Raw genomic sequence first — 57,671 nt, forward strand, 5'->3', positions numbered from 1 at the left:
TTTGCTGCTTCGATCAGCATACGAACGGCGCGATCTTTAATCTCAGGAGTGTAGGTTTGTCTTTTCATTGTCGTATTCTCTCAGAAAGTTAGGTCTCCGACAATCACGGGGCGATTCAGTTTGGCTATTCAAGTCAAGATAGATGATACTATCTGTAAAAATACAGATGAAGCCCATTATAGCTCTTATCATCTTTTTAGAGGTCAAGAAATACATCCTACTCGAGATAACCATCAGTTTTTGAATTTAAGTCATGAGACACCACTTTATCTAGATGTATATGGAGACTCCAAGCAATTTTTTTCGATAAACAGGAGTGCATGGCGAGACTCTTCTATTATGAGCGTAATAAATGATATAAAAGAAGTAATTCAGTCTAATAACGTTAGCTCTGACAACCACCCGGAACTCATTAACGGGTTCGAATATAATAAGAAACTTGGCTTCGAAACTCTAAAAGACCTCATTAGAAATAAAGGTTTTAATAGTAATCATATAGGGGAAATAAAGTTCAATGATAATTATCATCTCTCTGAAGTTCTAGATATACCGATATTCTTATCTGTGAATGGTGTAAATAGTGATGCAGCTTCCAATGCATTAAAGAGTTCATTTAACTTATCTGAAATCAATGTATACCCTGAATTTAATGATTTGTACTCGAAGGCTGCTCTAAACTACTTTTCAAAAAATAACTATATTATATATGAAATAGAAAAGATAAATAAAAACGATGAGTATAGCTATAAATCTAAAGTAGCCCTACTTTTCGTTAAAAAAGGACACTCTATATATGATGAGTCTAGAGAGTTTTTTAGTTTAGGAAACTTTGAATGTCAAAGAATACCAGTACTGGATAATAAAGAACTAATTTTTGAAGATCCTTATAAAGGTTCTGCTTATAGTCTTAATTTCCTAAGTGATATTCTTGAACCTACGAGTATTTTACTTAATGAGCAGGTCGTTCTTATTAGCGATATTTACGATGACTATCATATTTTTAGAAAATTTAAGCAACTTGTTACAGAGACGAGAACTGACTACTCCTTATATAGTTTTGATACTGATGATGTAGAAAAAGGAATAATCTTTCCATTTTTCATTGAATCAGGCGCAATACAGCTACATGACTTAGATAAGATTACAGAATATATTTATAAGAATAACGAACATAGTCATATATCTATCGAAGATTTAAAAATAAAGTATAGAGAATTAATAGAAGTAATTAGAAAGTTTACTAGTGAGTCTAAAAACGAGCTATGGAAAGATTTTTTTCAGGACTATAACCCTAATTCAATCTAAAATTAGAGGAGCGGTTTAGCCCTGATTTCAGCGGATATACTTGGTACAGCACAGGGTTACAGACGCTTAATTAGGAGCGTTATCGCTGAGTCGGGAAAGACCCTAATCTTATCGAATGCCCCTGTGCTAGCCAAGATAGTAGCGAAAAGCAGGATTAGCTCCCCTACTTCTCAAAAACCCAAATCACAAACACAAAAAAGGTGAGCCTAAGCCCACCTTTTTTTATGTTTAAAACAATGATTTAAAACAACTTAACCTATATCTTAACGCAACCAAGCACGAGCGTTACGGAACATACGCATCCAAGCGCCGTCCTCGTCCCACTCTTCTGGCTTCCAGCTGTGATTGTAGGCACGTAGCGTACGCTCAGGGTGCGGCATCATGATGGTGACGCGACCGTCAGTGCTACACAGACCTGTGACACCGCCGAGCGAACCGTTTGGATTGAGCGGATAGGTCTCGGTTGGATGACCTTGGCTGTCGACAAAGCGCATGGCGAGCTGACCGTGTTTTGCCATACCGTCGATCTCGGTGTTGTCCAGCGTGGCATAGCCTTCACCGTGCGCGACAGCGATTGGTAAGATACTGTCTTGCATACCTTTGAACAGGATAGACTTGGTACGCTCGACTTTTACGTTGACCGTACGTGCTTCAAAGCGAGCTGACTTATTGGCGATAAAGCGTGGGAAGTTTTCCGCACCTGGGATGAGGTCTTTCAATTGCGCCATCATCTGACAACCGTTACAGACACCGAGGGAGAAGGTATCTGGACGGGCAAAGAAGCGCACGAACTGCATACGCAATTCGTCATGGAACAAGATAGAGTTTGCCCAGCCAGAGCCTGCGCCCAGTACATCACCGTAGCTAAAGCCACCACAAGCGACTAAACCGTCGAAGTCACGTAGATTGATGCGACCTTCAAGCAAATCGCTCATATGGACATCGACCGCTTCAAAGCCGGCTTGGGTAAAGCCTGCTGCCATCTCTGACTGACCGTTGACGCCTTGCTCACGCAGGATAGCGACTCTTGGCTTAGTTTCGCGGCTGTTTAAGTATGGTTCTTCGACCTTTTGATTGAGATCAAAGTTTGGTGCAGCGATAAGACCTTGATGGCTAGCATCGCTAATCAAGTCATATTCTTGCTGTACGCAAGCTGGGTTGTCACGGCGGCGGGCGATTTGATAGCTGACCTGACTCCACTCTTGTTGTAGCTCAGAACGCTTAAATCGTAAGGTATCGTCACCCATCAGTGTTGGCGTTTGGATGATTAAGCTATCTTCTTCCGAGCTTTGACCGACGAGGCTCATCATTTCGCTGACGTTAAATTCTTCTGCCAATTGCATTAAAGCCGCGACATTTTCTGGTAAAACTTGAATCACCGCGCCTAGCTCTTCACTGAACAGCTGACCGAGCAAGTTATCATCAGTTAATGATAGCTTGATACCTTGACGGCTAGTGAATTGCATCTCTGCGATGGTTGCTAGTAGACCACCATCACCGATATCGTGATAGGCGCTGATGACGCTTTGCTCGTTACCCGCTTGGATAAAGTTAAAGAAGTCGACCAAGTCACTTGGCTGCGCTAAATCTGGGCAGTCATTACCTAATTGGCTAAGCGTTTGCGCAAGGATTGAACCGCCTAGACGTAGCTTGCCTTTTGATAAATCAATACGATAAAAGGCGCTATCGCCGTTGATCAGTTCAGGCGTTAGGGTTTTTGCCACGTCAATAACAGGCGCAAAAGCAGTAATCACCAAGCTCATTGGCGAAACGACTGATTTGTCTGTGCTGCCGTTATCATCTTCATCTGTCCAGTTGGCACGCATCGATAGCGAATCTTTACCGACTGGAATAGCGATACCAAGTGCCGGACATAGCTCTTCACCAACCGTATAGACGGCGTCAAATAATGCGGCATCTTCTACGTCTTCGCCACAAGCTGCCATCCAGTTTGCCGACATGGTAATGTTAGATAGCTGAGTAATGCGCGCGCCTGCGATATTGGTAATCGCCTCACCAACGGCCAAGCGTGCAGAGGCTTTTGGATTAATAAGTGCGACAGGCGTACGTTCACCGACACTCATCGCTTCGCCGCTCATTGGCTGACCATCTAACGCAATCAAGCCTGAAGCTGTAACGGCGCAATCTGCTACGGGCACTTGGTAGCGACCTACATACTGGTCGCGTACGACCATACCCGTGATAGAGCGGTCGCCAATGCTAATGAGGAATGATTTGCTAGCAACGGTTGGATGACGTAATACGTCTTTGATAGATTCGGCTAGATTAACGTCACCAAGCTCTAATGCTGGCAAAGTAGTTTCTTGACGGCTAAAGCTACGCTGCATCTGCGGTGTACCACCAAGCAATACTTGCATCGGCATATCGACTGGCTGCTCAGGGAGCAATTCGTCATTAACGACGAGCTGACGGATTTCCGTGGCTTCGCCTAAGATGGCATACGGGCAACGCTCACGGGCACAGATGGCATCAAATTGATCCTTGCTCTCTGGGCGAATCGCTAGCACGTAACGCTCTTGTGCTTCGTTTGACCAAATCGCCATCGGTGACATGCCCGCTTCTAACGATGGAATTTTCCGTAGATTGAGCACCGCGCCCATTTCATGGTCATTGACCAATTCTGGCATCGCATTAGACAGACCACCTGCACCGACATCATGTAGCGAGACGATGGGGTTGCCATCTTTGCTGTTGTTACTTGCATCAATATCGTTACCCGCTAAGGCCCAGCAGCGATCGATAACTTCTTGACAGCGACGCTCCATCTCAGCGTTATCACGCTGTACAGAAGCAAAGTCTAAGCCTTCATCGAGTGAACCACTATCGACCGAAGATGCTGCACCGCCACCAAGACCGATTTGCATCGCAGGGCCACCAAGGACGATCAATAGATCACCTTGCTGAATGGCATTTTTTTCAATCAAATTGCGTTTGATATTGCCGTAACCACCTGCCAGCATGATGGGCTTATGATAGCCGCGCATTTGGCTACCATCTTTTGCCGCTGAGGTATCCAATTGGAAACTACGGAAATAACCGCATAGGTTTGGACGACCAAACTCATTTGAGAAATTGGCTGAGCCTAATGGGGCTTCGGTCATAATCTCAAGACTGGTTGCCATACGATCCGGCGTACCATAATCCTGCGTACTTAATTGACCTGACTGCTCCCATTTTTCTGCAAGCTCTGGGATATGCAGATGTGACACATGAAAGCCCGTTAAACCGGCTTTTGGCTTACCGCCACGACCGGTTGCGCCTTCATCACGAATCTCACCGCCCGCACCTGTCGCTGCACCTGCATACGGCGCGATAGCAGTTGGATGGTTATGCGTTTCGACTTTCATTAAGATATCGATTTCTTCTTGATGGAAATCGTAAGGATGGGCTGAATTGGCATCTATTGCATCAGTAGGAATTGGGTAAAAACGTAAGCCTTCAGACCCTGCCATTACCGCAGCATTGTCTTTATAGGCAGATAAGATGCCTTGTGGATTGGCTTTATAAGTATTCTTAATCATTTGGAACAATGATTTTGGCTGTACTGCGCCATCAACTGTCCATTCAGCATTGAAAATCTTATGACGGCAATGCTCTGAGTTTGCTTGGGCAAACATCATCAACTCAACGTCGGTTGGATTACGCTTTAGCTCATTGACATACGCATTCATCAAATAGTTAATATCTTCGCTCGATAGCGCAAAACCAAATTCTGTATTGGCTGCTTCAAGCGCCGACTGACCTTGTCCAATCACATCGATATGATTGAGCGATGCTGGTTGCTGATCGTCAAATAATTTATTTACGTCATTTAAATCATAAACCAAGCTTTGGGTCATACGGTCAAATAATAATTGCTCAGCCTCTACTGGCAGTTTCTCGCCTGCTTCGCCATCGACAGTTAGCGTATAAACGATAACGCGCTCAACACGATTGATCGCAATTTCACAGTTATTAAAAATATCGGTCGCTTTACTTGCCCATGGCGATATGGTGCCAAAACGTGGGCCAACGATGACTTGTAACTGATTGCTTTTTGGCGCGGCAAGGACAGTGGCACTGTCGACTGCAAGTAAGTCTAGCGCTTTTTTATGCTCATCACCGGAAAGTTCTCGTGATAACACATACACTTGCTGGGTATGAATTTGGCTGACATTTAGCTCGGTTTTTTGCTGAAACTGACTGATGAGTTGCTGCGTCTGAAAATCGGTAAGAAACGGTTGTCCGGCGATGGTCATCATAAAGGCATATTCCATAGGATATAGGCAATAACAGGCATCTTTGCCATGCTAAGTAAATGTTTCGCGTATTATAACAAGAAGCCCTGTAATAAGCAGGTCAAAACCAAGATAAATTGCGCAAGTGCTTAGATATAGATTTGGCAAACCGTTACCAAACAGCTAGGGCTAAATAACTGTGCTGACTTCGTCTTAGCCTTGTCCTTTTAGCTTCTGTATTGCGCTTCTAACTTTACACATAAGCCTTTCATCATAGAAAGCTTATGCGTTTAAGGTCACAATTTTTACTCAATCCTTATAGTCCTTACAAACACTCACATCGCATTACTGGCAACCTATATAAATAACCTACCAGTAATCGTTATTCTAGGTACCAGTTATTAACGAGGGCTAGCAAGCTAATTGCTTAACCGTCTAAACTGAATATTTAATAAGATAAAAATTTAATCAATAACAATAATCCATTAACAAAAAACCAATCACTATAATGAAAAAGGACAATCACCATGAGTAACCAAGAGCATATTGCTAAAATTCAAGACGTTATTAAAGATGTGAAGTTCGCCATGATGAGTACCACCAATAAAAAAGGCGATATTCATGCTTGGCCTATGACCACCAATGAGGTCAATCTCGATAAGAAAGAAATTTGGTTTATTGGTGATAAATCCTCAGATGTGGTTAAAGATATTCAAGATGACGCTAGAATTGGTCTAACGTATGCTACTCAAGACGAAAAAAATTATGTCTCTATCAGTGGTAATGCAGAACTTATTTCAGATAAAGACAAGCTAGACGAGTTATGGTCACCTGTCTATAACGCTTTTTTTGCCGATGGCAAAGAAGATAAAAACGTGCAGTTGATTAAAGTCGTGCCTCATGGTGCAGAGTGCTGGTTAAGCGGTAGTACCGTGGTAAATATGTTTAAAATGGCAGCAGCAGCCCTACAAGAAGGTAAAACGGCTGAAGATATGGGCGAAACATTTTCTGTCTCTTTATAGGCTATTAGTAGCGCACTGAAGGTAAATAAAAAGAAGATAAACAAAAACGCCAGTAGCGATATGCTTACTGGCTTTTTTTATCGCTTAACTCTTTCCTATATTTCTATAAATTCCTTCATATTTTCAATAGCATAAAAGCTTACAAAGCGTCACAGCCCATTACAGAGCACCTATATAGTTTTATTAGGCAACTTCATTATATTAACAACTGATTCTACATTTATTGAGTCATTCGCTAAGATTTATGAACGACGTATTATTTTACTAAAGCATAAATTCCTGACGACTTTTAAAGCCAAAATTTTTAACTTAACATTTCAATAGTAAAGGACAACTATCATGAATAAACAAGCGCAAATGGACACCATCCAAGCGATGGTAAAAGATATTAAATACACCATGATGACCACGCGCAATGGCGAAAATCATCTGCACTCTTGCCCGATGAATACCACCGAGACCAGTATTGGCGCTAAAGAGATTTGGTTTATTGGTCATAAGCCTTCTGAGACCGTTGATAATATTAAACAAAATCCAGAAGTGAATTTGGCTTATGTCACTCAAGAATCTGATAAGTATTTATCTATTTCTGGTAGCGCTGAATTGGTTGAAGATGAAGAAAAGCTCAATGAGCTTTGGTCGGTCATGTATAACGCTTATTTTGAACAAGGCAAGGAAGATCCAAGCGTGCAACTTATCAAAGTAGTGCCACATGGTGCGGAATACTGGGCCAATGGCAATGCGATTACTAGTGCTGTCAAAATGGCAGCAGCGGCTTTGACTGATAATGCAGTTGAAAAAAGCTTAGGTGATAACTTTTCTATCAAGCTGTAATAACTTAATAATGAGTAGAAGTAAAATAAGTAATCACGAATACAAATAATAAAAACGCCAGTCGCTTATCACGATTGGCGTTTTTTATAATTCATTTAATCATGCATCAATCAGGCATGATCGATAATTATTGTGGCGGCTTTGCATATGCATTATCTGCTGGAAATGCCTTTGGCGATTTTGATTTTGGCTCAGGTCGTTTAGGCTTAGTAGGATCGTAAAGCTCATAAATGACGGTGCCAATTACTCCGGTATTTTCTATAGAACCGCTATCGGTATTAGCGGCATAAGCATTGTCTGGTTTGCTGAAAATAAAGGAGGCAACCGCACTGTCACTTTTTCGGAAGCCCTCAATGACCAACTCATCATGGGGTCTTAACACGTAACCACCATCATAACGACTCGCCGTACTGCCATCAACAACATTTAAGCCATCGACACTGGCGACGATTTCGTAAGTATTGGCGCTATTATTATGATATACCAACCGATAGGCTTGACCGGCCCTACCTTGCAGATAGTAATGACTACCATCACGATAAAGCGGTAATTTACCATTATCACTAGCCGCTGAAAATTCAACTTTTCCAGCTAGCAACGACATACTATTGACCGACCGCCCCTTATAACTTTTGTCCGCATAAGCAACTTGCATTTGCGCAATAGGCTCGTCACTGACGCGACGTAGATCGACGGTGGTCACTGACGAGTCTACATCATCACCCCACTGCGTTCCCAAACGTTCTGATTCAGCGGCGTCCTGCATCGCCTCTGCTTGTACTGAATTGGCTTGCCTGTCTGCTGAACGGTCTTGTGACTCCGCTTGCGTATTTTCTTGTGCGCCATCGGCACTTTCTTTTTGCATGCTTGGCGATGATGAACAACCCGCTAATAATACAAATAATAAAACGGCGCTGAACGACAGCTCTTTGTTTAGCTTCATAAGGTATTCCTCACCTAGTTTATTATTTCCATATATTGACGCGCCTATTTTGGCTCTCATTAACTATTTTTAGTATATCTTAACGATACAAACAATCAAGATTTAAAATAGTTATAGCAAAGCTTTAAAGGCCATATCAAGGACAAAAAAAATACCAGTAGCTTGATACTATTGGTATTTTTTATCTTTCATTAGCTATTTATGAGCATATCTTTACAGCGGTGAGCAAGCTAGCCACTTTGCTTTAAATAAGGCCAAGCCGCTCTTAGGTAAATCATCATTGACCACAAGGTTAAAATCACTGCCGCCACCATCAATACATACCCTATCATCTCAAGCGATTGCCAGTTTAATAATAAAACCGTAATAGCAATCATCTGAAAAGTAGTTTTGAGCTTGCCCACATAAGACACTGCCACACTGGTACTTTTACCGAGCTCTGCCATCCATTCACGTAATGCCGATACCGCAATTTCACGCGAGATAATCACAATCGCGGCAATCGCCATAATGATATTAGGATGCCACTGTACCAAGATAATCAGAGCAGCTGCCACCATCAACTTATCAGCGACGGGGTCTAAAAAACGACCAAAAGCAGATACAACGTTGAGTTTACGGGCAAAATAGCCATCAAGCCAATCGGTAATTGCGGCCAAGATAAACACGCCCGTCAGTAACAAGTGACGCAATAGGCTATCGCTAAAATCACTCATACCTACCCGCGCAATCACGTTATCCGAAATCGCTGGCATACCAATCCCCATGGCAGGCGGCCAATAAGCAATCGCTACAAATAGCGGAATCATTAAAATACGCGCAATCGTTAGATTATTGGGCAGATTAAAAATGCTTTTTTCATTTTGCGCCGGTAGCGGTTTTTCTTCTGGCGTGTGCAGCTGTGTACTCTCGGTCATGGCAAACCCAGTTGATAGTGAACGATAAGAATGTGGCTAGCTTAGCATTTTTCGGTCATGGCGTCATGCCATCTGTGTAGGTTGGTTCTTGCTGTAATAAAGCATCGGTTATTTTAACCGGTAAATGGTTATAAAAATCTTGTTATTCTACTCATTATTTAAGGTCAAAGTTAGCGTCAAGCTGCTTATCGACTTCCCCAAACGTAATGACATGTAAGCAAACTAGGTAAATTACTAAATTTCGGTTATGATGAAAAAGTAAAAATACAGTTGTACACTGAAATTTGTAAGCAGATGTAAGAATTTCTTGAAATAGTGGATTCTGACATCATCTTTATATTAACAATAATAAATCTTGCTCAATTTATTTGTGACTTGTATGCATTAATAGCAGTTCAGTCGCATGATAAGTTTTCCTCAGCCCACGACCCCTCCTTCGTGGGCTCTTTTTTTGCCTGTAAAGAATTGATTTATATAAATTTGATGGTTCTATATATTGCATTGACCACCAATTTGGCCAGCATCTGCTCGAAATTTTAATTCTACTTTTATAATTTTCGCTGATACTGTGACTCATAGGTAGCAATTGCCTACTTAGCAATAAATTTTTACTAGCGGCCTTATCACTTAATGCATAACGCCGAACCTAACTGAATAACATCATTGATATTAGCATCAAGTTGCTGAATATTCTGAATATCTAAAGATTGCCAGCCTAGATTATTTTTATCTGAATATAGCTGAGCCGTATTGTTGAGAGAATACGTTTTACCCTCAGAGCTATTAAATGATATTGCCTTGTCACTACCAGCGTTATCACATCTTATGACACCTGTATCCGAAGTAAATGGCCACTCACCTTGAAAAGTCTGTTTATCTATATATCGCTCATTCATATATGGATCTGATATAGCACCCACATTGTTAATAATGATCGCTAACACTAAGATAACGAATACAGCAGTGACTGCCAACGCTATAAGTATGCGAGATTTAAGCTTTGCCATGAACTGCTCCGGTTAATATATTTTTTTATCTATATTCATAATATGACAAGCTTTTGAATACTATCAGATGATGAAAATTGTCGCACGATAATAGTTGTCGCATGATAAAACTATCGAACATTAGAGCTTATCTTTTGATTTAAACGGCTCTGAAAACTGCAAAATCAAAAAGCCTACAAAGGACAAAATAATAGCAATCTCATAGCGACCGTAGGCTAACTAATGAGTGCGCGCAAATCCTTGCGACCGTTTGTGTTGCCACCTGATAGCAGCTTTCTATATTGCCTTGCCCGCACCAGTCGCCGCTGACAATCCATTGCTGCTCGTTATCGACCAATATTCCTAATGGCTCTTTATTAAAAGCTATATTAGTAGAAGCTGTATTAGACACCTTTACAGTCGCAGCATAACGCCAGCGATGACAATCAATTTGGCTCGGCGTGCTTTTCTCATTCCAATTCAAAGCTTGCTTGGCTGCTTTCAATAACTGCGCCTTTATCGTATCGATATCGGCATCGACGTGCTGCTCTGACCAATCATTGCACGCATGAATAGTAATACTGGGTAATAGCTCATCATGGGCAGGCTTTTGCTGCTCGATAAAGATTCTATCAAGTATAGAATCCTGCACATACGCCACATCCCATACCATTTCCTGATACTTTAATGATTCAGGCAATGGCTGCTTATCATCCCAGCCAAGCATCAAGGTATAGCAGGCCTGCATTTGTGGCTCAGTGATTTTTGCTAATTCAGAAAAACCACTATTTGCCATCAGTTCTACAGCTTGAGCATTTGGCGCGGTACAAATGACCCAATCAAAACTGCCAAGACTGTTGCCGTCTTCATCAAACAGTTCAGTTTTCTGACTGGTTTTTTTGCTGACTTTATTAGCGAGAGTTTGCTTATGTTCTGCCAAAGCCACGACGCGGGTTTTAAATTCGATGGTCGTATACTGTAACTCATCGGCTAATGCTCGCCCCCAACTGGTCATTTTCGGTGTACTGATATAGCGCGCCTGAACCCTGCTCCATTGCTCTTTAGCTTGAATATCAGCTGTCTGATTATTCGCATCTATTGGCGTTAAGCTCACTACTTGCGCGCACCAAGGCTGTAGCAAACCTGTCTGTAACCAAGGCTTAATAAACTGCTGAAAGCTTGTACTCTTGGCGGTAAAAAACTGTGCACCAAATGCCCATTGCCAGTTTTTATTAGTGTGGCTATCGGTGCGATAACGAGTCGCCAAACGACCGACGCTGCGAGATTTTTCAAAAATGGTAATTTCTGGTATTAAGGCTTTGTCATTAACTTGCTGGTCATTAACTTGCTGGTCATTAATTTGCTGGTCATTCATTTGGCTAAAAGCACGCTCTAATAAGGTTGCGGTAAATAAGCCCGTTAAGCCGCCACCAATAATGGCAATTTTCGGCGATGATGTCTGAGCAAGCGGCAAAGAAGAGTCGGGCATAATGACAGTAAACCTTATAAAGTAGGGAGCAAAATATAGTAGATTCAATGTAAAAAAACACCGTGCTGCTGGGATGAGTTTTTCGAAGCCTCTGGAGTGCTAAGAGCACAGCAAGCGAGGAAAATCTATACCAGCAGAAGATTGTTTTGAACGTGGCTCTTTTATCTTGAACTGACTATAGAAACCATAGAAGCTGGAGCCATAAAAACAGCATAGCTATATTAAATATATTGAACCTTTAAAGCCGGTCAATATCAATAACGTCTACGTAAAAGAGCCATGCTATTTTTGCTAACATGGCTCTTTATTGTTTCACTTACATTTATAAAAGCTTATTTATAAGCCTAAGTATTGGCGCTAAAAAATCACTTTTGACGATTTTATCTATCGATAGTTATTCGATATCTATTAGATAGCTATCTAATAGCTACTATCAGTCTCCGCGTTCAGCTTTCACCACATCAACTAGCTCATTGATAACGGCGCTATCAGCAAGGGTCGATAAATCACCCAGTCCAACATATTGCCCTGCTGCAAGATTGCGCAAGATACGGCGCATGATTTTCCCAGATCGCGTCTTGGGTAGCACATTGACCATATAGATAGCATCTAAATTGGCAATCGGACCAATCTCCATACGCACATGGCGGTTCAGCTCTGATTTTAGGGATTCGGTGGCAGTTTCGCCCGATTTTAGGATAATAAAGGCGCAAATACCCATACCACGAATGTCGTGCGGCATACCAACGATAGCCGCCTCAGCGGTCGCCGGATGCGCCACTACCGCACTTTCAATCTCTGCAGTGCCCAATCGATGTCCTGAGACATTGAGCACGTCATCTACCCGTCCGGTAATCCAATAATGCCCATCTTCGTCACGCTGCGCGCCATCACCCGTAAAGTAGTAGCCCGGATATTCTGTAAAATAGGTTTTTAAAAAGCGCTCATGATCATTATAGATAGTACGCATCTGCCCCGGCCAACCGCCGCTAATCGCAAGGTTGCCTTCCGCCGAGCCTTCGAGTATCTCGCCATCACCGTCAACGACGACGGGTACAATACCGTACAAGGGATTCATCGCCGCGCCCGGTTTCATATCTACCGTGCCCGGTATCGGTGCCAATAAAATACCGCCGGTTTCCGTCTGCCACCAAGTATCGACAATCGGACATTTACCGCCGCCGACGACATGATAGTACCAATCCCACGCTTCCGGATTAATCGGCTCACCAACGGTGCCGAGCAAGCGCAAACTTGAACGATTCGACTCACGGACAAAGGTGTCGCCTTCTTTCATCATGGCGCGAATCGCCGTCGGTGCCGTGTACAAGACCGTGACTTGGTGTTTATCAATAATATGACCGATACGCGCCCACGTTGGATATTCTGGTACGCCTTCAAACATAACGGTCGTCGTGCCATTGGCAAGCGGCGCGTAAGTAGCATAGGTATGACCCGTCACCCAGCCGACATCCGCGGTACACCAGTAGACATCGTCTTCTTTAATATCAAACACATCACGGAAGGTAGAAAGCGCATAAGTGATATAACCGCCGGTGGTATGCAACACGCCTTTGGGCTTGCCCGTTGAGCCTGAGGTATATAACAAAAACAGTGGGTCTTCGGCATTCATCACTTCAGGTTCGCAATGCTTTGACTCACCATCGACCAAACTGTGATACCAAACATCGCGGCGACCACTCATTGGTACAGAATTGCCCGTACGATGCACAACAATGACGTTGGTCACACTATCAGTGCCATCCATATCCAAAGCGCGGTCGACACTGGCTTTGAGCGGCGTGCGCTTATTACCGCGGATACCTTCGTCAGCGGTAATGACCAGTTTAGATTGACTGTCAATGATACGGTTACCCAAACTTTCAGCAGAAAAGCCGCCAAACACCACCGAATGCACCGCCCCAATGCGGGTACACGCCAGCATTGCCACCATCGCTTCTGGTATCATAGGCATATATAAGGTGACGCGATCGCCCTTTTTCACCCCAAGTTTGCGCATGGCATTACCTAGGCGACAAACCGCTTCATGCAGCTCTTTAAATGAGATGATTTTATGCAGTGACGGATGGTCACCTTCCCAAATAATCGCCGGTTTATAGGGGTTATTTTTAACATGGCGGTCAAGGCAGTTGACTGAAATGTTCAGCTCACCATCTTCATACCATTTGATATGAAAATCTTCTAAGTCATAATTAACATTGCTAATTTTGGTGGGCTTTTTTATCCAATCAATCAGCTCGGCACGCTTCGCCCAAAAGGCATCGTTTGCCTCAGGTGACGCAATGGATTGTTGGTATTCTTTAGTGTATTGTTCGGCGGTGGTATTGGCAGCGGCGACAAATTCAGCCGTGAGAGGAAATGATTTCTGAGTCATCGTAGTCATCCTTTTCTAATTATTATGACCGGTAGCGGCTTTCATGAAGCGACTGACGTCGAACGCCAGTCATCAAACAACAATCGCTGCTACAGGTGATAAGCGTCATCTTCCATAATGTGACACCTAAGGATAGTTTGACAAATAAGCGCGAGGGTTGCAAGACATCAACCGCGAATCACAACAATTCCGCTGCACAGCTGTATACTTGATAAAGCATCATATATCTTGATGAATCGATTGATTATTCAATAATATTCTCTATACCTGCATTTTTAGAATCTTTGGCAGTTTTAGATGGATAGAAAATATTTCATCGCCTTATTTAATCCTTGTAAGCTGAAAGAAAACATGGACAATGGCTACCTTAAAGATCGGCTTAAAAATAGCGGCAAGCTATATTTAGTAGCCTGCTATTTTTTTGCCTCAAAACCTACTATTTATTTTATTACTAATTTTATTGTTAATGTTATAGCTACCTTTTATTTTAACCTTTACAACCTCTCGCTTTTTGGAACATATCGTCATGGAAAATACCCGCAATGCACCATCACACAATCACTATGATGTCATCGTCATCGGCGCTGGTGCGTCAGGGTTATATTGTGCGCTCACCGCTGGTCGCCGTGGTCGCCGCGTCTTGGTGCTCGACCATGCCAATAAAGCCGGTAAAAAAATCCTCATGTCAGGTGGCGGACGCTGCAACTTTACCAATTACTTCGTCGAGCCTGAGCATTTTATCGGTAGCAATGCGCATTTTTGTAAATCCGCGCTGAGCCGTTATCCGAGTTGGGAATTCATCGGCATGGTTGAGCAGCATAAAATCCCTTACCATGAGCGCGAGCACGGGCAGCTATTTTGTGATGATTCGGCGCAAGATATTTTAACCATGCTCCTTGATGAATGCGCTGCCGTGGGTGTGCAAGTCAGACTCAATACCCAAGTCGACAGCGTGCAAGCACTCGAAAACGATAAAAAATCCCGCTTTCAACTATCAACAACCAAAGCGCTCAGTAAAAAAGAAAAACAAGAGAGAAAAGACAGCGACAATCAAAGCAAGCTGCCGCAAACCAGCTATCGCTGTGAATCGCTCGTGGTAGCGACGGGCGGCTTATCGATTCCGACACTCGGCGCGAGCGGATTTGGTTACGAGCTTGCGCAACAGTTCGGCCATACATTGGTCACAACCGATGCCAGTCTTGTTCCTTTTACGTTTACTGATAAAACCGGTGAGCTGATTCGTACGCTTGCCGGTATCAGTCTGCCGGTGATTGCCAGTAATGAACGCATCTCCTTTAAGCTACCGCTGCTCTTCACCCATCGCGGCCTATCTGGTCCGGCTATGCTACAACTGTCCAACTATTGGCATGTTGGCGAAACCATCAGCATCAATTTGCTGCCTGATATAGATATGACGGCACTTTTACTTGCTCATAAAAAATCACACCCACGCCAGCTTATCCGGACGGTTTTGGCAGACAATACCGACAATGCTTTACCAAAAAAACTGCTGGCAGCGCTACAAACCCATCTATGGGACGATATCAAAGATACCGAGCTTGCCAATATTAAAGATGAGCGCTTGATAGAGCTTGGCGCAACGCTCAATGGCTGGCAACTAAAACCGTCTGGCACCGAAGGCTATCGAACCGCTGAAGTCACACGCGGTGGTATCACAACCGATGAGGTATCGTCAAAGACCATGCAAAGCAAACATCAAGACGGGCTATATTTTATCGGCGAAGTGCTCGATGTCACAGGTTGGCTTGGCGGCTACAACTTTCAATGGGCGTGGGCCAGTGGTTTTGTTTGCGGTGAAGTGATTTAATATTAAGGCATGCTATTAATGTAAATTCTAGCCATTCAAAGGCTATTTATCAAAAAGCAGGTTGTTTAAATAGGATAGAAACCGCTAAATACTTGATAATTATAAATATAATTATTATATAAATCGGTATAGATTTAGAATTACTTAATAGTTGCCTGTCGTTATTATTGAAGAGTTATTATTTAATAATTAGCGTTTAAAGAATGATGATGAAATAAATAAGTATTCTTTAATACAGTTAGGTTTACGAGGTGCTCAATGCGTTCTATCCAACATATTCATAGCGATAAAGCGCCGCATTGGGTCGGCGATGGTTTTTATGTCAAAACCTTGATCAATCATCAAGGATAATAATGCTGATTTTAATCATTATCATACCGATCCGTTTTTATTATTAGACTATGGTCAACCGACCAACTTTGCCCCAAACCCAAACTATAAGACGCAGCCGCACGGCATTGGGCAGCATCCGCATAAGGGTTTTGAGACGGTAACGATTGCTTACGCCGGCGAGATTAGCCATGCGGATTCGGCCGGTGGTTATGGCGTCATTCAAGAAGGCGGTGTGAAGTGGATGACCGCAGGGCGCGGCATCAAGCACGAAGAATTCCACTTGCCCGACTTTAGTCAGCGTGGCGGTCATTTTAGCATGGTGCAATTATGGGTCAATTTGCCAAGTGCCCATAAGCTGACTGAGCCTAAATATCAAACGCTGAAACGTGATGACTTACCTATTGTTAATTTAACGGACAATAAAGACGAAAATTCGATAGGTAAAGCAGCGATTATTGCTGGCGAATGGGAAGACACCGCGGGCGCGGCAAGTACTTTTACGCCTATCAATTTATGGGATATCGCCTTGCATAGCGCTGGCTCAACGACGCTGCAAGTACCAAACAGCCATAATGTCATGATATTGGTGCAAGAAGGCGCGTTACTGATTAATGATACGACAGTGAGTGCAGGCAGTCTGATTCAGTTTGCCACGCCGACTAGTACTGCTATTGATTCTGTCAATGAACAAGCAGCAACGCAGATAAGCAATAGTATTGAGCTAACATGTTCTAAGCTATCAGCTCCTAAGCTATCTGATGACGAGCAAGCTCCAAGCACTGTTAAATTGCTACTATTGAGTGGTGAACCTATCGGTGAGCCAGTAGCAGGCTATGGCCCCTTTGTAATGAATACCCAAGAGGAACTGCGCCAAACCTTTCGTGATTATCAAACCGGTAACTTTGGCAAATAGCTAAAATTTACCCATTAAAAAAGCCACCTTGCTGATTATCGCAGGGTGGCTTTTTTGATTCATTCTCACTTTATTATAATCGATAAAGCCAGTTGAATGATTTATCCAATAAACACTTAAGCTTGGTTTAAAAACGGATAATCGGTATAGCCTTCTGTACCGCCGCCATAAAAGCTTTGTGGATGTTGCTCATTAAGCGGCGCGCCTTCGCGGATACGCTCCGCTAAGTCAGGATTGGCAATATAGTCACGACCAAAAGCAACCGCATCGATATAGCCATCCTTGATATTTTTCTCTGCTTTTTCAGCGGTATAGCCACCCGCAGCAATAATCATTTGCCCAAAAGCATCACGAACACGCTGACGGAATTCGGTGCTATAAGGCGTACCACCTGCCCAGTCGGGCTCAGAGAGATGCAGATACATCAGCCCGCGCTTATTAATCTGCTCAATCAGCCAGATATTTTCGTCTTCATTGTAGCCCGCTTCGACATTATTAAACGTACCAAGCGGTGACACGCGAATACCGATATGGTCAGCATCCCACGCAGCGACGCAAGCATCGATGACATCAAGAGTCAAACGCGCACGATTCTCGCGGCTACCGCCATACTCATCATCACGCTGGTTGGTTTGCTCAACCCAAAACTGATGTAGCAGATAACCATGCGCGCCATGAATCTCTACGCCATCAAAACCTGCTTCTTTGGCGTTTTTGGTCGCAAGCCCAAAGTCAGCGATGACTTGCTGCACTTCCTCAAGCGTGGCTGGACGCGGGGTCGTAGACTCAACGCGAATCGCTTGGTTATTAATATCACGTAATGTTGTGCGCACGCCCACATGAACGTCAGACGCTGAAATAGGCGCTTTACCATCAGGTTGGACGCTTTCGTGTGAGACCAAACCCGTGTGCCATAGCTGGACGACAATCTTACCGCCTTTGGCATGGACATTATCAACGATGGTTTTCCATGCGGTTGTCTGGTCTTCGGTATGGATACCGGGCGCGCCCGCATAGCCTTTGGCCTGAAAAGACACCTGCGTCGCTTCGGTAATGACCAATCCAGAACCAGCACGCTGCGAGTAATATTCTCCAGCAAGTACAGTCGGCACATCACCCGGCTCGACAGAGCGCAGGCGGGTTAACGGTGCCATGATGATGCGATTTTTTAGAGTTTGAGTGCCCATTTTGACGGGTTCGAATAAGTTATCGTGTGCCATGAGATGCCTTGTTTGTTGTTATAAGAATACGGTGTTAAGAGCCATTAAGCATTGATAAACAGCGTTTGTCATTGTCACTTATCATTATTAAGCGGTCTATTTATCAGCCGTGTTCTTTATAGGGGGTAGAGAGGATGATTCCAAGTAACACTTACAAACAAAAACACCGACGCAAGTATATTTTCAATGTTTTAAACGCTATTATTTATGTGACCTTATAAGGGTATTAAGATAATAAAAGCAGTGAAAATTTTATTAAATGTTACATGCACCACCCATGCATCTTTTGCCAAATTTTTAAATAACTGTCACTTTTATTAGTATTTATTTTTATCATTTACTTAAGGGATAGAGTCCATGCAAAAAACCATATTATCGCTGGCAATAGGGCTAAGTTTCCTCTTAGGTATGAGCGCCTGCCAACCTAAATCAGATACGTCATCTGAATCAAGTGAGGCAAAGAACATAGAACAAATCAATAAGCTAACGCCCTTAGAAAAGTCAGCAGCCAAAACGACTACCGCAACAGACTCAGCGCTAAATGCAAAAACCTGCTTAGCGCTTAGTGACGCCATGAAAAAAGTGGATAACACCAGTAAGATTGAAGCTATTTATGCCATTCAAAAACAATTAAAAGCCTGTTTGCCAACGGCTAGTAATGCCGAAGTATTGAATTTACTAAAAAACTATCAAGCGATGTATGAGCGTTTTTTATTGGATGAAAGCGATCTTAATAATTCAGAATTTGACCAAGATTTTTTTGACGTCATGAATGCCTTAGAGCAAGGCGAAGAAGTAGCGGAAGAAAAGCTACAAAAAATGAGTTCGCGCACACGCTACCTTATTGGTCTTATCCAAAATGATGCCGATGTTAGAGTGTATAATTTAGGCGAAGGTTACTATGCCTTTAGTCATGATTTGAAAGCTATGGCAGACATCTTTACCCCTTATCTACGTCCTGACCAAAAAGCATTCATTCAGCGGATGGCAAAGGATAATCAAGATATCTTTTGGAGCGATGCCGCCATTACTACCTCTTTTAAAGAGTTGGTTGAGCGTGCGGTGTTTTGGGAAGATTATATAACGCGTTATCCAAATGGCTACGCGGTGAAAGATGCCAAGATTTTATTGGACTTATACCGCTATTCTTTATTCTTTGGCTCAGACAATACTGGATGGACGGATGATGCCATTCATGAGTTTATTGAACCAGAGTATAAGCAGACGATGGTTGCACTCACCAAACGTCCCAATAGTATCTTGGCAAAGGATGCAACAAACTATCTTAACTTTATGGCGTTATCCGATAGCGAGCGTCAAGAGCTTTATCCAGTGCCTAGCACTAACGAAGATGGCTATGAGATGGATGACTGGACAAGGATACATGAGCAATTAAATCAAGCCATGCAGATACCTCCTATTTGGAAAATCGGCAGCAGCAATCGAGAATGCTTAAATGGGTTGTTTTGCCAAACCGAAAGCGTTGATTAATAAAGCGCTTTTCAAGCAGTAAAAAAAAGCACCTACTTTTTAAAGTAAGTGCTTTTTTCTACTTTCTATCAGCGCTAATATGAGCTATTTTTAATAAATAATCTCAGTCAACTCTTAAAAATGATAACCAAGTTTCATGCCAAGCGCATAGCCTGTTCCATCGTCGATATTGGCTACGCGACCATCAACCTTGGTATCGACTGGACCGCCTTCAAACCACATATACTGACCGCCCGCAGAAACACTAAGCTGCTCGGTCAATTTATATTGCGCGCTTAATCCTAAGCTTTTGATAGAGTCATAAGGCCCTAGTAGACTGAGCGGCGCACCAGTACCGTGGTCATAGCCCAAGCGTACTTCGCCTGAAACTTTTGGATTAAACTGCTTACCCAATGCCACCTCAACCGAATAACCGTCTTTTTTATAAGCAGCTAAGGGCTCTTGTGTTGATAATGTCGCTAAAGGCGGGGCAACATTAAAATTACTCCAATCTACCCAGCGCGCGTTGATCATTCCTAATAACTGATACTTTTCACTTAGGCCCGTTTGAAAGTCTAAATTGACCGACTGCGGCATTTTCACTTCGGTCTTGCCCGCTAGCGGTAAGGCAACTTCGTCAGTAGCTGGTCCCGGTGTTACCCCATCACCACCAGCGATAGGTGGTAAAATAACTTGCAGGTTTTCTACCCCAGATACCTGATATTTGGCAGGCGCGCGATAGGTTAATGATGCACGCAAGGCAATCTCTGGCTTTTCATACGCCATCCCAATGACAGGCACTAGCGTATTTTCGTTTTCAAAGTCTAACGTATAATAGGTCGGCGCTGTCGCTACAGGATTGATAGCCGTCTCGTTAATAGCGCCCAAAGTTGCGGCTTCAGTTGGCGTAATCGTGCCGTTATTTTGTTTATTAACCAAATCATAATAAGCCTCAGTGGTTGGTATACCAAAAAGCGCCCCTGCTTGATCGATCACTTGAGAGACAGCGGTAGTCAAACCTACTGGCTGCGCGCCAGTAATATTTCCTTTTAACGTTTGGTACTCAAGACCACCATATAGCCACACATTATTGCCAATCTTACCACCGCCTAAAAGCGTGATGCCATTTGTCTCTACTCGCGCCTCAGTGGTGCCCATGCTATTGTTAAAAATGCTCCCTGCTGCATATTCGGTATCGACACCAAAGGGTTTTTCGTAAATTACCGCCAATGCCGTATTGGCGGTTGGGGCGATTTTGATAGCGGCTCCGGGTAAATCAAAGTCATCCATCATGTCGCCGATTTTATTACCCGCGGCATCGGTGCCTTCGATTTTTGGATTAACATACGCATAAGATAGCTCGGCATAATTACCCGGCTCAAAAAAAGGCGCAACCGATTGTTTGCTGTATTCGATGCCAGCGGCATGCGCTGAGCTAATAGCGAGACTTAGCGCCGTCAAAGTACCGGCAGTGAGCAAATAGCGCGAAGAACGAGAAAGGGTAGTAGAATTCGTAAATCCTAAAAACAGCTGAGCGCTCATGACAATATCCTTTTGTCAGTTAAAAACACGACCAAACTATAAAATCATGCATACTTTTTATAGTGGGCTTTAATCCCTAGATTAAATAGCGAATGTCGACCTTTGTCAATATATCAGTAGCAACTTTATAGGATTCTCTGCTTGAATAGACGGGAACAAAGGTTAAGCTCTTGATATATGTCTAAATTTTTTCGCTAAAAATTTTAGTGCGTTACTTGTACTTATTTAGCAAATTAACCAACTTATTTATGAAAAACTGGCTTAATATCACATTTAACAATCCCTTCTCGATGGTCTCTTATTTTATTAAGCAGAGAAAAATATGATGTTAAAATCACTTTCCAGACTATGTTTAGCTGGTTCATTAGTTTTAGGTTTAAGCAGCTGTATCGTGACAGAAAAGCTCGATTACCAATTGATGCTACAAGAAGATGCAAAATGGATCGCCGATGAGCAACTTACCGACATCATTATCGCTGTCGGTAAGACCGCCGCGCCTATTCAAGGGGTTGAGCATGCTATTGTATTTGCAGGAGAAAAGCACAGCTATTTGGTACAGAGCGCCAATAGAGATCGTGAATTTATTGATATTTTAGACCAAGTGGATTTGGCTTATTTTTCTTTTAAGCCGATGCCGGCATTCAATGCACCCTATTTTAGAATAAGAATAGGCGAGCAAGGCTGCATCTCGGCACAAGGATGCATTGCTACCATATTATGGTTTGAAAAACCGACCCATCTACTAGTCGCCGATGAAACTGCTAAACTTGAAGGGTTTGATTTTACTTGTCATGATGGTTTTGCAGGTGGTATGACACGCTGTACAAAAAATCTGTGGCGCCTCCCTGTGACAGTGGCACCGGCGGTGAAAAACATCGATACGTTATCATATCGCTTGCGCCAACCGACCACGCTAAAGTTTTATCATTATCAACCAGACAAAGCATTAGCAGAAGAAAAAAGGCTGAAAGCACTGATGCCATTTGCCAAGGCGTTTGACATCATTACCTTTCCCATTCAATTTATTATGGTAGAAGGTGTTAAATAAGTGCCATTGATTAAAAGGTTGTTTATCAATTAGAAAAAAATCCATATCTTAGGATTTCAGCATCTTTTTGATAGACAACTCTAAAGACAAATACGTACCAAATAATATCACCACCGAGCCGATAATCGCTGGCGTGTCTAAAGCCTCACCAAGCAGCAGATAGCCTAAAATAATGGCAAAAATCGGAATGACTAAGGTAATACTGGTCGCGCGCATTGGACCGATACTTTTAATCAATTGATTCATAAAAATCAGCGCGATGGCGGTTGAAAAGACGCCAATACAAATCACTGACGTCCAAGCAGTGAGGCTAATGGTTTTGCCATAGGGAAACTCATACACCGCTATCGGCAGCATGATAATACTGGCGATGATAAGCGATCCTGCGGTAATCGCCACCGGCGAGACATCGTATAAATAGTTTCTGGTGATATTGGCGCCGACCGCATAACCAACACAGGCCAATAATGCGTAGCCCATCGGCAGTAACCCTGAGCCTGACTCAGCGCCCTGCCCGCTGCCGCCAAATAAGTTCTCACTCATCAAAATAATCACGCCGATAACGCCAATGATTAAGCCGATAATTTGTTTTTTTGACAGTCGGTCTTTAAAAAAGGTGCTGGCGATAAAACCGCTCATCATCGGTACGGACGCATTAAGCACCGCCAACACCCCAGCATTGACCGAGCGCGCTGAAAAGGCAAACAGGATAAAAGGGATAGCGGCAGAAAATAGTCCGACTAGGGTCAGTACTTTCCAGTTATCACGTATGCCTGCTCTGTTTTTTGAGCTGATTAAGACAAAAACCAGCATCACTAAACCGGCAAATACCACACGCAAACTGGCAAACGCTAACGAGCCAAATTCCGGCACGCCGATACGGTAAAAAATAAAAGACAGCGACCACATAAAGGACAGTGTCATAAAAATAATGAGGTCGCGGTTGGACATGGGTAAATCCTATCAAGCGTTAGACGTTAAAAAAACCACGATGATAACTGGTTAAACGCTTGAGAGCTGTTGTCTTTTTATACTGTTTGCAGATTTTTTTATAGCTTTACCTTATCCAAAATAAAATCAATATCTTTATCGCCGCGCCCTGATAGATTAACCAAAATCGTCTCATCCGCTGACATATCCTTGGCGATTTTCATCGTATAGGCAATGGCATGTGCTGACTCTAAAGCAGGAATGATACCCTCAAGGCGTGATAGCGCCATAAAGGCTTCTAAACATTCTGCATCAGTCGCTGATTCATACGTAGCCAGTTGCAAGTCTCGTAAATGCGAATGCTGTGGTCCAACGCCCGGATAATCTAGACCAGAGGCAATCGAATGTACCGGTGCTGGCTCACCTTTTTCATCGAGCAATACATAACACTTAAAGCCATGAATCTCGCCTTTGACGCCGAGCGACATCGTCGCCGCATGATTGGGCGTATCCAAACCTTCACCTGCGGGTTCGACGCCGATTTTTTGTACCTCTGCATCATCAAAAAAGCCGCTAAACATGCCGATAGCATTGGAGCCGCCGCCAACACAAGCGACCACCTTATTAGGCAGCTTACCCGTCGTCGCTAGAAACTGCGCCCGTGCTTCATGACCAACCACTGACTGAAAGTAGCTGACCATTTCAGGATATGGCGCAGGCCCCAATGCCGAGCCAATCGCAAACATGCTAGTATCAAGCTCATTCAAATAAGTCTCAAAAGCGCTATCGACCGCTTCTTTTAGCGTACCTGCACCGCGTGAGACTGGCACAATATTGGCACCCAAAATCTTCATCCGGCTGACGTTTGGATGTTCTTTTTTAATATCGACCACACCCATGTGAATCTCACACTCCAACCCCATCAAGGCCGCTGCCGTTGCCAATGCGACTCCGTGTTGCCCCGCGCCCGTCTCGGCAATGACCTTTTTTTTGCCTAATTTCTTGGCTAATAAAACTTCACCCAAACAGTGATTAATTTTGTGTGCGCCCGTATGGTTTAAATCCTCACGTTTAAAATAAATCTGCGCGCCGCCGCAATGCTGGGTCAAACGCTGCGCATGATAAATGGGACTTGGACGACCGACATAAGTCTCACGTAAGCGCTTCATCTCTTTGATAAAGTCGTCGTTTTTAACAATCTCACGAAAGCCTGTCTCAATCTCACTCATGGCTTTAGCAAGCTCTGGGTGAGCAATTTTGCCACCGAACTCACCATATAAACCCTCGCTATTTGGCAAGATAGATTGATGTAAACCGTAGCCAATGGCGGTATTTTGCGTTGTCATATAAAAGCCTTATTATTTTAAATGGAGTATTGATATCGGAGCTTTTGCCTAATTATTTAGCTTTTTTAAGGATAAGAATAATTGAATGTATTTGTGTTCTAGTACATTGAAACAAGATAATAAGCGAAATTACTTATTTGGTCAAGTTTACGCCTTACTATAGAAATAATTGGCTAAATCATTAACTAAATGCTGGCAAGAATAATCAGTAAATTAAAAGCGCTTTATATCTATAACTATTACAGCAATCGCGTGACTGAAATAATAACGCAACCTATGTTTGCTAATATAGCGCTCTTTCGCCTTGCCGCACCCTTGCGGTCAAAAACTAATATTATTTAACTCAGGCTTTTTTAGCTTAAATATCAAATTAGGACATACCATGCAACGACGCCAACTGATTAAAGCCATGGGTTTAAGCTTAGGTGCGATCAGCACCTCCGCTGCGGTAAGTGGCTGTCAAACGCTTGCCAAGCAACCAAAACTACCTAGTACAATCACCCAAGTGGGACACTTTCCTAATATTATCGTTGGTAGTGGTTATGGCGGCGCGGTATCAGCACTGCGGTTGAGCGAAAAAGGTCATAAAGTGCTGATTGTTGAGATGGGGATGCGCTGGGACAGAACACCCGAGCATGATACCTTTTGCAAAATGATTACTGCTGATAAACGCTCAAGCTGGTTTAGCAATATGCCAAACGCCCCTATCCCGATTCCGATACCTATCAGAAAATATCCTGGGGTTTTAGATTTAATCGAATATGACGACATGAAAGTCTTTGCTGGACGTGCTTACGGTGGCGGCTCTATCGTCAATGGTGCGATTGCCATTCAACCAAGACGTTCGCACTTTGAAGAAGTGTTTCCGTGGATTGATTCTAATGAGATGTACGACACTTATTTCCCACGCGCTATGAAAGAGCTAAAAGTCAGCCAAATTCCTGAGTCATTTTTTAATCAATCCGAGCACTACGAATTTACTCGTTCGGCTGAACGCCAAGCAGAAAAGGCGGGGATGAAAACCGAATTCTTTGGCAACAGCTACGATTTTGACTATATGCAAAAAGAAGCGCGCGGTGAAGTCTATGCTTCAGGACTGGGCGGTGAAGTCATCTATGGCAATAACGCTGGCAAGTATTCACTGGATTTAACTTACTTAAAAGACGCTGAAGCCACTGACAACGTCACGGTAAAAACCTTGCGCAAAGTAAATAGCATTCAAGCACTGGATAATGACCAACTGCGCTTAGAAGTTCATGTTGTTAATATGACGGGCGGCATCGATAAAATTGAGCATTATACTTGCGATAAGCTATTTTTAAATGCTGGCAGTACGGGCACTTCAGAGTTACTGCTTAAAAGCCAAGCTGAAGGGAAATTAAATAACTTAAACGAACATATCGGACAACATTGGGGACCCAACGGCAACATCATGACGGGTCGCAATTTCGTCCACGCCGCGGGCACTACCCAATCTACCATTCCGGTCAAAGGTATCAATATGTGGGATGGCGATAGAGACGGCTCGAAGTACAAAATCTTTGCCGAACTCGCCCCATTACCGCTAGGTCTTGAGACGTGGACGACGCTATATCTCGCCATCACAGACAATCCAGAACGCGGCAATTATTACTATGATAAAGCCACCAAAACCGTCAAGCTCAACTGGAAACGCGAGCAAAACGAGTACTCGGTAAATGCTGCTAAAGAGCTGATCGAAAAACTCGCCAAAGTAAATGGTGGATCGACTTCAAGTTTGCTGTTCACCAAAGGCTTCGGCGATAACTTCTGCTATCACCCGCTTGGCGGCTGCGTATTAGGCAAAGCAACGGATGAGTTTGGGCGCGTAAAAGGGCATGAAAATATCTATGTGCAAGATGGCGCGTTAATTCCCGGTAGCGCTGGCGTCAATCCGTATGTATTTATCACCGGACTTGCTGAGCGTAATATGGCGACTATTTTGAAGGAAGATTTTGAGTAGAGTTTTAGGATTTAGAGGTATGAAAAACGCTCTTGATGGGCGTTTTTTTGGATTTGAAGTTAGTTTAAATTTCTTAATAATAATGACTAGTTTTAAACGGTACACTATACAAATCATACCCATACCCATACCCATACCCATACCCATACCCATACCGAGCTAAAATCAATAACTAGTTAATATTTTACTTATCTGATTTTTTATTTTCATAAAGTTGTTATTCTCTATAACTCTCTCATCAAAATCCTCCCTCCAAATATAAAAATCTGAAAAACTACCGTTGCCACCATTCATCGACCCGTAGCTATAATAAATATCTCTAATTGTACTCTTGGCGTCTTCATTGGATGCTAATGAATAATCTATTTGATTCAATATTAAGTTAATACCTCTTATCCAATTGTCCTCATGCTCTTGAATTAGAACATCTCTCATTTGAATAAAAAGTTCGTTCAATCTTACTAATTTATCTAAGTCGCTCATGATAGACTTCTTGTGAATAATTAAAGTTTTGTAGATATTATATATGAAAGCCTACAACACATAATAAAAGAGGATAACTAATGAAACTGCGCATCTTAAAATCTGCCGTGACCAACCCTTGGTTTAACCTCGCGACCGAAGATTGGATATTTAATACGCTCAATCCCGACTCGCACACGCTATTCTTATGGCGCAATAGCGAGACCGTGGTCATTGGGCGCTCGCAAAACCCATGGGTAGAATGCAAAATCGATAAGATGGAAGCTGACGATGTATTTTTGGCGCGGCGTCAGAGTGGCGGTGGCGCAGTGTTTCATGATTTAGACAATACCAACTTTACCTTTTTGTCGCCCAAAGCCGACTACGACCAAGACGCGAACTTCACCATTATTATTAATGCGCTAAAAAAGTTAGGCATAGACGCGGATTTATCTGGCCGTAACGACATGCAAGTCGGTGATAAGAAAATATCAGGCAGCGCTTTTAAACATGCGGCGGATCGTAGCTTTCATCACGGGACATTACTCGTGAACGCCAATATGCAGAAGCTCGGCGATTATCTCAATCCGCATCCGCTTAAGCTCAAAGCAAAAGGCATTAAATCCGTCCGTGCGCGCGTCGCCAACTTGGTTGAGTTTAATGCAGACATCAATCACGAGACCTTATCCGAGGCGATTATCGAGGCGTTTTGTGAATACTATCGTGACACTGATTATGGCGACACTACGCCAGTCGAAGAATTGGATGAAGCCACGCTTGCAAAAGAGCCGTCATTAAACAAATACTATCAACAAATGGCAGATTGGGATTGGCGCTTTGGCAAAACCCCTGAATTCAGCCATCATATTGAGACGCGCTTTGATTGGGGCATTATTGATTTGCACCTTGATGTGAAGCAAGCAGTGATACGCGATGTTGTCATCTTCTCTGATGCGCTAAACGTTGAATTGATTGAGCTATTAAAAGACACGCTGACTGACATTAAATATAATAAAGTCGACATCAAAACCAACCTTGATGAATTAGGCAAAGCGCATGCGGATTTGGTGGCGCAGATTGATGATGTGTCTGAGTGGTTACGTAATGAGATGGAAGGTTAGATTTTGATATTCAACTAAAAACTGTAGATATACATTTTTCAGAAGGTTATAAATTATAAGGTATTTTTATGAAATATTTACACGCAATGATTAGAACCAATAAACTGAAAGAAACCCTTACCTTCTACTGCGATCTTATGGGTCTTAAACTGCTTAGAAAAAAGGATTCTGAAGCAGGACGATTTAGCCTGTATTTCTTAGCGACTCATGAAGGCGCGCCAGAGATTGAGCTGACTCATAACTGGGACGAGCAAGAATACACCAACGGCAATAACTTTGGGCATTTTGCTTTTAGAGTCGATAATATTTATGAGCAGTGTGAGATATTTATGGCAGCGGGTGTCGAGATATTGAGACCACCTAGAGATGGCTATATGGCTTTCGTCAAAGACCCTAACCATATCTCAATCGAGCTACTTCAAGACGGTGAGCGCTTAGCACCTATAGAACCATGGATTTCAATGGAAAATATTGGTACATGGTAGGCTGTAGAAAGCATTTCATGTACCGTTTTATAAGAAGATAAATATGTAAAATGCGTAAATGGATTTTCTGCAGCTTGTGTTGGTATATAGCAATATCTTTTTGACTATAAAAGCCATTCAACCGGCAGCCACCCTATCACTGTCAACACGATGCTACGCAGGATAGTAGATCCAGGCTCCAAAGTGCTCACCGATCCCGTATTAGAATTGATCCAGACCAGCTTTCCATCGCGCTGTTCAATGCGCCAAGCCAGTCCGTTTATTCCTTCATCGAATGCTTTGTGTACTTTTTGCGCCATCTGCTCACTGTTGATGAGCAAACCCATTTCGGTGTTTAATCTAGTAGACCGAGGGTCAAAGTTAAACGATCCCACAAAAATTCGCTCTCCATCAATCGCAAAGGTCTTTGAATGCAGGCTAGCGCCTGTCGATCCGAATGGCCCTAAACGGTTAGAGCGAGCATCAGGTGCCGCTTTGCTACGTAACTCAAAAAGCTCAACGCCACTCTCGAGCATGGCTTTGCGGCGCTTAGCATAACCGGCATGAACGGGCAGCACATCTGTTGCCTCCATCGAGTTGGTCAGCATGCGCACATCGACACCGCGCGACTCAAGCGTAGCAAAGGCTTCTACGCCCTCAGTACCGGGAACAAAATAAGCCGACACCCCATCAAGGCGGGTCTTAATGTCACCTACTGCATCCTTTAGCCGGCTTGCCAATAAATCTTTACGAGGCACGGCGCCTTGGCCTTTTATTGGATCATCACTCACTAACACAGCCGTTGTCCATTCTAAATCAATCTCTCCTGCCGCGAGAGATGCCACGATGTTCGAGCTATGCAAAATGGCTTTGTACTCGCTCATCTGTGGATCACCCTTGAATCCAGCTAATCGTGTACCAATCGGGTCATTCACTTTATGTATTCCGACGATCAGATCTGCTGGATAAACAGATAATGCCGCCCAATAGCGGTCAAAATCAGCAGCGATCTGCGGAACAATATCCCCTACCGCCATGACATCAAAATCAACGAAAAGTGGTGTCGAACCAGTGCCAAAATACTCATCACCGACGTTTCGACCACCAACTATGGTCGCGCGCCCATCTACCGTGAAAGATTTGTTATGCATTCTTCGATTCAGTCGGAAAAAATCAAACCCATAAGACAGTATCTTCGCCGTGCGCAGATTAAAGGGATTATACAATCGCACTTCGATATTCGGATGGGCAACGAGCGCTGCTATCTCAGTATCGATTCCCGTTGTACCATTGTCATCTAGCAACAACCGTACGCGTACACCTCTATCGGCGGCGCGAACTAAAGCATCAAGTAGCAAAGTACCCGTTAGATCAGCATGCCAAATATAGTATTGAGCATCAATGCTCGAGACAGCCGCATCTGCTAAGAGTATCCGTGCAGCAAACGCGTCAGCCCCACTTTGCAATGATGCAATCCCTGTTAATCCTTTATGTGCAGCTTCAAGCTCAATCAGTGACTCGGCTAAGGGTCCGCTCGTGGCTTTTGGCAACACGGTTGTATCTATTCGCTCTTCTATTTCCGGAATGGTAAAGGTCAATCGGGCAATAAAAATGGCGCTCCCGACAACGGCAACAATAAAGAAAAGCACTTTCAAAATCATATTAAAATTTTCCGTTCTATACTGGAGGGACACTGTGCATTAGCGCTGATACTACTATAGCGTCATTAGTGCTAAATAATGTCATTATTCAAGTCTCTATTGTGTATACAGTAATGTGTGAATGTCTCTGTAGATTAACCCTTAATTAAGTTTATGGAAAAATCAAAAATTTAAGCAACCATAGCATACGTAAAATTACTGCAACTAGGGAAACATTGATAACTATCGATACAGTAAGACGCTGACGACTGCGTTCCACTTCATTTTCCGTCTTATTGGTATGATGCCAGTAGCACTCATTCCGTTCCATTCGACAACTACACCAATACAATGATCAGCACCCTTATTACTACGCCCCTATATCCAACCCTCTCTTTACTCCACCACCAAACCATTCAAAATAGTTTTGACCTCGCTAACATACTGACCCAAATCTGGCTCTAAATGAAAGCCTTTTACTGGAGTGGGTAAGCCTTTTTGCTTGCCAAGTCTAACGATAATCACGTTCTCTTCTGGTAGCACTAATACGCGCTGCCCCAAATGACCGAGCATGGCATAAAACGGAATCGGAGCGTCCATATCCGTCCACACCGAATGTCCGTAAACTTGCGCTTGCCCTTTTGCAAAGGCTTGGGCGTTTGGTGTAATCATAAATTCAACATGCGCTTTGCTAAGCAACTGCTTACCTTGCCATTCGCCACCGTTTAGCAGTAATTGTCCAAATTTGGCAAAATCTAAAGCACTGGCATTTAAACAGCAATATACTTTTTCAATTTTCCCTGCCCCATCAAGCGACCAATACCCATCGCTTTGCATACCTAAAGGCTGCCAAAACTTTTCTTCTAAATAGCTAGAAATGGTATAGCCGTGGGGCTCTAATGCTCGTGATAAAGCAATACCAAGCATTTGCGTATCGCCTGACGAGTATTCAAACCTACCACCGCACTCCTCGACAAAATCGCGTTTGACCATTTGCTTGACTAAGTCATGACCGTAATAGGATTCCGCAGTGGGATTAATGGGGAAATAGTAATCTTCAGTCCAATCATAGCCTGAGGTCATCGCTGAGAAATCTGCAAGCGTACAGTTTTGCGCATACTTGTTGTCTGCGTATTCAGGTAGCCATTTAGTAATCGGCTCATCAATGCTACCGATATAACCGTCTTCTACCGCTTTGAGATACAGCATGGTCGTGACCGTTTTTGCCATCGAAAAACTATTGGTATGTGAATTCTCATCGTAGCCTTGCCAGTAGCTCTCATACAAAAGCTTGCCATCTTTAATAATCGCAAAGGCGACAGTTTCATCAGTATCTAGAGCGTTTTGCAAAGTAGGTGTCAGCCTGACTTGCTCAAAGCTGGGATCTTTTTCCCATTCGATAGTATCTTTGGCATGAATAGTACGATTATCAAAATCAACATAATCATCGATATTAGCAGTCGCTTCGCCTTTAAGATATGTCAGCTGTAGACCGCGAAAGATATAGGCATTGCCCGTCACTACTAAGCTTAAGCTAATAATAATGAGTAGCGCTACAATAGGTAAAACGATCCATTTAAACAGGGTTTTTAACACAACCATTATAAAATCCTTTTTTATGGCGTGGTCGGTGCGTACGATTGAGTATCGCTGGTAGGGTTTAATTTAGCATGGATAAACGGTTTTGGGAGATGGATTTTCGGGTAGTGAGCGTAGATTGTAGGCTGAATGAAAACCATATCTACGGACGATTATTCATAAGTTTCTGAAAATAATAGATAAAATATGGCAGTGCAAATATAATTATCAAAACACTATATAGAGTAAGTCCAAAAACTAAGTAATCATTATGTGAATCACCGCCACCGTACGATAGGTAATAATCTAACCCCATCATTACTAAGCCTAGAAAAGGTATCAACATTGCTACTTCAAAGTGCTTAACCGCAAAACTCTTCGAAGTATATTTTCCTTTACGATAAAAATATAAGCTTGCTATAAGGTGAGACAATAAGGCTGGCACTATAATGACCGAAAAGTATATAAGGCTTATGAGACCTGTAGGGTCTGAAGCATAGACTGATGAAGATACCATCATGGCAGATGCAAATATGAATAGCTTTTTTGACATACGTCTTCTCTAGTCTCTACATACCGATTTAGTATCTTCTCATATCCTCATAGTATTTATTAATTTAAAATGTAGGCTGGGCTTAGCCCAACGAACCATAAAACAAACATTAGAGCTTTATTTCGCCATTCGAAATTAAATTGATTCCATGATTATGAATTGTCATATGCTTTCCAGATAAAGATTAAAATTTACTCTATAAAAAACGGTAAGGAATTTCTCCCCTACCGTCTGATGAATCTTACCCTATATTTTAAACTAAACCTTAAATACTTGCCGCAACCTCTGCACCATCACGAATCGCGCGTTTAGCATCCAGCTCAGCTGCCAGTTTTGCACCACCGATTAGATGGTATTGCGCGTCTGGCGCATCACCGACGTTTGGCATCAGCTCAACGACTGATTCTTGACCAGCACAGACCACGACGCTATCGACACGTAGCAACTGGCTTTGACCTTGATTGTTAGTGATCCAAATACCTTCATTGGTGATTTTATCGTACTGCGCACCTGATACTTGGATGACCCCATGCGACTTAACATGAGCGCGATGTACCCAGCCAGAGGTTTTATTCAGACCACTACCCAGACGACCTTTGGTACGCTGTATGAGATAGACTTGGCGGATAGGCTTGATGGCTTCAGGTTTAATCAGACCACCCTCAGTTTGATAGTCAGTATCAGAAGTCACGCCCCATTCTTCACGCCACTCTTCGATAGACTGAGCTTTTGGACGATAGCTTGGATCTTTTAGCAACTCAGGACCTAGCTCATCAAGCGGCTGACCATGTTTGGCGGTCAAATATTCACTGACATCAAAGCCAATACCACCCGCACCAATAACGGCAACCGTATCACCGACTGATTTTTCACCAGAGAGTAATTCAGCATAGCTCATCACTTGTGGCAAATCTGCGCCTTCTAACTTGCCCGCCAAGCTTCTAGGGACAACACCAGTCGCAACGATGACATGGTGGAATTTGGCTTTTTCTAGCATGGCTTTATCAACTTTGGTATTGAGTTTAATCTCAACACCTAGATGCTCAAGCTCATTGATATAGTAGCGAATGGTCTCAAAGAATTCTTCTTTACCAGGGATGACCTTGGCATAGTTAAACTGTCCACCCAGGATGTCTTTGGCTTCAAATAAAGTCACTTCATGACCACGTAGCGCGGCAACATGCGCCGCTGACATACCAGCAACACCGCCACCGATGACGGCGACTTTTTTAGGTTTTTTGGTTTTCTTATAAACCAATTCCGTCTCATAACAAGCTTGCGGATTGACCAGACAAGTCGAGCGTTTATTCTCAAAAGTATGATCAAGGCAGGCTTGGTTGCAGGCGATACAGGTATTGATGCGATCGGCTTGACCATTTTTGGCTTTATTGACCCAATGCGCATCTGCTAAGAACGGACGCGCCATTTGAATCATATCTGCCTGACCACTGGCAACAATTTCTTCAGCGGTTTCTGGCATATTGATACGGTTGGCAGCCATCATCGGAATACTGATATGCTTCTTAATTTCAGCAGTGAAATCAACAAAAGCCGCACGCGGTACACTAGTAACGATGGTCGGCACACGTGCTTCATGCCAGCCGATACCGGTATTCATGATGGTCACGCCTGCTTCTTCTAACGCTTTGGCAACAGTGATGACTTCATCCATGACGTTACCGTCTTTGACCAAGTCAATCACTGATAAGCGGAATAAAATAATAAAGTCTTCACCGGCAGCTTCACGTACGGCTTTGACCACATCGACTGCCAACTTCATACGACCTTGAATATCACCACCATATTCATCAGTACGCTTATTCACATGACGTGATAAAAACTGATTGAGCAAATAGCCTTCTGAACCCATGATTTCGACACCATCATAACCAGCTTGTTTAGCCAATTTTGCACAGCGCGCATAGTCTTTTACCGTTTGCTCAATATTTTTGATGCTCATCTTACGCGGTTTGAAAGGCGAGATTGGCGATTTAATCGGGCTTGATGACACGACAAATGGATGGTAACCATAACGACCACTGTGCAAGATTTGCATGATGATTTTGCTGTCATACTTATGTGCGGCGCGGGTGACACGCTGATGATTAATGACGTCAGCACGCGTATTCATGGTACCGCCAGCAGGCAGCAACCAGCCTTCGCGATTGGGCGAAATGCCGCCCGTAATCATCATCGCCACGCCGCCCTTGGCACGCTCTGCAAAATACGCCGCCAGTTTACCGTAGTTATAAAAACGATCTTCAAGCCCTGTATGCATCGAACCCATGACCAGACGGTTTTTAAGCGTCGTAAAACCCAAATCTAACGGCTCAAATAAATGCGGGTAGTGTTCATTGGTGCTGGAAGTCTCAATCGTATTGGCAGTGCGGCTGGCGGACATATCATTTTCCTTATGAATGGTTTGCTGGGATTGCTTCGTTAGTATAGTTATGCTGCGGGATTTAACGTTATGCTATCCTAACACACCGCTATTATTATCAGCTATGCAGACAAGCGACTGATGAGTGAACACTAATTAATAGCAGCACTGAATGATTCTATCTAATGATGAGGTTTTTGCAGCTAGTTAAATAAACTCCACAAAACCCGTCCAAATTTTGCCTGCGACTGTCTATAATAATCAGACCCTGATACAGTCGATTGGCGACAGCAGAGCACCATTACTGCGTCATCCACTATAAAAACATACGATAAAGGACTATCCACATGACAGACTTCCATACCGGTCTCGGCAAAAATGCAGCCAACTATCAACCGCTTACCCCTATTGACTTCATTATCCGCAGCGCTCAGGTCTATCCTGACAGAACCGCTATCATCTATGACGATCTTGAACATAATAATCTGACCCAAACATGGCAACAGACTTACGATCGTTGCAGACAACTGGCTGATGGTCTGCGTAAATTAGGCATCGATAAAAATGACACGGTAGCGGTCATGATGCCGAACACGCCAGCGATGGTCGAATGCGCCTTTGGTGTACCGATGTCAGGCGGGGTACTTTGCACCCTTAATACCCGTCTTGATATTAACGCCCTGACCTTTTGTCTGCAACACTCAGAAGCCAAAGTATTAATCTTAGATAGCGAGTTTGCTGAGCATGCTGAGATGATCAACGAAGCCTTTCCCAACCTTATCGTAATTCATGCGACCGATGCAGCGCTCGATATCGGGCGCTTTGGGCAAATGACCTATGAAGAATTAATCGCCAGCGCAGACAGTTTGGACAATTGGGAAAAACCGCTCGATGAATGGGATGCTATCGCCCTCAACTATACCTCTGGCACCACTGGCAAGCCTAAAGGCGTGGTGTATCATCATCGCGGTGCCACGCTCAATGCTATCTCCAATATTTTAGATTGGGATATGCCCAAGCATCCCATGTACCTATGGACACTGCCATTATTCCATTGTAATGGCTGGTGCTTTCCGTGGACGATTGCCGAACGTGCAGGCGTCAACGTCTGCTTGCGTAAAATTGACGCTGATTTAATTTTGCAGCTGATTGCCAAGTATAAAGTCTCGCATTATTGTTCAGCGCCTGTGGTGCACAATATGATTGCCGGTGGCAAGTCTGAATATAAACAAGCCATTACTCATGAAGTTAAAGGCTGGGTCGCTGGTGCACCACCGTCTGAAACCATGCTCGCCGCCATGGAAGCGATGGGCTTTCATATCTCCCACGTCTATGGACTGACGGAAGTCTATGGTCCAGTCACCGTCTGCGCTGAGCAACAAGAATGGGATAATCTTGATGTCGCTGCGCGCGCGCAGAAAAAATCACGTCAAGGCGTGACCTCGCATTTGATGACTGGGTTTGAGGTATTTAAACAAGGCACCACTGAGCCAGTTGCCGCTGATGGCGAAGAGATGGGAGAGCTGGCACTGCGCGGCAATATGGTGATGAAAGGCTATCTAAAAAGCCGTAAAGCCACCGAAGAAGCCTTTGCTGATGGTTGGTTCCGTACTGGTGATTTGGGCGTCAAATATCCTGATGGATATATCAAAATCATGGACAGGCTAAAAGATATCATTATCTCAGGCGGGGAGAATATCTCTAGTATCGAAGTCGAAAACGTCTTATATAAAATGCCTGAAATCCAAAGCTGTGCTGTCGTTGCCGCACCACATGACAAATGGGGCGAAGTGCCAGTCGCATTTATCGAGATTCATGCTGGCAGTACCTTACAGCGCGACCATGTCATGGAACACTGCAAGCAGCACTTAGCAGGTTTTAAAGTGCCAAAATATATTATCTTTGCTGAAATACCAAAGACCAGCACCGGTAAAGTACAGAAGTTTGAGCTACGTCAAGCGGCCAAATCATTGGCACACGAAACACCTAAAGTAATAGCAAGCGCCAAATAAGCCTCTGAAAGATTAAATTATGATTTATAAAAAAGGGTCAGACTAATTAAGCTAGACTGACCCTTTTTTAATTCAGCACTCACTTATTTTTGAACCTTCTATTAATCCATCTATCAACCAAGCCCATATTAATTAAGCTTAGGCTCGAGCCATTGGTAAACCAGCATGCCTATTATCATTGCTGGGATAAAGACATAAGCCTGCCACTGTCCTGTACCAAGTAGCACAATTCCAGGGCCTGGGCAAATACCGACCAAACCCCAACCGATACCGAACAACATCGCGCCGATTAACAGTTTTTTATTGATAGTGGTTTTGGTTGGCATCTCAATTAAGGTACCAATCCAGCTGCTCTGTTGACGCTTGGCCAATTGCACACCGACAAGCGCTACCATTAGACCCCCACCCATGACCAGCGCCAGTGAAATGTCCCATGCACCAAAGACGTCCAAAAAGCCCTGTACTTTAACAGGATCAGTCATACCTGATATCAGCAGTCCAAAGCCGAATAATAACCCTGCCAGTAACCCAATTATATTTTTTAGCATGTTTTTTCTCGCACCTAATATGTTAATCCAAGCTGTTATAAATAGTATTCAACGCTGTCTTCGCAACGTGCCGTCTATATGCTGTTTAAATGAAACCCAAGACATGCCGACCAAGATAAACGGTCACAATACCAAACAACATAAAGGTCACCGTCGCCGCCATTGAACGTGGCGATAGTCGCGCATTACCACAAATACCATGTCCACTCGTACAGCCTGAACCCAAACGCGTACCAAAGCCAACCAATAAACCTGCAACGATTAATAGCGGTAACGAGGTACTGACCTCGACATCCGGTAGCGGTCTTACCAATTTATATAACAATGGCGAGATGACTAAACCTGCGATAAATAATACTTGCCACATTTCTACACGCTTGGGTTTGAGCAGGCTGGAAAATATACCACTGATACCCGCAATACGACCAATACCTAACAATAGAATAACGGTCGCCACTCCTAGCATTAAACCGCCTACCAAGGAGATTGGCGTAAATGCCTGCCAGTCTATTTGTATACTCATAATATTTACCTAAGCCAATTTTTATCAAAAACAGTTTTGAAATTCGTTTTATATAAATACATTATATGATAAAATATAATAAAAGGGTAAAAAAATACTGAACCCTCGTTACACAGGTTCAGCATTCTTTTTTACTCTAAAAATATCTTATACGATAAAGATATTATTTAGCCAACACTTCATCAAGCGCTTTTTCAAAACGTTGTACTGCACTGTCCACATCAGTCAATTTATCTAAACCAAATAAACCCAAGCGGAAGGTTTTAAAATTATCAGGCTCGCCTACTTTTAATGGTACACCAGCAGCGATTTGCATGCCAGCTTCAGCGAAAGCACTACCTTTATGCATGTCATCGCGGTCGGTGTAAGCAACCACTACGCCAGGCGCTTCAAAACCTTTTGCGGCAACGCTTTCAATACCTTTGGCTGCTAGTACTTCACGAACACGCGTGCCAAGCTCCCACTGTGCCGCGCATAATGTCTCAAAACCAACTTCTTTGGCCTCGTTAACGGTATCGCGGAACTGGCGTAAGCTATCGGTTGGCATAGTCGCATGGTAGGCATGGCCGCCATTTTCATAAGCGCGCATGATATTTAACCACTGTTTTAAATCTAGGCTAAAGCTATCAGACTCGGTGCTGTCTACTTTTTGCACGGCAGCGTCGCTCAGCATGACCAGACCTGCGCATGGAGTGCTGCTCCAGCCTTTTTGCGGTGCGCTAATAAGCACATCAATGCCCAAATCTTTCATATCAAGCCAGACGCAACCTGATGCGATACAGTCAATGACCAATAAGCCGCCAACGCTATGAACGGCCTCGGCCAATGCTTTTATATAATCTTCTGATAAAATAATACCAGATGAGGTTTCGACGTGCGGGGCAAAAACCATGGCTGGTTTTTCAGCTTTGATTTTAGCAACCGCTTCATCGATAGCGACTGGAGAAAACGGCTTTGGCGTATCACCCGCTTCACGATTGGCAGTCAATACTGTAGAGGATTTGGCAATCTTGCCTTTTTCTAAAATTTGCGTCCAACGATAGCTAAACCAACCGTTACGGATAATTAAGCAGTCTTCGTCATTGGCCAATTGGCGCGCCACTGCTTCCATTCCATAAGTGCCAGCACCAGGAACAATCACCACCGCATCAGCGTTATAAACTGATTTTAGGTTGCTAGATAAATCATTCATCACTTGTTGAAAGACTTTTGACATGTGGTTTAGGGCACGGTCAGTATAAACCACTGAGTATTCTAATAAGCCGTTTGGATCAATATCTTGACGTAATGCAGTCATGGGACGCTCCTAGTATGATAAGAGAAAATGTTGTTACTGAGTTTTTAGGTTTTGGGCATGATTGAGATTTTGCCACATCACTGATATTTTTTGCTCTACCGATTATAGGGGGTAACTTAGCAAAAAACCAACCCTTGTTTAGCGATTGGCTTGGCAAATGGTTTAGTGACTAGCTTGGAAAATGGCTTAACGACCTCGATGCGCCTCTTGTAATCCCGACACCACAAAATCCAGCAATTCATTGTCACCTTCACGTGCTGCTTTACGCATCAGCTTCGATGGAGCGTGGGTTAGCGTCTGGGTTAAACGGCGCGACAGCTCAGTGATAATGTCCTCAGGGCTGGCATTATCCTGTTGCAACTTAGCAATGGATTGATGCAGCAGTTTATCTACTTGGTCATGGGTTCGCGCGCGATACTGCTGAATATCTTTGCCGACTTGGCGCACTTGAAAGCGCCGATCCATCTCAACGACCAATTGACTGACGAGCAGCTCCGCATCGACAGCCGCTTGCCTACGCTGCTCAATATTACCAGCAATCACATGTTGTAAGTCATCGACCGAATACAGATAAACATCATCGATACGGCTAATGGTAGAGTCGATATCGCGCGGCACTGCCAAGTCAATCATCAGCATCGGCTGATAGCGACGGCTTTTAAGCGCGCGCAAGGTCATGGTTTTATCTATCAGCACATCCATGCTACCACTACAGCTACTGACAATATCAGCTTCTGCCAATACTTGCGGCAATTCTTGCAGCGCTCTCACCTCTACGACACGATCTGGTCGACGCAGTTCAGCGGCCAATGCTTCAGCGCGCTCAGGATTACGGTTACAAATAATAACCTTTCCGACCCCAAGCCCGGCGATATGGGTCGCCACCAAGCGATTCATCTCGCCTGCTGCGACGACTAATAAGGTGCGACTGGGTAACTCGTCAAATATCTGCGTCACCAATTTGGCAGCAGCATAGCTGAGTGAGACTGCTTGAGCACCCACTTGGGTCTCGTTACGCACGCGTTTAGCGGCAGCAAATACCTGATCGACAATCCAGCCGAGCTGATTGCTCAGTGCTTTTTGATCCTGCGCCAAATGGACGGAACGCTTGATTTGACCGAGTATCTGCGGTTCACCCAATATCATTGAGTCAAGACCAGCGGCGACCCTGAGCCAATGGGTCAAGGCATGAGTGTCACGGTGTACATAAAGATAAGGGTCAATCTCGTCCAATGACAGCTGTTTAAAATCAGCCAGCCATGCTTTGATTTTTAAAATATGAGTACTGATGACCGCCGAAGCAGTTTGCGCACCGATTGCAATATTGCTGGCAATAGTATCAGTAGCTTGTGGCTCCGCTAAATGCGCCCCTGATTCTGGAGTTAATAAAATTTGCGGAACCAGCGCATAAATCTCAGTACGGTTACAAGTAGAGACAATCACGCTACCATCGGTAAAGCGCTCTAGCTGTTTAAGGGCGATAGTCACATCCTCACCAACAAGCGCCAAGCGCTCTCGTAGAGCGACTGGTGCGGTTTTGTGATTGACCCCAATGACCACTAATCTCATTATTGATAGACCATAAATATAACGTTTACCTACCAGCCAAACGCTCTTGGAAGGTTAAAAAACCCTATTCAAGCAGCAGTTTTAGAAAACAGTTTTTCACAGACAGCGCTTGCTAAACTGTCTTTGAAAAAATGTCTTTAACCAATCATGCGCACGATAGATATAGTGCAAACGCTTAAAAAGCGCTTATTATATCATTATTGCTAGCTTTATTTAACAGGCAACGCTTGGCGATGTTATTTGTCTGTATCTGGGCGCAGCGTCGATAAATCAACTGCTATGAAGGCTTTTAAAGTAAACGCTGTTAAATAGATAAATTTAAAAAACGCTAGTCGCATTTATCTTGTCTATTAGCAATGGCAGGTTATTCAATAGTTGAGTAATTCAAGCCAACTTACGATAAATTTAGCAGTTACTTAATCCGCTAAATATTGCTAATATCTGAGTAACACGGACGCTATTGTTTATCCCCTCAATCTACTCTTATAATGCTAGTCACGGGTTTTCTTCGTAGCTGTTTTTAGAATAATAGCAATAAAATCACCTTGTTATGCTGCAAACGATTTTACGGGTAAATAATAGGTAAACACTGCTAGCTATGATTTTTTTTGGCTCATCCTTTAGATTGCAACCTATGCATCATGATCAGTCTCGCCTGCGCGCTTTATTGCACGCTATTATGGAGCGGCTATACCAGCGCCATCAGCTAACTTTATCGTTGGCCGTTTGCTTATGCCTAGGATTACCTGCCCACGCTAAATATGTCAGCCCCTCATTACATATCAGCTCTTATAATATCTCTTCCGTCGTCGCCAATGATGCCAATACTAATAATGTAAATATTAATGATGCTAGCAGCGAAAACTTTATTGCTACACCTGCTCATAAAACGCTTGCTAAGCAATCATTATCTCAAGAGCCATCTATTCAGCAACCATCAACTCATCAGCCCCAAACAACTGAAAATATTGCTGATGATGTGAACAATCTAGCACCAACAACCAGCGGGCAAACGTCGCTTGGCGAGCCGAGCTTGTATGCGCTTTTAGATGCCGAATTTGCCGCGGATCGTGATGACACCGACCGCGCGGTGACCATCTATAAGCAGCAGTCTTTTAAGCAAGATGCGACGGCGGTATTTGAGCGAGCGCTAAGTTTATCTTTACGCAATGAGAGCGTTGAGGATTCTCTGCGCTTTGCTAAAACTTGGCAAGACCAAAACCCCGACCACGTGCCTGCTTGGTTTTATGTGGCACATTTAGCCTTGCGCGCTCATGATTATGAGTTGGCAGGCGAAAGCCTTAATCGTATTCTAAGTTACGACCCGCGAGCCGATCTTAGCGAAATCCTGATAGGCATTTATCCCAATACTGATGAAGATAAACGCGAACTGCTCGCTGCCTTGCAACCTATTGATAGTGAGCAGAACGCTTCGCTATCGGTATTAAAAGCCGGTTTGCTATATCAGTTTAATGAACCTGAGATTGCTATTGTTCATATCGATCGTGCCTTAGCGCGTCAACCAGATTATGTACCCTTTATCACTTTAAAAGCCGATATATTACGCAAGACTGAGCCGTCAGAGGCAGTTATCAATTATGTCAGCCAAGCACGCTTACGTAACCCTGACAGCAAAAGCTTATACTTATATGAGATTCGCTACTTACTTGATTTGCGGCAAAGCGAGCAGGCTTGGCAGCTGTTACTTGACGCCCATGAGCGCTTTGCTGATGACGCCGAAATTACCTTGCTAGCCGCACTGGTCAGCTTAGACGTTGAAGAGTATGCCACTGCCGACCAGTTGCTTAATATGCTGGCTAAAAACCCTTCTTATCTTGATCAAGCTTATTATTATCTGGGTATCAGTGCTGAGCGCCAGCAGCGCTTTGAGCAAGCAAAATACTATCTCAATGGCGTTATGCAAGAGGACTTGGTATTAGAAGCGCGTCGAAAAGTGGTGTCGTTTGAGCTGCTCAATGATGACGTCGAGTCCGCCATCGCTACCCTAGAAAAACTGCGTAAAGACTTTAGTATCTTCGCCCCTGACAGTTTTGTCATGCAAGCGGATATTTTGTGGCAGCAAAATGAGTCCGATGAAGCGCTACGGTTATTAACACGCGCCAGTCGTAAATACCCCAATAATGAGATGCTGCTGTTTGCCCGCGCTCAACTGCTTGATGATAAAGAAGACTATATCGTTAAGCGCACTTTATTGAACCATTTGCAAACGCTCGACCCAACCAACCTCTCCTATCAGCTTAGCTACGCGCAGTTATTGCTAGCCAATGAGCGCAGCTCTGAGCAAGGTTTGGCGCTAGCAACTTCTATTATTCAAATCCGCTATGATGACCCGCGCTATGACAATGATTTGCATCTGCAAGCATTGAATATACTGGCAGCGGATGCCTTAGCAGCTGAGAACTACCAGCAAGTCATCGACTATCTACAAACGCCATATGACGTCTTCCCGACTCTACGCTCAGGCACGCTGCTGCTACGCGCTTATCAAGGTTTGGGTAATAATGAAAAAGTCGAAGCTTTACTCGCAGATTTACAACAGCGTTTCTCATTCGGGCAGCGCAACGTTAACGACCGTATACAGCTTTATTAATGCGCTTTTTGCTTAAAGTTTATCTAATACTGACAATAAAATACGGCTAGACATAAAAAAGCTTGCCATAAAAACTACAAGTCAGTTATAAGAAATGAACAGCCGTGCATCAGCGAGTAACAAATAACGCTTAAGCTACTCTCTTTTCGAAACAGTTTTTTTGAAATATCTAATTATCGAAACTTTTAAATATATGAGCTTCTAAACATCAAAAAAATAATTTTGTAAATTTGTCACTTTTGAGGAACAACCATGTCAACATCAAAAAAACACCAGCCAACTAAACTGGCGCTATTTACCGCTTTAACCACCGCACTCGTTATTACTTCTGGCTGCCAATCATTAAAAACTGCCAATGCTACCAACCAGCCCATTGGCACGGTACAAGGTCAAAATGCTGAACAGCCTAAAAAGCTTGAGAACTTTAATATCACGGGCAAAATCGGGGTCACAACGCCTGGCAAAGACAATACAGGAAACCAAGGCGGTAGTGCTTTCTATGCATGGGGGCAACAAGATGAACGCTTTGCCATCGAATTGATTGGCGCGCTCGGCATTGGTAAAACAAATATCGAATATAATGGTCAATCAGCGACTTTAATCAGCGAAAAGACTGGCACTTTAACCGCTACTGACCCTGAAACCTTGCTCAAAAAAGCTACAGGCTGGCAAGCGCCGATTTCACAAATGCCGTATTGGATATCAGGTCGCCCAGCGCCTTCGGACAGCGCGCCACAGCTTGATGCTCAAAACCGTTTGATTAGCGCGGTGAATGGCGAATGGCAAGCCAGCTTTACTTATAAAGGTAATGATAAGCTGCCAAATAAAATCAGCGCGGTGCAATCACAAGGCAATAAAGTAGTGATGACCATCGATCATCAAAAATAATAACAATACGTAGAAAGTAGAACACACTGTTATCTTTACGAACAATTCATAAAGACGCATATTCATGACTGAACACACCATGCCAACATCGGTTACCACGCGCTTATCACCGGCCAAGATTAATTTATTTCTGCATATTACCGATAAGCGCGCTGATGGCTATCATAATTTGCAAACCGTCTTTCGCCTGCTCGACTGGGGCGATTATCTACATTTTTCGACAGCAGATAAATTAATATCTACTCTTGATAACTCAGTAAATAACAGTCGAGTAGATATTAATAGCCTGTGTGGTCAGCTGCTAACGTTGGCTGGTGCCGACACGATAACCAGCAGCATAGAGGACAATTTAATCTTTAAAGCGGCTAGCGCCCTACTGGTAGCGGCCATAGACTCAAATAAGCTACCTGCGCAACTACCGCTTGTGCAAGTGACTTTAGATAAGCACTTGCCAATGGGCGCAGGATTAGGCGGTGGTTCATCCAATGCCGCAACGACATTGATGACACTTAATAACATTTGGCAGCTTAATTTTACTCAAAGCGAGCTGATAAACATTGGTACTAAAGTAGGCGCGGATGTGCCAATATTTATCTTTGGTCAAGATGCGATTGCGATGGGTATTGGCGAGGAGCTGACGGCCATTGATTTAGCAGAGCAGCAATATTTAGTATTGACGCCTAACGCCCACGTGAACACTGCTAAGCTGTTCGCTCATCCGCAACTACAACGAGATATCACCGCGCTATCGATTGAAACCATTCAAAACCAGACCATTGATTATGTGCAATATTTAAACAAGCCTTATCAAAATGTCTTTACACCTGTAGTCATCAGCCTTGCTCCTGCCGTCGATGAAGCGTTACGTTATTTGCAAGGATTAGAGTCACAAGCACTCAGCACAGCACGGATGACCGGCTCTGGTAGTGCCGTATTCTTGCCATTGGATTCAAGTGTTACGATTGATAAAGCGCTGTTGGCAAAATGGATTAAAGATGCGCCTTGTGCAGGGTATATGGTTGGGAGTTTGTAAGTTTAGATGGAATTGATAACGCAACTTTTTTAGCCTAAAGGTTATTCATAATGAAAATAAATTTTTTCACGCTATCAACAAGTATTTTGGCACTTTCAATAGCCGTGACAGGCTGTACCAACAATTCTGATACTCAAAACGTCACGTTACCTAAGCCAAAAGTATCTATCGATAATAGGGCTAGTGATGTCAGCATTAATGCCTCTGAAAATAAGCCATATGCTAAGTTTTTTACCTATCCATATGAGCATGGTGCGGAAATAGAACCAGCTATGGGCGGTACTTTAGTTATGAAAGATGGTTGTTTGCTTATCCACAACGGTGATAGGCTTAACGTTCCTGTTTTTCCTCATGGTATAACCACCTGGAATGAAGAGACACAGACTCTGACAGCCAATGGCGTTGATATACCTTTAAACACTGAGCTATTTACTAATGGATCCTTAGACGGCGGAAAATACGATCCTAACTACGATTACGATTTTGAGCAACAAGCAGATCCTAAATGTTTGGAAAATAGGTATATCCAATTTTTGGGTTCACAGTTCATGGATGTCAAAGATTTGCCAAATCATTAGCCTATACAAGCTAAAAATTCAACCAAACACTGCCTATAGCGTGTAAATAGAATTATTATAAAGACAGTGTATAAATTTTCATTAACTCAACATCCGTTTTATTTTCAACCTATTTAGAATAAAAGACATTAAAAGCCTCAAATGACTTGCAAAAGCTGAATATTTATTTATAATAGGTCGCCTCAATAGGGGTATAGCCAAGTTGGTAAGGCATCAGGTTTTGATCCTGACATCCGTTGGTTCGAGTCCAGCTACCCCTGCCATTTTTAAGCGCAAAGCGTTTGATATGTATAATAAGCGATTTAAGATAGCTGCTTATTGACATTGACAACGTTATCTCAGTTTCGGTATAGTTCGCAATGAGCACCGTTAGGGAAAAGTTATGTTCTAAACGGTTTATTCGTTTATAAGATAACGAACAGGTCGTGACGCTATTCTAAGCGTAATTTTATTAAAAGTTGCTATTAGATATCGACGTACACAGCCTAGACATTACAGGGGTATAGCCAAGTTGGTAAGGCATCAGGTTTTGATCCTGACATCCGTTGGTTCGAGTCCAGCTACCCCTGCCATTTTTTACTGTAATAGTAGTCATCAATAGTTTTCCATACTCTTTTCTGAATTTGAGCAGTTTGACACTGCTTAGCGGTCGCTGCTTGAGTCAATCAATAGGACTTCTGTCATGCCTTATTTGGCGATTTTTACGGGTAATGCCCACCCAGAATTAGCAAAAACCGTAGCCGACCATCTCCATATACCTCTTGGTAAAGCTGACATCACGCGTTTTTCTGATGGCGAAATTGCCGTAGAAATCAAAGAACACGTGCGCGGTAAAGACGTGTTTATCATGCAGCCGACTTGTGCACCAACCAATGACAATTTGATGGAAATCATGATGATGGCTGACGCCTTGCGTCGCTCTAGTGCTGGCCGTATCACTGCTGTCATGCCATACTTCGGTTATGCACGTCAAGACCGTCGTCCTCGTTCAGCTCGTGTACCTATTTCTGCTAAAGTCGTCGCTGACATGTTAAACATCGTCAGTATCGATCGCGTCATGACCGTTGATTTGCACTCAGATCAGATTCAGGGCTTCTTTGATATCCCAGTCGATAACATCTACGGTACTCCTGTATTATTGAATGACCTTAAAAAACAAGATTATGACAACATTATGGTGGTTTCACCTGACGTTGGCGGTGTGGTACGTGCGCGCGCGATGGCTAAGCAATTGGGCGATACCGACATGGCGATTATTGATAAACGCCGTGCCCGTGCCAATGAGTCACAAGTGATGCACATTATTGGTGATGTTCGTGACCGTGATTGCGTCATCGTTGATGATATGGTCGATACGGCAGGGACGTTATGTAAAGCCGCTGAAGCACTAAAAGCAAACGGCGCGCGCCGCGTATTGGCTTATATTACCCACCCTGTTCTATCGGGTAATGCGCTAAAAAACATCAGCGAGTCGGCACTCGATGAGATTGTGGTCACCGATACCATTCCATTATCTGACGCTGCTAAAGCCTGTAGCAAAATTCGTCAAGTAAGTATCGCACCGATGCTGGCTGAAAGCTTACGCCGTATCAATAACGAAGAATCTATCAGTGCAATGTTTGATGCTTAGGTAACGCTTAAGATTTTTTGTTACTAAAAAATCTGTTAAAAAAACGCCGAGTTTTATGACTTGGCGTTTTTTTTAATCACTTTTCGTGGTTTATTGTGTATTCACTTTAAATAGCCATTTCACGTAGGTCTTTATTATTGTTAAAGAATCACGTATAATGCGCGCCTGTATTCATCATTAGCTAAACTCTATTATTTTTAGGTATTTTTATACTTAGCGACGTGATTGATACATTCTAAAGTATTGATTATCCAGTGATAGACTGGTCGCAAGTCTGTTATTGCTGGTAGATACTTCACATACTCTCTATAGGATTATATCCATGGCTATTGATCATTTTGCAATCAATGCGGTTGACCGCTCTGCTGAACAACAAGGTAAAGGTGCGAGCCGCCGCCTACGTAAGCAGAATCTAGTTCCTGCTATCATTTATGGTGGTGGTGAAGAACCAACCACTATCTCAATCAAAATCAACGAGCTAGTAAAGTCGCTTGAATATGAAGCCTTCTTTTCACAAATCTTGACCATCACGACCGATAAAGGCGATGAGCATCAAGTTGTTATCAAAGCCTTGCAACGCCATCCTGCTAAAGGTTTCCCAATGCATGCTGACTTCCAGCGCATTGTGAAAGGTCAGAAAATCAACATGAACATTCCTTTGCATTTCGCTGGTGCTGAAAATGCTCCAGGTACGAAAGCGGGTGGCATTCTATCTACAGTAGTAACTGATGTTGAAATCGTTTGCCTACCATCACAATTACCTGAATACCTAGAAGTTGACGTATCAGGCATGGAAATCGGTGATCTATTCCGTCTATCAGACATCAAACTGCCTGAAGGCGTTATCATCTTTGATCTTGACATGGAAGATGCTCACGACCGTACTATCGTTAACATGCAGCCACCAACGGTTGAAGAAGTTGACGCAGACGCTGAAGTTGATGCGGCTGACGTACCTGCGACTGCACAAAGTGCTGAAGCTGAAGACAAAGACGCTGAATAATAAGCCCGCGTTACATAGAGACTGCGATCTAGTGTCTGCTATGTGATAACAGGTTTGTTTAGTCAAAAAACAGCAGGTGATAAATATCTCCTGCTGTTTTTGTAAGTAAGGTTTGAAAAGTAGGATAACTAGTATGTAAGACAAATATTATAGAACTGTCTTATATTATAGAGTTGTCTTACTTTTCAAACCTTATCACTCATTTATTAAATTTAAGCAGGGTGTTTTTATGGCCATAAAGCTTATTGTCGGTCTTGGTAATCCTGGTCAGCAGTATATGTTTACGCGTCATAATGCAGGGTTTTGGTTCGTCCATCATTTGGCGCAGCAGTTTAATATTGCCCTCGCCCCTGACAAAAAATTCCATGGGGTGACGGGACGCGGACAAATTCATGGTCATGATGTGCGTCTGCTCATGCCACTGACCTTTATGAATAAATCGGGTCAATCGGTGGTGCCGATGATCAATTTTTATGGCATTAAAAATGACGAGTTGCTGATTGCCCATGATGAGCTCGATATCCCAGCTGGCAGCATCAAGCTCAAAACCAATGGCGGACACGGCGGTCATAACGGTCTGCGTGATATCACGCCGCATATCGGCAACGACTTTCATCGTCTGCGTATCGGTATTGGTCATCCGGGTCACAAGTCTAAAGTCAGCGGTCATGTATTGTCTAAAGCGGCGCCCGATGAGCAAATTGCCATTGATAGCGCCTTAAGCGCCTCTTTTGAAGCTTTGCCATTGCTATTAGATGGCGATATTGAAAAAGCGCGCTCGCAGATTAATGGCTTTAAATTACCGGAATAATCTGCCGTTAATTACATATTTCTAAGTCATTTGAATGGCTAAAGCGTAAATTTAACCGTGACTTTTAGAAAAATAACTTTTATTCTAACCAACTTGTCCCCATTAAGCTTTTGATTTAACTCATTTATATCAGTTACACTAAGGAAGCAACCTATGCTACTTAATATGCTTAAATGCAAATTACATCGCGCCCGTGTTACCCATGCTGAGCTGCACTACGAAGGCTCATGCGGTATTGACGGTGACTTACTAGACCTTGCTGGTCTGCGTGAAAACGAATCTATCGATATCTACAACGTCACCAATGGTAAACGCTTTCGCACCTATGCAATTCGCGCTGAAGCGGGCTCTGGCATTATCTCGTTAAATGGTGCTGCCGCGCATATGGCAGACTTAGGCGATATCGTCATCATCTGTGCTTATGCGCATTTTGACGAAGTGGAAGCCGCAACTTATCAGCCAAAACTGGTTTATTGCAACGAAGACAATACCGTGAAAGACACGGCTAATATCATTCCGGTACAAGTGGCTTAATAAGTTTTACCATTAAAGTTTTTGCTAAGTTTGATGCATTTTTCTTTTTAAGTAATAAACATTGAGCTAATTGGTTTGTATATTTGAATAAAAAAGCTGAATCTATCTAAGATTCAGCTTTTTTTATATCGATAAATGCGTTTAAAACCTCTTTCCTTTAAGCTTATAGTCTTTTGAGCCTTGAACTCATTAACTTTAAAGCTGTTTTGTTTACTTATAAGGAAGCTTGTTGATGTGGTTGGCAGTCATTACAGTGCTGATTGGACTGGCTATTTTAGTCTGGAGTGCCGATATGTTTATCGATGGCGCGACGACCTTAGCGAATAGTCTAGGCGTGCCAAGCTTCCTTATTGGCGTTGTCATTTTAGGACTAGGCACGTCAGCGCCAGAAATGGTGGTATCGGTACTGGCAGCATTAGAAGGCAGCCCTGAGCTGGCGCTTGGCAACGCTTATGGCTCAAATATCATGAACATCGCCCTAGTTTTAGGTACCACAGCACTTATTAGCCCTATTATTATCCACAAAAGCATCGTTAAGCGCGACTTACCACTATTACTAGTCATTACCATACTGGCAGCGTGGCAGCTGCGTGATGGGCAACTGAGTCAATCAGACGGCATAATATTATTGCTAGGATTGGCCGCAGTATTGATTTTTCAAATTGTGATGAATTTGCGCAGTAGTAGGCAGGAAGACAAGAAAATAGCCAGCAAAAATAATGAACACAGTGAGAACAAGGATAGACAATCAGCAGGAATTTTTCGTGGCTTAGCAAGCTTAATAATAGGTATGTCGATATTGATATTAAGCTCACGCGCTATCGTTTGGGGCGCTGTTGAATTGGCTACTTTTTGGGGTCTGAGTGAGCTGATTATCGGTTTGACCATTGTCGCGGTTGGTACTTCATTGCCTGAGTTGGTCGCCAGCCTATCCGCAGCGCGTAAAGGCGAACATGATATGGCGCTTGGCAATATCATCGGCTCTAATATTTTTAATACGCTCGGCGTTGTAGGATTGGCAGCATTCATTGCCTCTATTAGCGCCGACCCAATTATTTTGTCACGCGACGTGTCAGCAATGGCGCTGTTGACGCTATTATTGGTGGGGCTTTGTGTGTCTGCTTATATCAGCAAACGCTCATTTGGACGTATTTCTGGTACGATATTACTACTGTTTTTTATCGGTTATAGTATTTTACTAACGCAAACTTTTAATAGGTAGTTTACGATTAAAGTTATCTGTGCTACTCACTTGCTAAGGTTCTTTTATTCACCTTTTTTACGGTTTCTGATTACCCGCCACAGCCCTTCGTTTTCTGTTTTCGGCATTTTTAAAGTAATGGTATTTGATAGCATATCTTGTATGGCCAAACCGCGACGATTAAAAAGGCAAAAGGCATAGTTAAAGACAAAACCCAAAAAGGCACTGGTCAATAAGATAGCGCGTGAACCACCGATAACACTACCAATGAGACCAAATATCAGCGGCATCAGACTTGCTGCCAAAATACGTTTGAACGACTGTCCCCACTTTAGCAAATGACCATTATTATTGACCGTTTTTAAGCGCCACGTTTGCATACCGAGTGTTTGCCCACCGCGGCGCCAAAATAGTCCATAGAAGCCTACCAGCGTTAGGATAAAAGAGGGGGTCATAATAAAGTTTTGATACCATGTCGGTAGCGATCTGGCTTGCTGTGACTGCGTGCCCGTCTCCATCGTCAATAGCGTGCCAATCACCGTCAGCACCGTACCAACCAAAAACAGTAGCGCCAAAATCAGCATACCATCATAAAGAATAGCCGCCATACGCGTGCCCGGTTTGGCAATCACTGCCTCTTCGGCAACGGAGTCTTGATGCGCTGAGTTGTTGCGTGGCGATTTTGCTTTAATAGCAGCTTTCGGTGACGATTTTGACATGATACCAGCCCATAACAAGCGAAAAATAGAGCGCTCATTGTACCGTAATTCAGGCGCTTAGCGTACCTTATGATAAGACAAGACTTTTAACACAAGGGCAGGAGAATTTGAGTTTAGGGAAAATAGAAAGGCAAGATTATACTGCTATAAAAATGACAGGCATAAAAAAATCGCCAAATTGTCATAAGACAGGCGATTAATTTAGTTTTAGCTTAATGATTATATGAACAAATAAGCTAGTATGCAAATGGTGCGCTTGGAGAGATTCGAACTCCCGACCCCTTAGTTCGTAGCCAAGTGCTCTATCCAACTGAGCTACAAGCGCGTACTTTGCACATTATCTACTGCATCATTCAACAACAATTGCAGTAAATTAGGTTGGTTATTATATAGATAATCTCGCTTATGTCAACTTATTTTTTAATTAAATTCAAATTATTTTTGAATGTTAATCTAAAATATCATTAACGCTATTTTTGCGTCATTACTCTTTATAACAACTGAATAAATGGCGGTGAAGGAGGGATTCGAACCCTCGATACGCTTACACGTATGGTTCCTTAGCAGGGAACTGGTTTCAGCCACTCACCCACTTCACCGAACGATTTAAGACACTTATCGAAATATTTTTATAAAAAACACTTCTTTAAACACAGTATCGATGCTAATGATACGTCTTATGCCGTGGGCGGTATTATAGCAAAGCCAAAACGAATTGCAAGCGTTGTCTACAGATTTAACGCAGCTTTTGCCATAATTATCGATTTAAATGGATTTATTATTTTTTAAGGCTAAAAATCACCTGATTTAGCTATGAAAATCCAGATTAGTTTTCGGTTTTACTACTAGTGAGTTTTTATCAGTAATTGACCAAAATCTAATGACTATGGCTTTTTGGGCAATCGATAGCTATAGTATTTATGATTCATTATAGAATAAATAAAAGGAAGGGTTATGCGACCAGTGGTACTGTGTTTTTCAGGATTGGATCCGTCGGGCGGTGCTGGATTACAAGCAGATATCGAGGCTGTCGGTCAAGCAGGCGCTCATGCCGCAATCGCTTGTACGGCGATTACCATACAAAACTCGCAGCAGGTATTCGGTTTTGAGGCTTGTGCAGCAGCACTGGTAGAAGCGCAGGCGACCACAGTGCTCGATGATTTACCTGTTGCGGTAATTAAGTCAGGTATGCTTGGCACCACTGACAATATCGCGATGCTGACGCGTCTATTTGCTGAGCAAATTATCGCCGCTGACACGCCATTTGTACTCGACCCGGTATTGGTTGCCAATAGCGGTGGCAGCTTAGGAGATGAGCAAACTTTGGCAACTGCGTTTAGGAAACTGCTTCCCTACGCGACGTTAATTACCCCAAATACCCACGAGCTACGAGCCTTAAGCGCTGAGCAAGATTTGCATATCGGTGCGCAAAAATTATGCGCCCAAGGGTGTTATGCGGTATTGGTTAAGACCTCACACGACTTTGATAGCGGTGATATCGAGCAGTATCTGTATATCAAAGGTGAGATGGTACATAAAAGTATTTTGCCGCGCCTAAAAGGCGAATTTCATGGTTCTGGCTGTTCATTAGCGAGCTTTATCGCTGGACGCTTAGCGATGGGTGACGTGCTTATCGAAGCGGTGAAAGCGGCGGATAGTTGGATTACCAAAACGCTGCGCGCCGCCGATGCGCCGCATCCTGATGATGCTGACGCCCAATTGATACCCAATCGTTTTGTAGAATTTTAGAATAATCTATAGATGGTAAATAAAAAAGGGTGCTCTATATTTTATAGAGCACCCTTTTTTTAAATCTTTTAAGAGGTAGTTATTTTTTTCAACTCAGCAGACTTTAACTTAGCCCAACATCGGCATAAAGCTTGATGCCAATCCACCGATAAATATCTCAAGTAGATAAAAAGCAAAAAAGGCAATCATTGGTGATAAGTCAATCATGCCCAAGTTTGGCGTAATGCGGCGAAACGGCGCTAAAATTGGCTCTGCTAAATTAACAATGATACCAATTATCGGATGCTGAGATTGGGTAAACACTACAATCCAGCTCACAATGATAGAGCCGATAACCAGATAGCGGCACATACGCAAAAAGTCTAATACTAAGCTGATAGTACCAGTAAAGAATAACGGTACAGGCGCAATACCTTTATGCGTTAATGCTGCTTTTCCTGCAATATCAATCAGGCGAATCAAAAACATCAATACAATGGCAGCAATACTAATACGACCTTGACCAACAGTTGGGAAAATACGCCCAAACACATCGACGATATGGGTGGCTTTATAAGCAGGGGCAATCATAGGATTGCTGGCATCCATCCCCGCAAACTGTAGCATAAAGCGGATAAACACCAACATCATGGCGAAGGTAGTGACCAAATCAAAAATTTGCAATAACAGGTTGTTCATGAAGTGCTACTCAATGTGACATTATTAACGGGATTTAGGATGACGAATGTCATTATCAGGTATTTTTATGACTTTACATTTTTTATGATTATTAATAGGGCATTTCATGAATCATGACATACCCTATCAGTAGAGAACTAACCATTAAAGGCTATTTACTCATCTCTTCACTTAACGCTTGGCTACGATCATAACAAGCCTGCATGGCCTCAACAATTTGACGACTTATGTTATTGGCTTGCATGGACTCAATGGCCGCTTGGGTCGTGCCGTTTGGTGAAGTGACTTTACGACGTAGCTCGCTTGGTGCGTCTTCACTACCTAGCGCCATTTTTGCTGCACCCAGCATGGTTTGCATGGCCAGTGCTGACGCTTGTTCTTTATCCAATCCTAAGGCCACTGCCCCATCGACCATCGCTTCGATAAAGTAAAACATATAAGCTGGCGCTGAGCCTGATACGGCGGTGACCGCATGCATGTGTTCTTCATTGTCGACCCACATGACCAGACCTGATGCTTCCATCACTGCGGTTGCCAATTGTTTTTGTTCAGCAGAAATATCATCCGTACCGTACAGACCGGTTGCGCCCATTTGAATCATCGCTGGTGTATTTGGCATCGCACGGACGATGTTGCTATATCCGCCGAGCATATTTGATAACAGCGCAGTCGATAATCCTGCTGCCACTGAAATCACCAGCTGCTTGTCTAAAACATCAGCAAAACCACTGACCACTGCTTTCATGACTTGTGGCTTGACCGCCAGCACCAAGATGTCAGCACCGATAACGGCCGCTTTTGCATCGGCAGTTGGATCAACCGTATTCAATCCTTTCGCAGCCAATTGCTCGCGCGCTTCACTGCTCGGATCAGCAACGGTAATCAGACTCGGTTTAACGCCGCAGCTGACTAGCCCGCTAATCAAAGCCTGCGCCATATTGCCACCACCGATAAAGCTGATTTTTTTATTATCTAATACTGACATACGTGTCTCCTATTCAAAAAATGCAAAGGCATTCAAACTAACATAATGATAGGTAAAATGACACTCAGTTTACCATACTGCTACTGGCGTCGTTTGATAAATTCAAAGGCTCAATAATGGGCTGACCGTTTAAATAATCACTATATTAGATACTACATATTTATCATTTAATACGTTTGACGCAAAATTAAATAGCTTTCAATAAGGGTGGCAAGTTGTTTTACATCCACATTAATACTCGACTGTTCAGCAGCCAACACCCAGCTTTCAAAAGGCGATAATAATAAAACAGGTTGTTTTATCGGGCGATCGTTCTCTAAAAGCTCGTTTTCACTACTTTCTTTATTTATCACAGTCACACTAACTACCATCAAACTCTCACGCATCCATGATGGAATGCCCAAGGTTTGATAAAGCTTTTTACCCGCTTGTGGACGCGACACCAGTGGAGTTTGCACACGCTGATTGCGCTCTAATGGCGCAAAGATGAATTTAACCTTATCTTTATAGATTTCTAATGGTTGCGCTACTGCACTTGGCTGAATCTGCACGTACCAAGTAAATTTATCATCATTACGTAAAGTAATAGAAACGGGCTTACTGTCAGCTGCATGAACATTAGCCCCAGTAAGATTAAACTCAGTATGAATAAATAAGCTCTGCGTTTGCTCGGCAAGCGGCAAATCAAGCCACTTGAGCCAGTCATTGCTTAGACGATAAAGCTGCTGACGATAGCGGCGAATGGTATAAGACGCTTTGTGACCTTGCCAAAATAACGCTGTTTGGTGATCATTATCATCGCGTTGGCTTAGGCGTAAGACATCATCAACGAGCTGTTTGGCGGGCGGTAGTGGCTCATCTTGACCAAGCCAATAATGCAATAGTTGTCGCTGACGATAGCTTGGTAATGATTGCAATTTATCTATATCTAGCACGCGCTGTGCAGGTGGCAGCTGTAATGATGCAATCTCTGTGTGCTGTAAATCATCGACTACTTGGGCATTGATTATTAAGTGCGCATCGCTTAATAATTGCGCGCTACGAGCAATATTGTCAATAACGTTTGGGTTATAAGTTGCTAATATCGGCATGATATCTCGACGTAAGCCACTACGCACATTATCGCCAGCCTCATTGGTTGGGTCATCGATATAAGGTAGCTTTATAAGCTGTGCATAGGCGCTGATATCGGCGCGTTTGACCGTTAGCCAAGGTCGCCATAACGCTATGCGATGCGCGTCCTGCGTTTGGATGTGCCATGGCTGCATACCTGATAAACCATTTACCCCAGCGCCTTGAATCAAGCGCATTAATACGGTTTCTGCTTGGTCATCGGCATGGTGCGCTAAGAGTAATACATCATCTTGATTAAGTTGCGCACGCATCACATCATAACGTGCTTGCCGTGCTGCCTGCTCATTATGACCATTTACTTGTGCGGGTAAAATCCGACATGGTATCTTTTGTACCTTTGCCCAATCGGCAACATGCGCTGCCCAAGCGCCACTATCTGCTTGTAGACCATGGTTAACATGCAGCAATTGCGGCAAAAATGGCAATTTACCTTGGCGATAAAGTTGTACGCAAAGTGCTGCCAGTGCTAACGAATCACGCCCACCACTACAGGCTAGCCAAACTCGCCGACCATGTAGTTGCTCGCCATATTCAGCCAGACTGCTTAATAATGCTTCTGCCAGAGCAGCATCGACGGGCAATGTGGCTATCGGTTTAATAGGATATGGGAGGATTGCACTATTCGTCATTATTAACCTTATTAATCTTTAACTTATTAACAGCCGAACCCCTTTAATGCCAATGCAGCTTTGCTAGGATAAATGAAGCCGCACAAAAAAACGTGCCATAAAATGACACGTTTTTATTTTAACATTAAGCGTAAATCGATATCGTTAAAAGCTAAGTTTAAGTACCCTAGCAATATAAAATCTTAGCAGGGCAACATCACTTCTGAGTTAAAGGATTTTAATTTCTCATAACGCAGCTCGCAACGCTCATGTGCATCCATGTCTTTAAGCTCATCTAATTGCTCAACGATTAATGCTTTTAGCACCGTCATTACTGGCTGTGGCTGGATATGTGCGCCCTCGCCTTCGTCGATAACCGCATCAATTAAGCCCATTTGATAGAGGTTAATGGCATTTAACTTTAACGCTTCACTGGCATCTTGGGCTTTTTCGGCGGTTTTCCACAGGATAGACGCACAGCCTTCAGGAGAGATAACCGAATAAATACTGTTTTGCAGCATATTTACCTTATCGCCAACCCCTATTGCCAATGCACCACCTGAACCACCTTCACCGATAATGGTAACGATAACAGGGACTTTAAGGCTAGAGAACACGGCGA

44 protein-coding genes and 4 tRNA genes (1 of these 48 running past the window's edge) are annotated in these 57,671 nt (G+C 43.3%); 23 read left to right on the forward strand and 25 right to left on the reverse strand.

Annotated elements, in window-relative coordinates; genetic code table 11:
• Positions 1–120: 120 nt before the first annotated feature.
• Positions 121–1,305 (forward strand): hypothetical protein, encoded by a 1,185-nt coding sequence (locus JMX13_RS09460; protein WP_201612263.1) that lies wholly within the window; start codon positions 121–123, stop codon positions 1,303–1,305.
• 263 nt (positions 1,306–1,568) lie between these two features.
• Here the strand turns inward: JMX13_RS09460 and purL are convergent, their stop codons facing one another.
• Positions 1,569–5,567: a phosphoribosylformylglycinamidine synthase gene (gene purL, locus JMX13_RS09465; protein WP_201612264.1), complete on the reverse strand. Its 3,999-nt coding sequence runs from the start codon at positions 5,565–5,567 to the stop codon at positions 1,569–1,571.
• Positions 5,568–6,070: 503 nt separating this feature from the next.
• Here purL and JMX13_RS09470 point away from each other — a divergent pair.
• Positions 6,071–6,565 (forward strand): pyridoxamine 5'-phosphate oxidase family protein, encoded by a 495-nt coding sequence (locus JMX13_RS09470; RefSeq protein ID WP_201612265.1) that lies wholly within the window; start codon positions 6,071–6,073, stop codon positions 6,563–6,565.
• 339 nt (positions 6,566–6,904) lie between these two features.
• A complete protein-coding gene (locus JMX13_RS09475) occupies positions 6,905–7,399 on the forward strand; it encodes a pyridoxamine 5'-phosphate oxidase family protein (RefSeq protein WP_149490480.1) in 495 nt (164 codons plus the stop codon).
• A 127-nt stretch (positions 7,400–7,526) separates the two neighbouring features.
• Here the strand turns inward: JMX13_RS09475 and JMX13_RS09480 are convergent, their stop codons facing one another.
• The 5 genes from JMX13_RS09480 to acs form a co-directional block, all read right to left on the reverse strand.
• Complete coding sequence (locus tag JMX13_RS09480) at positions 7,527–8,342, reverse strand: hypothetical protein (RefSeq protein ID WP_201612266.1); 816 nt, start codon at positions 8,340–8,342, stop codon at positions 7,527–7,529.
• A gap of 230 nt (positions 8,343–8,572) precedes the next feature.
• Positions 8,573–9,259 carry a CDP-diacylglycerol--glycerol-3-phosphate 3-phosphatidyltransferase gene (pgsA, locus tag JMX13_RS09485; protein ID WP_201612267.1) on the reverse strand — a complete coding sequence of 229 codons (687 nt, stop codon included), beginning with the start codon at positions 9,257–9,259 and terminating at the stop codon, positions 8,573–8,575.
• Positions 9,260–9,882: 623 nt separating this feature from the next.
• Positions 9,883–10,266 carry a hypothetical protein gene (locus JMX13_RS09490; RefSeq protein ID WP_201612268.1) on the reverse strand — a complete coding sequence of 128 codons (384 nt, stop codon included), beginning with the start codon at positions 10,264–10,266 and terminating at the stop codon, positions 9,883–9,885.
• A gap of 199 nt (positions 10,267–10,465) precedes the next feature.
• Positions 10,466–11,734, reverse strand: coding sequence for an NAD(P)/FAD-dependent oxidoreductase (locus JMX13_RS09495; protein ID WP_201612269.1), 1,269 nt, complete (start codon positions 11,732–11,734; stop codon positions 10,466–10,468).
• Positions 11,735–12,167: 433 nt separating this feature from the next.
• Positions 12,168–14,129 (reverse strand): acetate--CoA ligase, encoded by a 1,962-nt coding sequence (gene acs, locus JMX13_RS09500; protein ID WP_201564545.1) that lies wholly within the window; start codon positions 14,127–14,129, stop codon positions 12,168–12,170.
• Positions 14,130–14,655: 526 nt separating this feature from the next.
• On the opposite strand from acs, the gene JMX13_RS09505 reads away from it, so the two are divergent.
• The gene (locus JMX13_RS09505) at positions 14,656–15,957 is read left to right on the forward strand and encodes an NAD(P)/FAD-dependent oxidoreductase (RefSeq protein ID WP_201612270.1); all 1,302 of its coding nucleotides are present in this window, start codon (positions 14,656–14,658) and stop codon (positions 15,955–15,957) included.
• A 340-nt stretch (positions 15,958–16,297) separates the two neighbouring features.
• Positions 16,298–17,203 (forward strand): pirin family protein, encoded by a 906-nt coding sequence (locus tag JMX13_RS09510; RefSeq protein ID WP_265088409.1) that lies wholly within the window; start codon positions 16,298–16,300, stop codon positions 17,201–17,203.
• A 116-nt stretch (positions 17,204–17,319) separates the two neighbouring features.
• Here the strand turns inward: JMX13_RS09510 and JMX13_RS09515 are convergent, their stop codons facing one another.
• Complete coding sequence (locus JMX13_RS09515; protein ID WP_201612271.1) at positions 17,320–18,423, reverse strand: alkene reductase; 1,104 nt, start codon at positions 18,421–18,423, stop codon at positions 17,320–17,322.
• A 357-nt stretch (positions 18,424–18,780) separates the two neighbouring features.
• On the opposite strand from JMX13_RS09515, the gene JMX13_RS09520 reads away from it, so the two are divergent.
• A complete protein-coding gene (locus JMX13_RS09520; RefSeq protein WP_201612272.1) occupies positions 18,781–19,914 on the forward strand; it encodes a hypothetical protein in 1,134 nt (377 codons plus the stop codon).
• 114 nt (positions 19,915–20,028) lie between these two features.
• On the opposite strand, the gene JMX13_RS09525 is transcribed toward JMX13_RS09520, so the two are convergent.
• Positions 20,029–21,435 carry a hypothetical protein gene (locus JMX13_RS09525; protein WP_201612273.1) on the reverse strand — a complete coding sequence of 469 codons (1,407 nt, stop codon included), beginning with the start codon at positions 21,433–21,435 and terminating at the stop codon, positions 20,029–20,031.
• Between the two features lie 391 nt (positions 21,436–21,826).
• Here JMX13_RS09525 and JMX13_RS09530 point away from each other — a divergent pair, with 391 nt between their 5' ends.
• Positions 21,827–22,483, forward strand: coding sequence for a hypothetical protein (locus tag JMX13_RS09530; RefSeq protein ID WP_201612274.1), 657 nt, complete (start codon positions 21,827–21,829; stop codon positions 22,481–22,483).
• Positions 22,484–22,531: 48 nt separating this feature from the next.
• Here JMX13_RS09530 and JMX13_RS09535 read toward each other — a convergent pair whose 3' ends face one another.
• Together JMX13_RS09535 and trpB are read right to left on the reverse strand one after the other, a co-directional pair.
• A complete protein-coding gene (locus JMX13_RS09535; protein WP_201612275.1) occupies positions 22,532–23,434 on the reverse strand; it encodes a DMT family transporter in 903 nt (300 codons plus the stop codon).
• Positions 23,435–23,532: 98 nt separating this feature from the next.
• Positions 23,533–24,738 (reverse strand): tryptophan synthase subunit beta, encoded by a 1,206-nt coding sequence (trpB, locus tag JMX13_RS09540; RefSeq protein ID WP_413786315.1) that lies wholly within the window; start codon positions 24,736–24,738, stop codon positions 23,533–23,535.
• Between the two features lie 403 nt (positions 24,739–25,141).
• Here trpB and JMX13_RS09545 point away from each other — a divergent pair, with 403 nt between their 5' ends.
• Entirely contained in the window at positions 25,142–26,740 is a 1,599-nt protein-coding gene (locus JMX13_RS09545; RefSeq protein WP_201612277.1) for a GMC oxidoreductase, read from the forward strand.
• Positions 26,741–26,905: 165 nt separating this feature from the next.
• Here the strand turns inward: JMX13_RS09545 and JMX13_RS09550 are convergent, their stop codons facing one another.
• The gene (locus tag JMX13_RS09550) at positions 26,906–27,223 is read right to left on the reverse strand and encodes a hypothetical protein (protein ID WP_201545444.1); all 318 of its coding nucleotides are present in this window, start codon (positions 27,221–27,223) and stop codon (positions 26,906–26,908) included.
• 80 nt (positions 27,224–27,303) lie between these two features.
• Here JMX13_RS09550 and JMX13_RS09555 point away from each other — a divergent pair, with 80 nt between their 5' ends.
• Positions 27,304–28,323 (forward strand): lipoate--protein ligase, encoded by a 1,020-nt coding sequence (locus tag JMX13_RS09555; protein ID WP_201612278.1) that lies wholly within the window; start codon positions 27,304–27,306, stop codon positions 28,321–28,323.
• A 68-nt stretch (positions 28,324–28,391) separates the two neighbouring features.
• The gene (locus JMX13_RS09560) at positions 28,392–28,808 is read left to right on the forward strand and encodes a VOC family protein (protein ID WP_201612279.1); all 417 of its coding nucleotides are present in this window, start codon (positions 28,392–28,394) and stop codon (positions 28,806–28,808) included.
• A gap of 104 nt (positions 28,809–28,912) precedes the next feature.
• Here JMX13_RS09560 and JMX13_RS09565 read toward each other — a convergent pair whose 3' ends face one another.
• The 3 genes from JMX13_RS09565 to JMX13_RS09575 all read right to left on the reverse strand — a co-directional run bounded on the left by JMX13_RS09565 (position 28,913) and on the right by JMX13_RS09575 (position 34,959).
• Positions 28,913–30,448: a phospholipase D family protein gene (locus JMX13_RS09565; protein WP_201612280.1), complete on the reverse strand. Its 1,536-nt coding sequence runs from the start codon at positions 30,446–30,448 to the stop codon at positions 28,913–28,915.
• Between the two features lie 375 nt (positions 30,449–30,823).
• Positions 30,824–32,029 (reverse strand): serine hydrolase domain-containing protein, encoded by a 1,206-nt coding sequence (locus tag JMX13_RS09570; protein WP_201612281.1) that lies wholly within the window; start codon positions 32,027–32,029, stop codon positions 30,824–30,826.
• Positions 32,030–32,823: 794 nt separating this feature from the next.
• Positions 32,824–34,959, reverse strand: a complete 2,136-nt coding sequence (locus JMX13_RS09575) for an NADPH-dependent 2,4-dienoyl-CoA reductase (RefSeq protein WP_201612282.1) — start codon at positions 34,957–34,959, stop codon at positions 32,824–32,826.
• A 326-nt stretch (positions 34,960–35,285) separates the two neighbouring features.
• On the opposite strand from JMX13_RS09575, the gene JMX13_RS09580 reads away from it, so the two are divergent.
• Positions 35,286–36,950, forward strand: a complete 1,665-nt coding sequence (locus tag JMX13_RS09580; RefSeq protein ID WP_201612283.1) for an AMP-binding protein — start codon at positions 35,286–35,288, stop codon at positions 36,948–36,950.
• 128 nt (positions 36,951–37,078) lie between these two features.
• On the opposite strand, the gene JMX13_RS09585 is transcribed toward JMX13_RS09580, so the two are convergent.
• From JMX13_RS09585 to hemA, 4 genes are all read right to left on the reverse strand, one after another.
• On the reverse strand, positions 37,079–37,498 hold the full coding sequence (locus tag JMX13_RS09585) for a DUF6691 family protein (RefSeq protein WP_201612284.1): 420 nt from the start codon (positions 37,496–37,498) through the stop codon (positions 37,079–37,081).
• 85 nt (positions 37,499–37,583) lie between these two features.
• Positions 37,584–38,021, reverse strand: coding sequence for a YeeE/YedE family protein (locus tag JMX13_RS09590; protein WP_149490459.1), 438 nt, complete (start codon positions 38,019–38,021; stop codon positions 37,584–37,586).
• Between the two features lie 163 nt (positions 38,022–38,184).
• Positions 38,185–39,318: an aminotransferase class V-fold PLP-dependent enzyme gene (locus JMX13_RS09595; protein ID WP_201612285.1), complete on the reverse strand. Its 1,134-nt coding sequence runs from the start codon at positions 39,316–39,318 to the stop codon at positions 38,185–38,187.
• 186 nt (positions 39,319–39,504) lie between these two features.
• Entirely contained in the window at positions 39,505–40,887 is a 1,383-nt protein-coding gene (gene hemA, locus JMX13_RS09600; RefSeq protein WP_201612286.1) for a glutamyl-tRNA reductase, read from the reverse strand.
• 634 nt (positions 40,888–41,521) lie between these two features.
• Between hemA and JMX13_RS09605 the strand changes: the two genes are divergently transcribed.
• From JMX13_RS09605 to JMX13_RS09655, 11 genes are all read left to right on the forward strand, one after another.
• The gene (locus JMX13_RS09605) at positions 41,522–43,498 is read left to right on the forward strand and encodes a tetratricopeptide repeat protein (protein WP_227686281.1); all 1,977 of its coding nucleotides are present in this window, start codon (positions 41,522–41,524) and stop codon (positions 43,496–43,498) included.
• A gap of 252 nt (positions 43,499–43,750) precedes the next feature.
• The gene (lolB, locus tag JMX13_RS09610; protein WP_201612288.1) at positions 43,751–44,386 is read left to right on the forward strand and encodes a lipoprotein insertase outer membrane protein LolB; all 636 of its coding nucleotides are present in this window, start codon (positions 43,751–43,753) and stop codon (positions 44,384–44,386) included.
• A gap of 64 nt (positions 44,387–44,450) precedes the next feature.
• Positions 44,451–45,419 (forward strand): 4-(cytidine 5'-diphospho)-2-C-methyl-D-erythritol kinase, encoded by a 969-nt coding sequence (gene ispE, locus JMX13_RS09615; protein ID WP_201612289.1) that lies wholly within the window; start codon positions 44,451–44,453, stop codon positions 45,417–45,419.
• Positions 45,420–45,469: 50 nt separating this feature from the next.
• The gene (locus JMX13_RS09620) at positions 45,470–45,997 is read left to right on the forward strand and encodes a hypothetical protein (protein ID WP_201612290.1); all 528 of its coding nucleotides are present in this window, start codon (positions 45,470–45,472) and stop codon (positions 45,995–45,997) included.
• A gap of 187 nt (positions 45,998–46,184) precedes the next feature.
• A tRNA-Gln gene (locus JMX13_RS09625) sits at positions 46,185–46,260 on the forward strand.
• Positions 46,261–46,493: 233 nt separating this feature from the next.
• Positions 46,494–46,569, forward strand: a tRNA-Gln gene (locus JMX13_RS09630).
• A gap of 110 nt (positions 46,570–46,679) precedes the next feature.
• Positions 46,680–47,627, forward strand: coding sequence for a ribose-phosphate pyrophosphokinase (locus tag JMX13_RS09635; RefSeq protein WP_149490452.1), 948 nt, complete (start codon positions 46,680–46,682; stop codon positions 47,625–47,627).
• A gap of 322 nt (positions 47,628–47,949) precedes the next feature.
• Positions 47,950–48,630, forward strand: coding sequence for a 50S ribosomal protein L25/general stress protein Ctc (locus JMX13_RS09640; RefSeq protein WP_201612291.1), 681 nt, complete (start codon positions 47,950–47,952; stop codon positions 48,628–48,630).
• A 229-nt stretch (positions 48,631–48,859) separates the two neighbouring features.
• Positions 48,860–49,441 (forward strand): aminoacyl-tRNA hydrolase, encoded by a 582-nt coding sequence (gene pth, locus JMX13_RS09645; RefSeq protein ID WP_201612292.1) that lies wholly within the window; start codon positions 48,860–48,862, stop codon positions 49,439–49,441.
• Between the two features lie 153 nt (positions 49,442–49,594).
• Positions 49,595–49,975, forward strand: coding sequence for an aspartate 1-decarboxylase (gene panD / locus JMX13_RS09650; protein ID WP_045443274.1), 381 nt, complete (start codon positions 49,595–49,597; stop codon positions 49,973–49,975).
• 232 nt (positions 49,976–50,207) lie between these two features.
• Positions 50,208–51,197, forward strand: a complete 990-nt coding sequence (locus tag JMX13_RS09655) for a calcium/sodium antiporter (protein WP_201612293.1) — start codon at positions 50,208–50,210, stop codon at positions 51,195–51,197.
• Positions 51,198–51,241: 44 nt separating this feature from the next.
• On the opposite strand, the gene JMX13_RS09660 is transcribed toward JMX13_RS09655, so the two are convergent.
• The 3 genes from JMX13_RS09660 to JMX13_RS09670 all read right to left on the reverse strand — a co-directional run bounded on the left by JMX13_RS09660 (position 51,242) and on the right by JMX13_RS09670 (position 52,494).
• Positions 51,242–51,895, reverse strand: coding sequence for an RDD family protein (locus tag JMX13_RS09660; RefSeq protein WP_201612294.1), 654 nt, complete (start codon positions 51,893–51,895; stop codon positions 51,242–51,244).
• A 248-nt stretch (positions 51,896–52,143) separates the two neighbouring features.
• Positions 52,144–52,220, reverse strand: a tRNA-Arg gene (locus JMX13_RS09665).
• Between the two features lie 184 nt (positions 52,221–52,404).
• A tRNA-Ser gene (locus JMX13_RS09670) sits at positions 52,405–52,494 on the reverse strand.
• A 355-nt stretch (positions 52,495–52,849) separates the two neighbouring features.
• On the opposite strand from JMX13_RS09670, the gene JMX13_RS09675 reads away from it, so the two are divergent.
• A complete protein-coding gene (locus tag JMX13_RS09675; protein ID WP_201612295.1) occupies positions 52,850–53,644 on the forward strand; it encodes a hydroxymethylpyrimidine/phosphomethylpyrimidine kinase in 795 nt (264 codons plus the stop codon).
• Positions 53,645–53,752: 108 nt separating this feature from the next.
• On the opposite strand, the gene JMX13_RS09680 is transcribed toward JMX13_RS09675, so the two are convergent.
• The 4 genes from JMX13_RS09680 to JMX13_RS09695 form a co-directional block, all read right to left on the reverse strand.
• Complete coding sequence (locus JMX13_RS09680) at positions 53,753–54,322, reverse strand: YggT family protein (RefSeq protein ID WP_201545390.1); 570 nt, start codon at positions 54,320–54,322, stop codon at positions 53,753–53,755.
• 151 nt (positions 54,323–54,473) lie between these two features.
• Positions 54,474–55,307, reverse strand: a complete 834-nt coding sequence (gene proC / locus JMX13_RS09685; protein ID WP_201612296.1) for a pyrroline-5-carboxylate reductase — start codon at positions 55,305–55,307, stop codon at positions 54,474–54,476.
• Between the two features lie 167 nt (positions 55,308–55,474).
• Positions 55,475–57,070, reverse strand: coding sequence for a tRNA lysidine(34) synthetase TilS (gene tilS, locus JMX13_RS09690; RefSeq protein WP_201612297.1), 1,596 nt, complete (start codon positions 57,068–57,070; stop codon positions 55,475–55,477).
• 182 nt (positions 57,071–57,252) lie between these two features.
• Positions 57,253–57,671 carry the 3' portion of an acetyl-CoA carboxylase carboxyltransferase subunit alpha gene (locus tag JMX13_RS09695; protein ID WP_201612298.1) on the reverse strand. Its footprint extends 385 nt past the window's final position, so only the last 419 of its 804 coding nucleotides appear in the window; the start codon falls outside the window, past its right edge; its stop codon occupies positions 57,253–57,255.

This window comes from Psychrobacter immobilis (genome assembly GCF_904846285.1).
GTDB classification, from domain to species: Bacteria; Pseudomonadota; Gammaproteobacteria; order Pseudomonadales; family Moraxellaceae; genus Psychrobacter; species Psychrobacter immobilis_D.

Excerpts from the sequence above, each read along its gene's own strand:
- JMX13_RS09565 (WP_201612280.1), bottom strand. The coding sequence starts at position 30,448 with ATGATTTTGAAAGTGCTTTTCTTTATTGTTGCCGTTGTCGGGAGCGCC.
- purL (WP_201612264.1), bottom strand. The coding sequence starts at position 5,567 with ATGATGACCATCGCCGGACAACCGTTTCTTACCGATTTTCAGACGCAG.
- JMX13_RS09495 (WP_201612269.1), bottom strand. The coding sequence starts at position 11,734 with ATGCCCGACTCTTCTTTGCCGCTTGCTCAGACATCATCGCCGAAAATT.
- JMX13_RS09575 (WP_201612282.1), bottom strand. The coding sequence starts at position 34,959 with ATGTCCGCCAGCCGCACTGCCAATACGATTGAGACTTCCAGCACCAAT.
- JMX13_RS09525 (WP_201612273.1), bottom strand. The coding sequence starts at position 21,435 with ATGAGCGCTCAGCTGTTTTTAGGATTTACGAATTCTACTACCCTTTCT.
- JMX13_RS09560 (WP_201612279.1), top strand. The coding sequence starts at position 28,392 with ATGAAATATTTACACGCAATGATTAGAACCAATAAACTGAAAGAAACC.
- JMX13_RS09475 (WP_149490480.1), top strand. The coding sequence starts at position 6,905 with ATGAATAAACAAGCGCAAATGGACACCATCCAAGCGATGGTAAAAGAT.
- JMX13_RS09620 (WP_201612290.1), top strand. The coding sequence starts at position 45,470 with ATGAAAATAAATTTTTTCACGCTATCAACAAGTATTTTGGCACTTTCA.
- tilS (WP_201612297.1), bottom strand. The coding sequence starts at position 57,070 with ATGACGAATAGTGCAATCCTCCCATATCCTATTAAACCGATAGCCACA.
- JMX13_RS09680 (WP_201545390.1), bottom strand. The coding sequence starts at position 54,322 with ATGAACAACCTGTTATTGCAAATTTTTGATTTGGTCACTACCTTCGCC.
- JMX13_RS09590 (WP_149490459.1), bottom strand. The coding sequence starts at position 38,021 with ATGAGTATACAAATAGACTGGCAGGCATTTACGCCAATCTCCTTGGTA.
- JMX13_RS09535 (WP_201612275.1), bottom strand. The coding sequence starts at position 23,434 with ATGTCCAACCGCGACCTCATTATTTTTATGACACTGTCCTTTATGTGG.
- JMX13_RS09490 (WP_201612268.1), bottom strand. The coding sequence starts at position 10,266 with ATGGCAAAGCTTAAATCTCGCATACTTATAGCGTTGGCAGTCACTGCT.
- pth (WP_201612292.1), top strand. The coding sequence starts at position 48,860 with ATGGCCATAAAGCTTATTGTCGGTCTTGGTAATCCTGGTCAGCAGTAT.
- acs (WP_201564545.1), bottom strand. The coding sequence starts at position 14,129 with ATGACTCAGAAATCATTTCCTCTCACGGCTGAATTTGTCGCCGCTGCC.
- proC (WP_201612296.1), bottom strand. The coding sequence starts at position 55,307 with ATGTCAGTATTAGATAATAAAAAAATCAGCTTTATCGGTGGTGGCAAT.
- JMX13_RS09470 (WP_201612265.1), top strand. The coding sequence starts at position 6,071 with ATGAGTAACCAAGAGCATATTGCTAAAATTCAAGACGTTATTAAAGAT.
- JMX13_RS09635 (WP_149490452.1), top strand. The coding sequence starts at position 46,680 with ATGCCTTATTTGGCGATTTTTACGGGTAATGCCCACCCAGAATTAGCA.
- JMX13_RS09545 (WP_201612277.1), top strand. The coding sequence starts at position 25,142 with ATGCAACGACGCCAACTGATTAAAGCCATGGGTTTAAGCTTAGGTGCG.
- JMX13_RS09675 (WP_201612295.1), top strand. The coding sequence starts at position 52,850 with ATGCGACCAGTGGTACTGTGTTTTTCAGGATTGGATCCGTCGGGCGGT.
- JMX13_RS09595 (WP_201612285.1), bottom strand. The coding sequence starts at position 39,318 with ATGACTGCATTACGTCAAGATATTGATCCAAACGGCTTATTAGAATAC.
- panD (WP_045443274.1), top strand. The coding sequence starts at position 49,595 with ATGCTACTTAATATGCTTAAATGCAAATTACATCGCGCCCGTGTTACC.
- hemA (WP_201612286.1), bottom strand. The coding sequence starts at position 40,887 with ATGAGATTAGTGGTCATTGGGGTCAATCACAAAACCGCACCAGTCGCT.
- JMX13_RS09580 (WP_201612283.1), top strand. The coding sequence starts at position 35,286 with ATGACAGACTTCCATACCGGTCTCGGCAAAAATGCAGCCAACTATCAA.
- JMX13_RS09480 (WP_201612266.1), bottom strand. The coding sequence starts at position 8,342 with ATGAAGCTAAACAAAGAGCTGTCGTTCAGCGCCGTTTTATTATTTGTA.
- pgsA (WP_201612267.1), bottom strand. The coding sequence starts at position 9,259 with ATGACCGAGAGTACACAGCTGCACACGCCAGAAGAAAAACCGCTACCG.
- JMX13_RS09605 (WP_227686281.1), top strand. The coding sequence starts at position 41,522 with ATGCATCATGATCAGTCTCGCCTGCGCGCTTTATTGCACGCTATTATG.
- JMX13_RS09515 (WP_201612271.1), bottom strand. The coding sequence starts at position 18,423 with ATGGCACACGATAACTTATTCGAACCCGTCAAAATGGGCACTCAAACT.
- JMX13_RS09655 (WP_201612293.1), top strand. The coding sequence starts at position 50,208 with ATGTGGTTGGCAGTCATTACAGTGCTGATTGGACTGGCTATTTTAGTC.
- JMX13_RS09640 (WP_201612291.1), top strand. The coding sequence starts at position 47,950 with ATGGCTATTGATCATTTTGCAATCAATGCGGTTGACCGCTCTGCTGAA.
- JMX13_RS09585 (WP_201612284.1), bottom strand. The coding sequence starts at position 37,498 with ATGCTAAAAAATATAATTGGGTTACTGGCAGGGTTATTATTCGGCTTT.
- JMX13_RS09570 (WP_201612281.1), bottom strand. The coding sequence starts at position 32,029 with ATGGTTGTGTTAAAAACCCTGTTTAAATGGATCGTTTTACCTATTGTA.
- JMX13_RS09550 (WP_201545444.1), bottom strand. The coding sequence starts at position 27,223 with ATGAGCGACTTAGATAAATTAGTAAGATTGAACGAACTTTTTATTCAA.
- JMX13_RS09555 (WP_201612278.1), top strand. The coding sequence starts at position 27,304 with ATGAAACTGCGCATCTTAAAATCTGCCGTGACCAACCCTTGGTTTAAC.
- JMX13_RS09520 (WP_201612272.1), top strand. The coding sequence starts at position 18,781 with ATGCAAAAAACCATATTATCGCTGGCAATAGGGCTAAGTTTCCTCTTA.
- ispE (WP_201612289.1), top strand. The coding sequence starts at position 44,451 with ATGACTGAACACACCATGCCAACATCGGTTACCACGCGCTTATCACCG.
- lolB (WP_201612288.1), top strand. The coding sequence starts at position 43,751 with ATGTCAACATCAAAAAAACACCAGCCAACTAAACTGGCGCTATTTACC.
- JMX13_RS09505 (WP_201612270.1), top strand. The coding sequence starts at position 14,656 with ATGGAAAATACCCGCAATGCACCATCACACAATCACTATGATGTCATC.
- JMX13_RS09660 (WP_201612294.1), bottom strand. The coding sequence starts at position 51,895 with ATGTCAAAATCGTCACCGAAAGCTGCTATTAAAGCAAAATCGCCACGC.